Origin of the sequence: Dokdonella sp. (assembly GCF_019634845.1) — a bacterium.
Lineage (GTDB): Bacteria > Pseudomonadota > Gammaproteobacteria > Xanthomonadales > Rhodanobacteraceae > Dokdonella_A.
In genome coordinates this window covers 1-56,190 of the sequence record NZ_JAHCAQ010000009.1, presented here as the reverse complement: position 1 = coordinate 56,190, position 56,190 = coordinate 1, and the positions used below count along the sequence as shown (strand labels likewise).

General features: G+C 69.7%; 51 protein-coding genes (1 of these 51 only partly in view). 15 read left to right on the top strand and 36 right to left on the bottom strand.

Annotated elements, in window-relative coordinates; translation table 11 throughout:
• The 13 genes from KF903_RS08155 to clpB form a co-directional block, all read right to left on the bottom strand.
• Positions 1-743, bottom strand: partial view of a cell envelope integrity protein TolA gene (locus KF903_RS08155; protein WP_291213492.1) — the 5' portion only. 196 nt of this gene lie to the left of the window's left edge; the window shows 743 of its 939 coding nt (coding positions 1-743); it begins with the start codon at positions 741-743; its stop codon lies off the left edge, out of view.
• Between the two features lie 4 nt (positions 744-747).
• Positions 748-1,191: a protein TolR gene (gene tolR / locus KF903_RS08150; RefSeq protein WP_291213490.1), complete on the bottom strand. Its 444-nt coding sequence runs from the start codon at positions 1,189-1,191 to the stop codon at positions 748-750.
• 136 nt (positions 1,192-1,327) lie between these two features.
• Entirely contained in the window at positions 1,328-2,017 is a 690-nt protein-coding gene (tolQ, locus tag KF903_RS08145; RefSeq protein ID WP_291213489.1) for a protein TolQ, read from the bottom strand.
• A complete protein-coding gene (gene ybgC / locus KF903_RS08140; protein ID WP_291213487.1) occupies positions 2,014-2,451 on the bottom strand; it encodes a tol-pal system-associated acyl-CoA thioesterase in 438 nt (145 codons plus the stop codon). Before ybgC ends, tolQ begins: the two co-directional genes overlap by 4 nt.
• Positions 2,452-2,465: 14 nt before the next feature.
• Positions 2,466-3,518 (bottom strand): Holliday junction branch migration DNA helicase RuvB, encoded by a 1,053-nt coding sequence (ruvB, locus tag KF903_RS08135; protein ID WP_291213485.1) that lies wholly within the window; start codon positions 3,516-3,518, stop codon positions 2,466-2,468.
• Positions 3,519-3,676: 158 nt separating this feature from the next.
• Complete coding sequence (locus KF903_RS08130) at positions 3,677-5,566, bottom strand: potassium transporter Kup (RefSeq protein ID WP_291213483.1); 1,890 nt, start codon at positions 5,564-5,566, stop codon at positions 3,677-3,679.
• A 17-nt stretch (positions 5,567-5,583) separates the two neighbouring features.
• Positions 5,584-6,180, bottom strand: coding sequence for a Holliday junction branch migration protein RuvA (gene ruvA / locus KF903_RS08125; protein WP_291213481.1), 597 nt, complete (start codon positions 6,178-6,180; stop codon positions 5,584-5,586).
• Positions 6,177-6,749 carry a crossover junction endodeoxyribonuclease RuvC gene (gene ruvC, locus KF903_RS08120; RefSeq protein WP_291213479.1) on the bottom strand — a complete coding sequence of 191 codons (573 nt, stop codon included), beginning with the start codon at positions 6,747-6,749 and terminating at the stop codon, positions 6,177-6,179. Before ruvC ends, ruvA begins: the two co-directional genes overlap by 4 nt.
• Before the next feature lie 84 nt (positions 6,750-6,833).
• On the bottom strand, positions 6,834-7,517 hold the full coding sequence (locus tag KF903_RS08115; protein ID WP_291213477.1) for an alpha/beta fold hydrolase: 684 nt from the start codon (positions 7,515-7,517) through the stop codon (positions 6,834-6,836).
• A complete protein-coding gene (aspS, locus tag KF903_RS08110; protein ID WP_291213475.1) occupies positions 7,510-9,276 on the bottom strand; it encodes an aspartate--tRNA ligase in 1,767 nt (588 codons plus the stop codon). Before aspS ends, KF903_RS08115 begins: the two co-directional genes overlap by 8 nt.
• A 187-nt stretch (positions 9,277-9,463) precedes the next feature.
• Entirely contained in the window at positions 9,464-10,084 is a 621-nt protein-coding gene (locus KF903_RS08105; protein ID WP_291213473.1) for a DUF3011 domain-containing protein, read from the bottom strand.
• A gap of 81 nt (positions 10,085-10,165) precedes the next feature.
• A complete protein-coding gene (locus KF903_RS08100; protein WP_291213471.1) occupies positions 10,166-10,498 on the bottom strand; it encodes a zinc ribbon domain-containing protein in 333 nt (110 codons plus the stop codon).
• A 100-nt stretch (positions 10,499-10,598) separates the two neighbouring features.
• Positions 10,599-13,181, bottom strand: a complete 2,583-nt coding sequence (gene clpB, locus KF903_RS08095; RefSeq protein ID WP_291213469.1) for an ATP-dependent chaperone ClpB — start codon at positions 13,179-13,181, stop codon at positions 10,599-10,601.
• A gap of 229 nt (positions 13,182-13,410) precedes the next feature.
• Here clpB and folK point away from each other — a divergent pair, with 229 nt between their 5' ends.
• A complete protein-coding gene (gene folK, locus KF903_RS08090) occupies positions 13,411-13,920 on the top strand; it encodes a 2-amino-4-hydroxy-6-hydroxymethyldihydropteridine diphosphokinase (protein ID WP_291213467.1) in 510 nt (169 codons plus the stop codon).
• Between the two features lie 95 nt (positions 13,921-14,015).
• A complete protein-coding gene (locus KF903_RS08085) occupies positions 14,016-15,392 on the top strand; it encodes a serine hydrolase (RefSeq protein WP_291213465.1) in 1,377 nt (458 codons plus the stop codon).
• A 171-nt stretch (positions 15,393-15,563) separates the two neighbouring features.
• Here the strand turns inward: KF903_RS08085 and pgeF are convergent, their stop codons facing one another.
• Both pgeF and rluD read right to left on the bottom strand, forming a co-directional pair.
• Complete coding sequence (gene pgeF, locus KF903_RS08080) at positions 15,564-16,319, bottom strand: peptidoglycan editing factor PgeF (protein ID WP_291213463.1); 756 nt, start codon at positions 16,317-16,319, stop codon at positions 15,564-15,566.
• A 4-nt stretch (positions 16,320-16,323) separates the two neighbouring features.
• On the bottom strand, positions 16,324-17,289 hold the full coding sequence (gene rluD / locus KF903_RS08075; protein ID WP_291213461.1) for a 23S rRNA pseudouridine(1911/1915/1917) synthase RluD: 966 nt from the start codon (positions 17,287-17,289) through the stop codon (positions 16,324-16,326).
• Between the two features lie 163 nt (positions 17,290-17,452).
• Here rluD and KF903_RS08070 point away from each other — a divergent pair, with 163 nt between their 5' ends.
• Positions 17,453-18,295: an outer membrane protein assembly factor BamD gene (locus KF903_RS08070; protein ID WP_291213459.1), complete on the top strand. Its 843-nt coding sequence runs from the start codon at positions 17,453-17,455 to the stop codon at positions 18,293-18,295.
• Positions 18,296-18,373: 78 nt separating this feature from the next.
• Here KF903_RS08070 and KF903_RS08065 read toward each other — a convergent pair whose 3' ends face one another.
• Positions 18,374-20,038, bottom strand: coding sequence for an NAD+ synthase (locus KF903_RS08065; protein ID WP_291213456.1), 1,665 nt, complete (start codon positions 20,036-20,038; stop codon positions 18,374-18,376).
• A 180-nt stretch (positions 20,039-20,218) separates the two neighbouring features.
• Between KF903_RS08065 and KF903_RS08060 the strand changes: the two genes are divergently transcribed.
• Entirely contained in the window at positions 20,219-21,025 is an 807-nt protein-coding gene (locus tag KF903_RS08060; protein ID WP_291213454.1) for a hypothetical protein, read from the top strand.
• 402 nt (positions 21,026-21,427) lie between these two features.
• Here the strand turns inward: KF903_RS08060 and KF903_RS08055 are convergent, their stop codons facing one another.
• The 7 genes from KF903_RS08055 to KF903_RS08025 all read right to left on the bottom strand — a co-directional run bounded on the left by KF903_RS08055 (position 21,428) and on the right by KF903_RS08025 (position 32,061).
• On the bottom strand, positions 21,428-24,082 hold the full coding sequence (locus KF903_RS08055; RefSeq protein ID WP_291213452.1) for an Ig-like domain-containing protein: 2,655 nt from the start codon (positions 24,080-24,082) through the stop codon (positions 21,428-21,430).
• A 195-nt stretch (positions 24,083-24,277) separates the two neighbouring features.
• Positions 24,278-24,709 (bottom strand): PIN domain-containing protein, encoded by a 432-nt coding sequence (locus tag KF903_RS08050; RefSeq protein WP_291213450.1) that lies wholly within the window; start codon positions 24,707-24,709, stop codon positions 24,278-24,280.
• Positions 24,697-24,939 carry a hypothetical protein gene (locus KF903_RS08045; protein ID WP_291213448.1) on the bottom strand — a complete coding sequence of 81 codons (243 nt, stop codon included), beginning with the start codon at positions 24,937-24,939 and terminating at the stop codon, positions 24,697-24,699. Before KF903_RS08045 ends, KF903_RS08050 begins: the two co-directional genes overlap by 13 nt.
• 105 nt (positions 24,940-25,044) lie before the next feature.
• Positions 25,045-25,836, bottom strand: coding sequence for an NRDE family protein (locus tag KF903_RS08040; protein WP_291213446.1), 792 nt, complete (start codon positions 25,834-25,836; stop codon positions 25,045-25,047).
• Positions 25,837-25,845: 9 nt separating this feature from the next.
• Positions 25,846-28,401, bottom strand: coding sequence for a serine/threonine-protein kinase (locus KF903_RS08035; protein WP_291213444.1), 2,556 nt, complete (start codon positions 28,399-28,401; stop codon positions 25,846-25,848).
• A 90-nt stretch (positions 28,402-28,491) separates the two neighbouring features.
• On the bottom strand, positions 28,492-30,657 hold the full coding sequence (locus KF903_RS08030) for a bifunctional (p)ppGpp synthetase/guanosine-3',5'-bis(diphosphate) 3'-pyrophosphohydrolase (protein ID WP_291213442.1): 2,166 nt from the start codon (positions 30,655-30,657) through the stop codon (positions 28,492-28,494).
• A 183-nt stretch (positions 30,658-30,840) separates the two neighbouring features.
• A complete protein-coding gene (locus KF903_RS08025) occupies positions 30,841-32,061 on the bottom strand; it encodes a hypothetical protein (protein WP_291213440.1) in 1,221 nt (406 codons plus the stop codon).
• 292 nt (positions 32,062-32,353) lie between these two features.
• On the opposite strand from KF903_RS08025, the gene KF903_RS08020 reads away from it, so the two are divergent.
• The gene (locus KF903_RS08020; protein WP_291213438.1) at positions 32,354-32,821 is read left to right on the top strand and encodes a hypothetical protein; all 468 of its coding nucleotides are present in this window, start codon (positions 32,354-32,356) and stop codon (positions 32,819-32,821) included.
• A 9-nt stretch (positions 32,822-32,830) separates the two neighbouring features.
• On the opposite strand, the gene hrpA is transcribed toward KF903_RS08020, so the two are convergent.
• Positions 32,831-36,766, bottom strand: a complete 3,936-nt coding sequence (hrpA, locus tag KF903_RS08015) for an ATP-dependent RNA helicase HrpA (protein ID WP_291213436.1) — start codon at positions 36,764-36,766, stop codon at positions 32,831-32,833.
• A gap of 153 nt (positions 36,767-36,919) precedes the next feature.
• Here hrpA and KF903_RS08010 point away from each other — a divergent pair, with 153 nt between their 5' ends.
• Positions 36,920-37,387: a Dps family protein gene (locus KF903_RS08010; protein ID WP_291213434.1), complete on the top strand. Its 468-nt coding sequence runs from the start codon at positions 36,920-36,922 to the stop codon at positions 37,385-37,387.
• On the opposite strand, the gene KF903_RS08005 is transcribed toward KF903_RS08010, so the two are convergent.
• Positions 37,376-39,103 (bottom strand): SulP family inorganic anion transporter, encoded by a 1,728-nt coding sequence (locus tag KF903_RS08005; protein ID WP_291213433.1) that lies wholly within the window; start codon positions 39,101-39,103, stop codon positions 37,376-37,378. The two genes, KF903_RS08010 and KF903_RS08005, sit on opposite strands and share 12 nt — an antisense overlap.
• Before the next feature lie 60 nt (positions 39,104-39,163).
• Positions 39,164-40,411: a threonine/serine exporter family protein gene (locus tag KF903_RS08000; RefSeq protein ID WP_291213431.1), complete on the bottom strand. Its 1,248-nt coding sequence runs from the start codon at positions 40,409-40,411 to the stop codon at positions 39,164-39,166.
• 112 nt (positions 40,412-40,523) lie between these two features.
• On the opposite strand from KF903_RS08000, the gene KF903_RS07995 reads away from it, so the two are divergent.
• The 5 genes from KF903_RS07995 to mgtE all read left to right on the top strand — a co-directional run bounded on the left by KF903_RS07995 (position 40,524) and on the right by mgtE (position 46,846).
• The gene (locus tag KF903_RS07995; RefSeq protein ID WP_291213429.1) at positions 40,524-41,627 is read left to right on the top strand and encodes an ABC transporter permease; all 1,104 of its coding nucleotides are present in this window, start codon (positions 40,524-40,526) and stop codon (positions 41,625-41,627) included.
• A gap of 1,303 nt (positions 41,628-42,930) precedes the next feature.
• Positions 42,931-43,743 (top strand): ATP-binding cassette domain-containing protein, encoded by an 813-nt coding sequence (locus KF903_RS07990; protein WP_291213427.1) that lies wholly within the window; start codon positions 42,931-42,933, stop codon positions 43,741-43,743.
• Positions 43,744-43,745: 2 nt separating this feature from the next.
• The gene (locus KF903_RS07985) at positions 43,746-44,690 is read left to right on the top strand and encodes an MlaD family protein (RefSeq protein ID WP_291213425.1); all 945 of its coding nucleotides are present in this window, start codon (positions 43,746-43,748) and stop codon (positions 44,688-44,690) included.
• The gene (locus KF903_RS07980; protein ID WP_291213423.1) at positions 44,687-45,310 is read left to right on the top strand and encodes an ABC-type transport auxiliary lipoprotein family protein; all 624 of its coding nucleotides are present in this window, start codon (positions 44,687-44,689) and stop codon (positions 45,308-45,310) included. Before KF903_RS07985 ends, KF903_RS07980 begins: the two co-directional genes overlap by 4 nt.
• A 114-nt stretch (positions 45,311-45,424) precedes the next feature.
• On the top strand, positions 45,425-46,846 hold the full coding sequence (gene mgtE, locus KF903_RS07975) for a magnesium transporter (RefSeq protein ID WP_291213421.1): 1,422 nt from the start codon (positions 45,425-45,427) through the stop codon (positions 46,844-46,846).
• A gap of 177 nt (positions 46,847-47,023) precedes the next feature.
• On the opposite strand, the gene KF903_RS07970 is transcribed toward mgtE, so the two are convergent.
• The 3 genes from KF903_RS07970 to KF903_RS07960 all read right to left on the bottom strand — a co-directional run bounded on the left by KF903_RS07970 (position 47,024) and on the right by KF903_RS07960 (position 49,079).
• Positions 47,024-47,422 carry a hypothetical protein gene (locus KF903_RS07970; RefSeq protein WP_291213419.1) on the bottom strand — a complete coding sequence of 133 codons (399 nt, stop codon included), beginning with the start codon at positions 47,420-47,422 and terminating at the stop codon, positions 47,024-47,026.
• Positions 47,423-47,503: 81 nt separating this feature from the next.
• Entirely contained in the window at positions 47,504-48,010 is a 507-nt protein-coding gene (locus tag KF903_RS07965) for an O-acetyl-ADP-ribose deacetylase (RefSeq protein ID WP_291213417.1), read from the bottom strand.
• A 31-nt stretch (positions 48,011-48,041) separates the two neighbouring features.
• Positions 48,042-49,079: a type IV pilus twitching motility protein PilT gene (locus tag KF903_RS07960; RefSeq protein WP_291213415.1), complete on the bottom strand. Its 1,038-nt coding sequence runs from the start codon at positions 49,077-49,079 to the stop codon at positions 48,042-48,044.
• A 57-nt stretch (positions 49,080-49,136) separates the two neighbouring features.
• Here KF903_RS07960 and KF903_RS07955 point away from each other — a divergent pair, with 57 nt between their 5' ends.
• From KF903_RS07955 to KF903_RS07945, 3 genes are all read left to right on the top strand, one after another.
• Positions 49,137-49,841, top strand: coding sequence for a YggS family pyridoxal phosphate-dependent enzyme (locus KF903_RS07955; protein WP_291213413.1), 705 nt, complete (start codon positions 49,137-49,139; stop codon positions 49,839-49,841).
• A gap of 87 nt (positions 49,842-49,928) precedes the next feature.
• Complete coding sequence (gene proC, locus KF903_RS07950; protein WP_291213411.1) at positions 49,929-50,777, top strand: pyrroline-5-carboxylate reductase; 849 nt, start codon at positions 49,929-49,931, stop codon at positions 50,775-50,777.
• A gap of 72 nt (positions 50,778-50,849) precedes the next feature.
• Positions 50,850-51,428: a YggT family protein gene (locus tag KF903_RS07945; protein WP_291213409.1), complete on the top strand. Its 579-nt coding sequence runs from the start codon at positions 50,850-50,852 to the stop codon at positions 51,426-51,428.
• Positions 51,429-51,437: 9 nt separating this feature from the next.
• On the opposite strand, the gene KF903_RS07940 is transcribed toward KF903_RS07945, so the two are convergent.
• From KF903_RS07940 to pdxH, 3 genes are read right to left on the bottom strand one after another with little or no spacing between them, the layout of a single operon-like run.
• The gene (locus tag KF903_RS07940) at positions 51,438-52,244 is read right to left on the bottom strand and encodes an ABC transporter substrate-binding protein (RefSeq protein WP_291213407.1); all 807 of its coding nucleotides are present in this window, start codon (positions 52,242-52,244) and stop codon (positions 51,438-51,440) included.
• Between the two features lie 4 nt (positions 52,245-52,248).
• Positions 52,249-52,590 carry a hypothetical protein gene (locus tag KF903_RS07935; RefSeq protein WP_291213405.1) on the bottom strand — a complete coding sequence of 114 codons (342 nt, stop codon included), beginning with the start codon at positions 52,588-52,590 and terminating at the stop codon, positions 52,249-52,251.
• A 1-nt stretch (position 52,591) separates the two neighbouring features.
• Positions 52,592-53,212 (bottom strand): pyridoxamine 5'-phosphate oxidase, encoded by a 621-nt coding sequence (gene pdxH, locus KF903_RS07930; protein WP_291213403.1) that lies wholly within the window; start codon positions 53,210-53,212, stop codon positions 52,592-52,594.
• Here pdxH and KF903_RS07925 point away from each other — a divergent pair.
• On the top strand, positions 53,211-54,071 hold the full coding sequence (locus KF903_RS07925; protein ID WP_291213401.1) for an AAA family ATPase: 861 nt from the start codon (positions 53,211-53,213) through the stop codon (positions 54,069-54,071). The two genes, pdxH and KF903_RS07925, sit on opposite strands and share 2 nt — an antisense overlap.
• Before the next feature lie 43 nt (positions 54,072-54,114).
• Here KF903_RS07925 and KF903_RS07920 read toward each other — a convergent pair whose 3' ends face one another.
• From KF903_RS07920 to KF903_RS07905, 4 genes are all read right to left on the bottom strand, one after another.
• Complete coding sequence (locus KF903_RS07920) at positions 54,115-54,495, bottom strand: GFA family protein (protein WP_291213399.1); 381 nt, start codon at positions 54,493-54,495, stop codon at positions 54,115-54,117.
• A 336-nt stretch (positions 54,496-54,831) separates the two neighbouring features.
• A complete protein-coding gene (locus KF903_RS07915) occupies positions 54,832-55,431 on the bottom strand; it encodes a 1-acyl-sn-glycerol-3-phosphate acyltransferase (RefSeq protein ID WP_291213397.1) in 600 nt (199 codons plus the stop codon).
• Positions 55,428-55,853, bottom strand: coding sequence for an alternative ribosome rescue aminoacyl-tRNA hydrolase ArfB (gene arfB / locus KF903_RS07910; protein WP_291213395.1), 426 nt, complete (start codon positions 55,851-55,853; stop codon positions 55,428-55,430). Before arfB ends, KF903_RS07915 begins: the two co-directional genes overlap by 4 nt.
• 57 nt (positions 55,854-55,910) lie before the next feature.
• On the bottom strand, positions 55,911-56,190 hold a 280-nt coding region (locus tag KF903_RS07905), incomplete at its 5' end, for a hypothetical protein (protein ID WP_291213393.1).

The following is a 56,190-nucleotide window of genomic DNA, read 5'->3' as shown; positions in this document are numbered from 1 at the left end:
CCCGGCTGGGCGCCTTCCGGGCGATTCCAGTTGCTGGTGACGGCAGCCTGGATCGCCGCCTGGTAGCGTGCCGCCAGACCGTCGTCGGCACCGCCGGCGCCGGTCTGCGCCTGGGGCGCCTCGTGCTCGGTCGCCGGCTGCGCCTGCGCCGCCTCGCGCGCGCTGCGGTCCTCGATCTGCGCCAGGCGTTGCTTCTCGAGCTTGAGCTTCTTTTCGGCGGCCTCGCGCTGCTGCCTGATCTCGGCCAGCTGCTTGCGCTGCTCCTCGCGCAACTGGCGCTGCTTTTCCTCCTGCAGCTCCACCTGCTGCTGGCGCACCTTCGCCTCCTGTTCCTTGCGCTCCTGCTCGGCCTTCTCCTGCGCCAGCGCGGCGACGCGCTGCTGCTCGATGAGATCCTGCCGCGGCAGCTCGGCCGGCTTGGGCGGCTGCGGCGGCTCGGGCTGCGGCTGTGGCTGCGGCTTCTCGACCTTCGGCTGCGGCGGCTCGGGCGCGGGCCGGGCCGGCGCCGGTTGCGGCCTCGGCGCCGCGGGTGGTGCGGCGCTCGGACGCCGCGGTGCCGCCGTCGGTCCGATCAGGGTGGCTTCGATGACCGGACCGGGCATCACCACCGGCGGGCTGCTGCTGCTCCACCACAAGCCGATCACCGCCACCAGCACGCACAAGGCGTGCACGCCGAGCGACAGCGCCAATGCCCGCAGGTTGTCGCCCAGGCCATCGTGGACGTTGCGCCGTGCCTGCGCCATGCGCTCAGCGCGCCTTCGCCGCCTCGGGCGGCTTGCTCATGAGGCCGACCTTGGGCACGCCGGCCTGCTGCAGCAGCACCATCGCGCCATAGATCGTGCCGTAGTCGGCGGCGGTATCACCGGCGACATACACCGGAATCTGCGGATTCTGGCGCACGAACGCCGCGATCTTGGTCTTGAGCGCATCGGCATCGATCGCCTCGCGCGGCGAGTTGGCCAGCGAGAGGTAGAGCTGGCCGCCGCGATCCACGCTCACCACCGCCGGCTCCTTGTCGTTGTGGATCGACTTGGCGGCCGACTGCGGCAGCTCGATGTCGACGCCCAGGTTCATCAACGGCGCCGTCACCATGAAAATGATGAGCAGCACGAGCATGACGTCGATGTAGGGCACGACATTGATCTCGGCGTTGAGCTTGCGCTTGCGGCGGCGGGAAGCGATCGGGTTCATGGCTCGGTGCGGGAGTGGACGGGCAGCGGAACGGACGGTGCGGCGGCGTGCGCTGGCGTGGCCCTGGCCGCCGCTGCCTGCAACGCACGCAGGCGACGCCGGGGGTTGCCGGGCGGTACGCGGGGCGCAGGACTCCTCAAGCCTTGCCGTCCTCGACGTGCGCCTGGCGCGCGAGGATCGAGGAGAACTCCTCGACGAAGGTGTCGTAGCGCGAGCCGATGCGCTCGAGCTTGGTGGCGAAACGGTTGTAGGCCCACACCGCGGGAATCGCCGCGAACAGACCCATGGCGGTGGCGATGAGTGCCTCGGAAATGCCCGGCGCCACCATCGCGATGGTGGCCTCCTTGACGTTGGCCAGGCCCTGGAACGCGATCATGATGCCCCACACGGTGCCGAACAGGCCCACGTACGGGCTGATCGAACCGACATTGGCGAGGAACTCGAGGTTGCGTTCGAGGCGGTCGATTTCGCGCGTGGAGGCCACGCGCATCGCGCGCTGGGCGCCTTCGAGCAGGCCGCGCGAGTCCATGCCGCGGCGCTGGCGCAGGCGGGCGAACTCGCGGAAGCCGGCCTCGAAGATCGCGGCCGAACTGCTGAGCTTTTCGCTGTTGGCGCCGAGGTCGCGGAACAGGCCGGCCAGGTCGGTGCCCGACCAGAACCGCTCGTCGAACTGGTCGGCACTGGCATTGGCGCGGTCGAGCATCGCCTTCTTGCGGAAGATGATGAACCACGAGGCGATCGAGAAGCCGATCAGCAGGCCCAGCACCAGCTTCACCGGCAGACTGGCACCGAGCACCAGCGCAAACACGTTGAGGTCGTTGTTCATGGATCGATGATTCCTTCACTCAAATAGGCTGGCAGCGGCCGCGGGCGGAAGCGGGCCGCATCCACGCAGGCGATGCGCACGCTGGCGGCGAGCAGATCCGCGGTGTCGCCTGCGCGCCGCAGCGTCTGCTGCAGCGTGAAACTCGCGCTGCGCAGCTGGGCCACCCGCACGCTCACCAGCAACACGTCATCGAGCCGCGCGGGCGCATTGAACGCGATCTCCATGCGATGGACGACGAACAGCACGCCATCGCGTTGGCGCAGTTCCTGCTGGCCATGGCCCAGCGCACGCAACCACTCGGTGCGCGCGCGCTCGAGGAAATGCAGGTAGCGCGCATGGTAGACGACGCCGCCGGCGTCGGTGTCTTCCCAGTAGATCCGCACCGGAATGGCAAATGCCGAATCGGCCGGCGCCGCGGCGCGGGGCGCGCCCATGGTCGACGGCTCGCTCACGACTCCGCGCTCCCGGCCTGCGCCGCCGCCTCGAACAGATCCTCCGCCGCCGCCCGCCGCGGTACCGGCAAGCCGAAGTGGCGCCAGGCCTTGGCCGTCACCATGCGGCCGCGCGCGGTGCGCACGAGAAAGCCCTGCTGGATCAGGAACGGTTCGAGCACGTCCTCGATCGTGCCACGTTCCTCGCTGATCGCCGCCGCCAGCGACTCCACGCCGACCGGGCCGCCGTCGAAGTGCTCGATGATGACGCTGAGCAGGCGCCGGTCGAGCGCGTCGAAGCCCTCGCCATCGACCTTGAGCATGCCCAGCGCGGCATCGGCCACTTCTCGCGTGATCGCGCCGTCGGCACGAACCTGTGCGTAGTCGCGCACCCGCCGCAACAGGCGGTTGGCGATGCGCGGCGTACCGCGCGCCCGGCGCGCGATCTCGGCCGCGCCATCGGCATCGCAGGCGATGTCGAGGATGCGCGCGGCGCGGCGCACGATCGCGGCGAGTTCGCCGGCACTGTAGAACTCCAGCCGCTGCACGATGCCGAAGCGGTCGCGCAACGGCGCGGTCAGCAAGCCTGCGCGCGTGGTCGCGCCGACCAGCGTGAACGGCGGCAGGTCGAGCTTGATCGAGCGCGCCGCCGGTCCTTCGCCGATCATGATGTCGATCTGGAAATCCTCGAGCGCCGGATACAGCACTTCCTCGACGATCGGTGACAGGCGGTGGATCTCGTCGACGAACAGCACGTCGCGCGGCTGCAGGTTGGTGAGCAGCGCGGCAAGGTCGCCGGGCCGTTCCAGCACCGGCCCCGAAGTGGCGCGCAGGTTGACGCCGAGCTCGTTGGCGATCACGTGCGAGAGCGTCGTCTTGCCGAGGCCCGGCGGGCCGAAGATCAGCACATGGTCGAGCGCGTCGCCACGTCCGCGCGCCGCCTCGATTGCGATGCCGAGCTGCTCGCGCACCGTGACCTGGCCCAGATACTCGGCCAGCCGCTGCGGACGGATCGTCGCCTCGACGAGATCGTCTTCGCGCGTCGCGCTGGCGGAAGTGAGACGGTCCATGGACGAGGGATCGGGGAAAAGACGATGGCGTGATTATCGCCGCGTTGCGCCCGGCAAGGTAGGCGAGGCGACGGCTGCCGGCAGGCCCCATTCAGCATGCGGTGCCGCGCACGAAACGCGCTGGCCGATGCCCGCATGGGCGGTCCACGGCGACGCGCTCAGATCTCCACCTGGGTGCCGAGTTCGATCAGGCGGTTGCCGGGAATGCGGAAGAATGCGGTCGCTGGCAACGCATTGCGCTGCAGGAACGCATACAGCTTGTCGCGCCACAGCGCCATGCCGGAGCGGTCGAGTGCGACGATGCTTTCGCGGCTGAGAAAGAAGGTCGTGTCCATCATGTCGAGCGCGGCGCCGCAGCCCTTGATCACCGCCAGCGCCTGCGGCACGTCCATGTCCTCGGCAAAGCCGAAGCGCAGCGTGACGCTGAAGAACTCGTCGCCGAGCGGCCGCACCACCACGCACTCGTCGGGTTCCACCGTCGGCGTGTCGACCGTCTCGACGGTGAGGATGAGGTTGCGTTCGTGCAGCACCTTGTTGTGCTTGAGGTTGTGCAGCAGTGCGTTGGGCACGCCCTCGGCGTTGGAGGTGAGGAACACCGCGGTGCCCGGCACGCGCAGCGGTGGATGGGCCACGATCGAGGCGATGAACGGTTCCAGCGCAAGGCCTGCCTGGCGGATCTTGACCATCACCAGCTCGCGGCCGCGGCGCCAGGTCGTCATGACGGTGAACATGAGCGCGCCGAGCACGAGCGGGAACCAGCCGCCATGCTCGACCTTGTCGGCGTTGGCGGTGAGGAAGGCCAGGTCCACCGTGAGGAACACGAGCCCGACCATCGCCACCCGCACCGGGCCCCACTGCCACAGGCGGCGGAACACGATCATCACCAGCACCGCGTCGATCGTCATCGTGCCGACCACGGCGATGCCATAGGCAGCGGCGAGATTGCTCGAGGAGCGAAAACCGAGCACCACCGCCAGCGTCAGCACGAGCAGCAGGCGGTTGACCCACGGCAGGTAGATCTGGCCGATGCGTTCGGTCGAGGTGTGCCGCACCTGCATGCGCGGCAGGAAACCGAGCTGGATCGCCTCGCGCGCGACCGAATAGGCGCCCGAGATCACCGACTGCGAGGCGATCACGGTGGCCAGCGTGGCCAGTGCGATGAATGGCAGCAGCAGCGACGCCGGCGCCAGCAGGAAGAACGGGTTCTCCACCGCGTTGCCGTCGCTGAGCAGCAGCGCGCCCTGGCCAAAGTAGTTGAGCACCAGCGCGGGCATCACGAATCCGAACCAGGTCATGCGGATCGGCTTCTTGCCGAAGTGCCCCATGTCGGCATACAGCGCCTCGGCGCCGGTGATGCACAGCACGACCGCGCTCAGCGCGAAGAACGCCGGCCAACCCACCTCGAGGAAAAAGCGCAGCGCAAAGTGCGGCGACAGCGCCTTGAGCACATGCGGGTGCTCGATGATCGGCAGCACGCCCAGCAGCGCGATCGACACGAACCACAGCGCCATGATCGGCCCGAACACCGCGCCGACGCGGCCGCTGCCGCGCTTCTGGATCCAGAACAGGCCGAGCAGGATCAGCACCGTGATCGGCACGATGAAATGATCGAGCTGCGGCGCCGCCACCCGCACGCCTTCCACCGCCGACAGCACCGAGATCGCCGGCGTGATCACGCCGTCGCCGAAGAACAGCGCGGCGCCGAACAGGCCGAGCATCGTCACCACCCAGTGCACCCATGGCCGCCCGCGCACGCCGCGCTGGGCCAGTGCGGTCAGCGCCATGATGCCGCCTTCGCCCTTGTTGTCGGCGCGCATGATGTATCCGGCGTACTTGATCGACACCACGAGCATCAGCGTCCAGAACACGAGCGAGAGCACGCCCAGCACGTGCAATTCGTCGACCGGCAAGCCGTGCGAGCCGAACGCTTCCTTCATCGTGTACAGCGGACTGGTACCGAGGTCGCCATAGACGACGCCGAGCGCCCCCAGCGCCAGCGCCGACCAGCCATGCGGAGAATCACCGGTGTCGCCTGCCATCGCCGCCATGCGGTTCTCCATCGGCTTCAGCGCAGCGCCGCCTTGAGCGCCTTGCGGATGATGTCTTCGGCGCGGTCGCCCGCTGCCGCAGCGTCGCGCACCAGGCGCGTGACCTCGGCCGGCTTGTACCCCAGGGCCTGCAGCGCGACGCTGGCCTCGCTGACCGGATCGGCAGCGACCGCCACCGCGCCGCCACCGAGCGCGGGCACACCGCCGCCCATGCCATCGACGCGATCGCGCAATTCGACCACGAGGCGTTCGGCGATCTTCTTGCCGATGCCGGGGATGCGCGTGAGCGCCGCGATGTCCGCGCCCTGCACGAGTCGCGCAAACTCATCCACGCTCACCCCCGACAGCACCGCCAGCGCGATCCTGGCGCCGACGCCGCTGACCTTCTGCAGCGAGCGGAACAGCGCGCGTTCGCTCTCGCGCGCGAATGCATACAGCGCCACCGTGTCCTCCTTGACCGCGTAGTGGGTGCACAGCGTCACTTCGCGGCCCAGTTCCGGCAGGTCGTAGAAGGTCGACATCGGCGCTTCCAGCTCGTAGCCGACGCCACCGACGTCGACCACGATCCACGGCGGCTGCCTGGCCACCAGCACACCCTTGATGCGGCCGATCATCGGCGCCGCCTCCACGCCGCGCGCGGCAGGCCCAGCCGCGCCACGCTCGCGCGCACATGCGCGTGCGCCAGCGCGATCGCCAGCGCGTCGGCCGCGTCGGCCTGCAGCTTGCCCGGCACATCGAGCAGCAGGCCAACCATGTGCTGCACCTGCTGCTTGGCTCCGGCACCGGTGCCGACCACGGCCTGCTTGACCTCGCGGGCGGCGTATTCGCTGATCGCCAGGCCATGCTGGGCCAGCGCGCAGATCGCCGCGCCGCGCGCCTGGCCGAGCTTGAGCGCGGCATCGGGATTGCGGGCAAGGAACACGCGTTCGATCGCGGCTTCCTGCGGCGCATGCTCGACGAGGATCGCGCCGAGCACGTCGAACAGACACTTGAGGCGGCCGGCGAAGTCGTCGGCACCCAACAGGTTGATCGCGGTGTGGAACACATGCCGGCTGCGGCCGGCGGCATCGACATCGATGATGCCCACGCCGGTGCGCTGGCTGCCCGGATCGATGCCGACGATGCGCACGCAGCTCGCCGCCGCGCTGGCGGCCGTCGCCGGCACCGCCGCCCGGTATGTCATTGCGGCCCCAGCCTGCAGGCTGGATCGACGGGTGGTACCGGCACGGACGGAGCTCGCATCATGGCAGCGCCATTGTCGCGCGCTTCAGCCTTGCGCGGAGGAAAAATGTGCATCGCGCAGGAAACCGGTGGTGAGGTCGGCGACCTCGCCCGACAGCAGCAGGCCCGTGTGCGAGGCATCGACCACCACATGGTCGGCGATGCCAGGCAACTGGGTTTCGCTGACCGACACCGTGCCATCGTGGGGTGAACTGAGCGGGCCGATCGTCACGCCCAGGCCGAACGGCAGACGGCCGGCGATGACGCCGACCGGTCGGTTGCTGCGCCAGGCATCGAGCCCGCTGAGCAGCGGCGCCGCACTCTGGCCCAGCAGCAGCTTGCCGCCCGGCACGCTGGCCAGTCCGCGCGCCACCGCGCTGCCGCGCAGCGGCGCGCCGATGCAGACGATGCGGCCCTTGGGCAGGCCGCGCACGCCGCGCGCGGCTTCCAGCGCCACCAGCGAGCCCAGGCTGTGGCCCACCAGATGCACGGCCTCGGCATCGGCGCGGCGCATGCGCTCGCGCAGAGTCTCCACCGCCGGCCCGATGCCGCGGAACACGCTCGCGTAGTCGATCGTTTCCACCGTGTAGCCAACCGCGCGCAGGCGCCGCGCCAGCGGCAGCAGCGTGATCCCGCGCATCCAGATCCCATGCAGCAGGATCACGTGTTCGTGCTGCACCGATGCGGCCTGCGGCGGGGTGTCGCGACGGCGGCCGTTGGTGTCAGCCATCGCTGGCTTCCCGCACGCGAATGTGCACCTCGCGCAGTTGCGCGTCGGGCACGCCCGACGGCGCGCCGGTCATCATGCACTGGGCGCCGGTGGTCTTGGGGAAGGCGATCACGTCGCGGATCGACTCGGTACCGGCCATCAGCGCGGCAATGCGGTCGATGCCGAAGGCGATGCCGCCATGTGGCGGTGCGCCGTACCGGAGTGCCTCGAGCAGGAAACCGAACTTGGCCTGCGCCTCGTCGGCGCCGATGCCGAGCAGGTCGAACACCGCGCTCTGCATCGATGCGCGATGGATGCGGATCGAGCCACCGCCGATCTCGTTGCCATTGAGCACCATGTCGTAGCCGCGCGACACCGCGCTGGCCGCATGGGCACGCAGGTCGGCCTCGTCATCGACCGCCGGTGCCGTGAACGGATGATGCAGCGCGACGTAGCGCTGCGCCTCGGCATCCCACTCGAACATCGGGAAGTCGGTCACCCACAGCGGGCGCCAGCCCGCCTCGACAAGGTTGAAGTCGTGGCCGGCCTTGAGCCGCAGCGCACCCATGAAGTCACTGACGGTTTTCCACGTGCCGGCGCCGAAGAACGCGATGTCGCCGCTGGTCATGCCCACGCCATCGAGCAGCGCCTGGAACGCCTCGGCGCCGAAGAACTTGGCGATCGGCGAATTGACCGCACCGGCGTCGTCGAGCTTGACGTAGGCCAGGCCCTTGGCGCCGAACTTGGCCGCGTGCGCGGCGTAGTCGTCGATCTGCTTGCGCGAGAGCCGGGCACCGCCCGGGATGCGCAGCGCGGCGACACGGCCGTCGCTGCTGGCGGCCGCCTCGGCGAACACCTTGAAGTCGCAGTCCCTGACCAGCGGCGCCACATCGACCAGTTCGAGCGCGATGCGCAGGTCGGGCTTGTCGGAGCCAAAGCGGCGCATCGCATCGTGCCAGCTCAGGCGCGGGAACGGCTCGGCCAGTTCGACCCCGATGACCTCGCGGAATACCTCGCGCAGCATCGACTCGACGGTGTCCTGCACGATGCGCTCGTCGACCCAGGCAAACTCCATGTCGAGCTGGGTGAATTCGAGCTGGCGATCGGCACGCAGCGCCTCGTCGCGGAAGCAACGCGCGATCTGGTAGTAGCGGTCGAAGCCCGCCACCATGAGGATCTGCTTGAACAGCTGCGGGCTCTGCGGCAGCGCGTAGAACTCGCCCGGGTGCATGCGCGCCGGCACGAGAAAATCGCGCGCGCCTTCGGGCGTGGCCTTGGTCAGGATCGGGGTTTCGATGTCCTGGAAGCCGCGCGCGTCGAGCCAGCGCCGCAACGCCTGCACGAGACGGATGCGAGTACGCATCATCTGCTGCATCTGCGGCCGGCGCAGGTCGAGGTATCGGTACCTGAGGCGGATGTCCTCGCCCGGGTTTTCGTGCGCGTGGAACGGCAGCGGCGCGGCCTTGTTGAGCACCTCGATGCGCTGCGCGACGACCTCGACCTGGCCGCTGCGGATCTTCGGGTTGACGCTTTCGCGCCGGCGCACGATGCCGGTCACGCGCAGGCAATCCTCGTAGCCGACTGCAGCCGCGGCCGCCAGCACCTGCGCATTGCCCTCGGTGGCGGCCGGCTCGGCCACCACCTGCACGATGCCTTCATGGTCACGCAGGTCGATGAAGCACAGGCCGCCGAGGTCACGGGCCACATCGGCCCAACCGCACAGGGTGACGCTGTGGCCGATCAATGCCTCGTCGACGAGGCCGCAGAAATGGGTGCGCATGCAGTCAGGTTGGCGCCGGGCGCGGCGAATACAAGACGCGGAAGGTTACGGAGGTTCGTGCTGCGCTGCAAACAGGACCGTCGGCTGCCGCAGCGCGGCGCGCCGGCCCCTGCCCCGCACCACTGCCGGCGCGATGGCCGGCAGTGGCACGCCGATCGGGCACGCTGGCCCGCTCGGACGCGGGGTCTCAGCGCCAGCGGCGATCGACGATGAACTCAGCGCCACAGCCCTGATCGACCCAGATGCCAGCGCGGTTCCAGCCCCAGTTGCGTCCTTCGACGCACGGCGTCCCCGACAGCTGCTTGGCGATGCGCACCATGCTGCCGCGCCCGGTGTCGACCTGGCACATGTTGTAGTTGTAGCCCTCGCTGCGGCAGCGCACGCGGATCGACTGATCCCAACCTGGCCCAGGCTGCCAGCCGCCCTGCCCATAACCCGGACCGGGCCCATAACCGGGACCACCCGACCAGCGCCGGCTCACGCGGAATACGCCGCTGCACCCTTGGTCGACCCACACGCCGGCGCGGTTCCAGCCCCAGGTGCGGCCCTCGATGCAATCGGAATTGGAGGTCTGGCGCACGAGGTAGACGTTGCCGCCGCGACCGGTGTCGACCTGACACATGCGGTAGTTGTAACCGCTGCTCGAGCAGGTGAACTCGATGTCGCGGTCCCAGTCCGCGCCCGGCTGCCACTGCGCCGCCAGCACGCCGGCGATGGGCGCCGCCAGCCGCGGTGCCACCTGTGCATGGGTCGGCGCCGCCGTGCCCAGCAGCACCAGTCCCGCAACCAACCCCAGAGTCTTGACCATGCGATCTCCCATCGATGTATGCGTGGCGGCCCACGCCAGCCACAGTGTAGAGGCAATCGGCATGCCAATCGCAAACAATGGTCAGCCGTCGCTGCTGCTCGCCGTCGACTTGTCGCTTGCCGATTTGTCGGCTGCCGGCGTGTCACTTGCCGGTTTGTCTGCGCCCGCCTTGTCGGCGGCGGCCGGCCTGGGGGCCTCGTCACCGGTGGCGAGGTTGTGTCTGGCCTCGCCCTTGCCCTTGAAGTCGGTCTCGTACCAGCCGCTGCCCGCAAGCCGGAACGCCGGCGCGGTCACGCGGCGGTGCACCCCGCTGCGGCCACACTCGGGGCACGTGGTCGGGTCGGGGTCGGACAACTTCTGCAGGCGATCGAATACATGCTTGCAGGTGGGGCACTGGAATTCGTAGATGGGCATGGCGCTGGATCGGTCTCGGGAACGGGAATCGGCAACCGGCGCACAGCTTACATGGCCGCCAGCGACCGGGGGCCGCTGGCGGTTGCGCCGGCGCGGCACATCAACCGTGTGCGAACACGAGGTGTCCGCCCTGCGCATCCACGCGCACGGTCTGCCCCGGCTGGAAGCGGCCCTCGAGGATCTCGCGCGCGAGCGGGTTCTCGAGCTGCTGCTGGATCGCGCGCTTGAGCGGGCGCGCGCCGTAGACCGGATCGAAGCCGACGTTGCCGAGCAGATCGAGCGCCTGCTCGCTGATCGCGAGCTTGAGCTGGCGCTCGGCCAGACGCCGTTCCAGGTAGGCGATCTGGATGCGCGCGATCGCACGGATCTGCGCCTTGTCGAGCGCGCGAAACACCACGATCTCATCGAGCCGGTTGATGAACTCGGGGCGGAAATGCGCCTGCACCGCGCCCATCACCGAGGCCTTCATCTGCGTGTAGGCAGCCTCGTCATCGCCGCTGTATTCATGGATGAACTGTGAGCCGAGGTTCGAGGTCATGACGATCACGGTGTTGCGGAAGTCGACCGTGCGGCCCTGGCCGTCGGTGAGGCGACCGTCGTCGAGCACCTGCAACAGCACGTTGAACACGTCGTGGTGCGCCTTCTCGACTTCGTCGAGCAGGATCACGCTGTAGGGCCGCCGCCGCACCGCCTCGGTCAGGTAACCCCCTTCCTCGTAGCCGACATAGCCGGGCGGCGCGCCGATCAGGCGACTGACCGAGTGCTTCTCCATGAACTCGCTCATGTCGATGCGCACCATTGCCTCGTCGCTGTCGAACAGGAAGCCGGCGAGCGCCTTGCACAGCTCGGTCTTGCCCACGCCGGTCGGGCCAAGGAACAGGAACGAGCCGGTCGGCCGGTTGGGATCGGACAGGCCCGCACGCGCGCGGCGGATCGCGTCGCTCACTGCGTGCACGGCCTCGTCCTGGCCGACCACGCGCCGATGCAGTTCCTCCTCCATGCGCAGCAGCTTGTCGCGCTCGCCTTCGAGCATCTTGCTGACCGGGATGCCGGTCCAGCGACTGACCACCTGCGCGATCTCCTCGGCGGTGACCTTGTCCTGCAACAGCGTGAAGCCCTTGCGCTCGGCTTCCTGCGCGGCCGTGAGCTGCTTCTCGAGCGCAGGAATGCGCCCGTACTGGATCTCGCTCATCGCGGCGTAGTCCTGCCGGCGCTGCGCAGCTTCGAGATTGAGCCGCTCCTGCTCGATCTGCTCCTTGACCTTGGTCGCTCCCTGCAGCGCGGCCTTTTCGCTCTTCCAGACCTCGTCGAGGTCGGAGAACTCGCGCTCGAGCGTGCCGATCTCGGCTTCGAGGTCGGCCAGGCGCTGGCGCGACTCGGCGTCCTTTTCCTTCTTGAGCGCCTCGCGCTGGATCTTGAGCTGGATCAGGCGCCGTTCCTTGCGGTCGAGCTCCTCGGGCTTGGAATCGATTTCCATGCGGATGCGGCTGGCGGCCTCATCCATGAGATCGATCGCCTTGTCGGGCAACTGGCGGTCGGCGATGTAGCGGTTGCTCAGCGTGGCCGCGGCGACGATCGCGGGATCGGTGATCTCCACGCCGTGGTGGACCGCGTATTTTTCCTTGAGGCCGCGCAGGATCGCGATCGTGTCCTCGACGCTCGGCTCGCCGACGAACACCTTCTGGAAGCGCCGCTCGAGCGCGGCGTCCTTCTCGATGTACTTGCGGTATTCGTCGAGCGTGGTGGCACCGATGCAGTGCAGCTCGCCGCGGGCGAGCGCCGGCTTGAGCATGTTGCCGGCGTCCATCGCGCCCTCGGCCTTGCCCGCGCCGACCATCGTGTGCAGCTCGTCGATGAACAGGATCACGCGCCCTTCCTGCTTGGCCAGGTCGTTGAGCACGGCCTTGAGGCGCTCCTCGAACTCGCCGCGGAACTTGGCGCCGGCGATCAGCGCGCCCATGTCGAGCGACAGCACGCGCTTGTCGCGCAGGCCCTCGGGCACCTCGCCGTTGACGATGCGCTGGGCAAGGCCCTCCACGATCGCGGTCTTGCCCACGCCGGGCTCGCCGATCAGCACCGGATTGTTCTTGGTGCGCCGCTGCAGCACCTGCACCACGCGGCGGATTTCCTCGTCGCGACCGATGACCGGATCGAGCTTGCCGCCCTCGGAGCGCGCGGTGAGGTCGATCGTGTACTTCTCCAGCGCCTGGCGCTGGTCCTCGGCACCCTCCGACTGCACCTTCTCACCACCGCGCAGCTTGTCGATCGCGGGCTCGAGCGCAGCCTTGCTCGCACCAGCCGCCTTGAGCGCATTGCCGAGCTCACCCTTGTCATCGAGCGCCGCGAGCACGAACAGCTCGGAGGCGATGAAGGCATCCCCGCGCTGCTGGGCAAGTTTGTCGGTCAGGTTGAGCAGGCGGCCGAGGTCGTTGGAGACATTGATGTTGCCCTCCTGCCCCGCCACGCGCGGCAGCCGTTCGAGGGCCTGCCCGAGCCGCGTGCGCAGATTGGGCACGTTGATGCCGGCCTGCGCCAGCAGCGGCACGGTCGAGCCACCCTGCTGGTCGAGCAGGGCCACCATCAGGTGCACCGGTTCGAGCATGTTGTGGTCGCGCCCCACCGCGAGCGACTGGGCATCGGCCAGGGCCTGCTGGAACCGCGAAGTCAGTTTGTCCATGCGCATCTGCGCTCTCCTCGTGCTGCAGCCGCGCGGGGCGCGGCGCGGTGGAATGGATGGATCGGTCGATCCCGCTGGGCGCTAGATGGTGCGCCCCAGCGGCGTCTTCAAGCAGTGCCGGCGACCGGATCACACCGGCGCGCCGGCGGTCCTTGCGGCCGGTGATGGCCGCCGCGACACTACGGCGGGCGCCGGCCAAGGCCGCGCCGTGTCCAACCCCGATCCGGAGCCGACGATGAGCCGACCGACCACCGCCTGCATTGGTCTGGGCGCCAACATCGGCCATCCGCGCCGCGCGGTACGCGATGCGCTCGATGCGCTCGCCACGTTGCCGCAAACGCGGCTCGTCGCTGCCTCGCGCCTGTACCGCAGTGGCGCCTGGGGCCACGTCAACCAGCCCGATTTCGTCAACGCGGCCGCAGTCGTCGAAACCGAGCTCGAACCGGCCACGCTGCTCGCGCAACTGCTCGCGATCGAGCGCGCGGCCGGACGCGACCGCCAGGGTGAAACCGCCTCGTTACGCTGGGGCCCGCGCGTGCTCGATCTCGACCTGTTGCTCTTTGCCGAGCACGTCATCAACGAGCCGGGCCTGCGCGTGCCGCACCCGCACCTGCACGAACGCGCGTTCGCGCTCGTGCCGCTGGCCGAGATCGCGCCCGACCAGAGCTTTCCGGGCCACGGCACAGTCGCCGAGGCGCTGCGCCTCATCGACGCGAGCGGCGTGGAGCCGATCAGCGACGGGTGAACACGCCCGATGCGGTGCCGGCACGCGCCGGCACCGCGTGTTGCGGCGACCGGACCCAGGAGATGCACATGATCGCAAGCAGGAGTTTGGCCACGATGCTGCTCGCGTGCGCCGCCGGGGCGGCGGCGGCAGCCACGACGGTGCGCAGCCCAGCCGAGCTCGGCGTCGCGGTATCGGCGCAACTGGCCTGCGCGGGCGTCTACGTCAGCGGGCGCCCGGCCGCGCGCGTGCTGCGCGATGACGTGCGGGCATTGGCCCCGTTCATGCGCAAGGTCGTGTTCACGGTGGACGATCGCGCCCATGCGGTGACTGCGACGGCGCCCGACGGTGGCTCGCGCACGTCGCTGTTCCGCGCCGGCGTGGGTTGCACGCTGCTGACCGGTTCGCATGAAGCGGCAGACCTCCTCGCGCAGACGCAAGGACTGGTGCCGCTGCCCGCACGCGATGCGGCGCGGCCGTGGCCGCTGGGCGACGCGCCGCCCGCCGGCGCCGCACCCAAGGTGAACCGCGCGGCGCTCGATCGCGCGGTTGCCGCCGCGTTCACCGCCCAACGCGCGCGGCACGCCGACACGCGCGCGATCATCGTCGTGCAGCACGGCCACATCGTCGCCGAACGCTATGCGCCGGGGTTCGACCGCAACACGCGTCTGCTCGGCTGGTCGATGAGCAAGAGCGTCGTGGCGACGCTTGCCGGCATCCTCGTCGACGACGGCAAGCTCGCGCTCGACGCCGCCGCACCGGTTGCCGCCTGGGCCGGGGACGACCGCCGCGCGATCACGCTCGCGCAATTGCTGTGGATGCGCAGCGGCCTCGCCTTCACCGAACGCTACGCGCCGGGCGGCGATGCGATGGACATGCTTTTCGCCTCCGCCGACATGGCCGCATTCGCCGAACGGTCCCCGCTGGCGGCGCCGCCCGACACGGTCTGGTCCTACTCCTCGGGCACCGCGAACATCGTCTCGCGGATCGTGCGCGACGCCACCGGTGGCTCGCTCGCCACGATGACGAACTTCGCGCGCGAGCGCCTGTTCGGCCCTGCCGGCATGACGAGCTTCGTGATGGCGGCCGATGAATCGGGCACGCCGGTTGGCAGTTCCTACATGTACGCGACCGCGCGCGACTGGGCGCGCCTCGGCCTGCTGTACCTCAACGGCGGTCGCGCCGGCGACCGGCGCATCGTCTCGCAGCGCTGGGTCGATTTCGCGCGCTCAGCGGGCGGCGCGACCACGTCGTCGCCGTACGGCGCGCACTTCTGGCTCAACACGGGCGAGGACGGGCACGGTGCCAAGCGCTTCCTGGCGGACCTGCCCGTCGACACCTATTGCGCGGTCGGCCACAACTTCCAGTACGTTGCGATCATCCCCTCGCGCGACGCGGTGATCGTGCGCCTGGGCTGGACGCCCGAAGGCAAGTCATTCGACGTGAACCGGCACTTTGCGCACATCCTTGCCGCACTCGAACCGGCGCGCTGAGCATGCTGCCGCGGCGCCGGCCTGCCCAGGCGCAGGGCGCGACCAGCCCACCGCCGCCGCGCTCGACCGCAACCTCGCCGCGGTAGCGCTGCGTGGCCGCGGCCGCAGGCAAGGCGCCGCGTGGCGGGAGTTCGTCGAAGCACCGATCCGGCAGGCCCGCGAACAGGCTCGTCATGCCTCGCGCCAGATCAGCGTCGCGAAGCGGCCGGTCGTGTGGTCGCGCCGATACGAATACAAGCGCGCGTCGGCGAACGTGTCGTGGCCACCGCCATGGACCTGGGTGACGCCGGCCGCGGCCAGGCGTTGCCGCGCAAGCGCATAAAGGTTGCAGTGCCAGTGCCCCGACCGCGTCGCGGTGAACGCGGCGACGGCCGCCGGGTCGCGCTCGACGAAGGCCGCGCGCACCTCCTCGCCGACCTCGTAGGACTGCGCGCCGATCGCGGGACCGAGCCACGCCAGCACGCGCTCGCGCGGCTGGCGCAGGGCCGCGACGGCGGCCTCGAGCACGCCCGCGGCAAGGCCGCGCCAGCCCGCATGCGCCACGCCGACCGCGCTGCCGTCGGCGGCGGCCAGCAGCACCGGCAGGCAATCGGCGGTGAGCACCGCGAGCACGACATGGGCGCGCCGCGTGACCGCGGCGTCGCCGTGCGGCTCGTCGGCCAGATCGTCGCGATCGGCATCGACGACGCCGGCGCCATGTACCTGCTGCAGCCACAGCGGCGCCCGCGGCAGCGCCAGCAGGCGCACCAGCGCGCCGCGGTTGTAGGCCACCGCGAGCGCATCATCGCCGCAGCGCGTGCCGAGGTTGAAGCCGTCGAACGGCGGCGGCGAGGCACCGGCGATCTGGCGCGTGGTCACCGCGGCGCGCACGCATGCCGGCAGCGGCCAGTGCGGCGCGAGGAATCCCCGCGGCAGCGCGCGCGCCATCGCGTCAGGCCGTGTGTTCGCGCGCGTCGGCGCGCAGCGCCGCGAGCAGCGCCTGCATGTCGGCCGGCGGCGCGATCTCGAACGCGACTTCCTTGCCGCTGCCTGGATGCACGAAGGCGAGCCGTTCGGCGTGCAGCGCCTGGCGCCGGAACCCGCGCAACGCCTCGACCAGCGCCGCGTCGGCGCCCTTGGGGAGCTTGAGCAGGCCGCCGTACTGCGGATCGCCGACCAGCGGATGGCGCACATGCGCCATGTGCACGCGGATCTGGTGGGTGCGCCCGGTTTCGAGCCGGCACTCGACCAGCGTCATGGTGCGAAACCGCTCGCGCACGCGATAGTGCGTGACCGCCTCGCGGCCGTCCTCGCGCACGGCCTGCTTGAGCCGATCGCGCGGGTGGCGGCCAATGGCCGCCTCGATGCGCCCGCCGGCGATGATCGCGCCGTACACGATCGCCAGGTACTGACGGTGCACGTCGCGCGCCGACAACTGTTCGACGAGACTCGTATGCGCGCGCATCGAGCGCGCCACCACCATGAGCCCCGAGGTGTCCTTGTCGAGCCGGTGCACGATGCCGCCGCGCGGAATCTGCGCCAGGCCCGGATCCAGATGCAGCAGCGCGTTCTGCAGCGTGCCGGCCGGATTGCCGGCGCCCGGATGCACCACGAGGCCCGCCGGCTTGTCGATGACGATGACGTCGGCATCCTCGTGCACGATGTCGAGCGCGATCGCCTCGGGCTGGGCGCCGATCTCGCGCTCGATGATGACGTCGACCTCGACCTGCTCCCCGCCGCGCACGCCCTGGCGCGGCGCCGCCGGCGCGCCGTCGAGCCGCACCGCGCCGGCCTTGATCCAGGCCGTCAGGCGCGAGCGCGAGTAATCGGGAAACAGCTCGGCCAGCACCTGGTCGAAGCGGCGCCCGGCCAGTTCGTGGGGAATCGTCGCGTTCAGCGTGGATTGGGTTTGGGTCATCACTTTGGGTCCGGCCACGACCGGCTTGCCAGCGCCGGCGGGGTTTCGGGTTATGATCCGTGGCTCGCGTGCCACCGCCGGTGCCGCGCGGGCGTGGCGAGCGCTTGCAGGCGCCCCCGCCAATCCGGCCGACCCGTCCATCATCGCAGAGCCCCGTACCCGCATGCGAGTCCCGTTCCGCACCACCTCCATCCTGCGCCTCGCGCTCGTCGTCCTGCTGGCCCTGCTTGCCGGCTGCTCGCTGTTCAACCGCGGCGCCAAGAAGGGCGATGCGATGAACACCATGAGCGTCGAGGAACTCTACGCGCAAGGCGCCACGGCGATCGACAATCGCAACTACGACCTCGCCACGCGCAGTTTCCAGCGCCTCATTTCGCGCTTCCCGTTCGGTGCCTACACCGAGCAGGCCCAGCTCAACCTGGCCTATGCGCAGTACAAGTCCAACAAGCCCGACGACGCCTACTCCACCGTCAACCGCTTCATCAAGACCTATCCCACGCACCGCCACGTCGACTATGCCTACTACCTGCGCGGCCTGGTCAATTTCAACCGTTCCGGCGGCTTCCTCGAGCGCTACGTCGGCCAGGACATGACCAAGCGCGACCAGGCCAACCTGCGCCAGTCGTTCGACGATTTCGGTGCGCTCATAACGCGCTATCCCAACAGCGGCTACGCCGCCGATGCACGCCAGCGCATGATCGCGTTGCGCAACACGATGGCGCAGTCGGAACTCCACATCGCGTTCTACTACTACAAGCGCCAGGCCTACGTGGCGGCGTCCAACCGCGCCAAGGACATCATCGAGACCTATCCGCAAACACCGCAGGTCGCCGATGCGCTGGCGATCATGTACGAGAGCTACGCCAGGCTCGGCCAACAGAAGCTCGCCGATGACGCCAAGCGCGTGCTCGAACTCAACTATCCCGAGCATCCGGCGCTGCGCGGCAAGTGGCCGCACTATCGCTCGACCTGGTGGAAGCTGATCCCGCTGTCCAATCGCGGTTGAGCCGCGGCCCAGCCGCGAGTCCGGCCCTGGCCAGCACGCGCAGCCGCGCGTGCTGGTGACTGCGCCACCGGCGCTGCGTCAGCGCCAACCCGAAGTGATCGGATAGCGCCGCTCGCGACCGAACGCGCGCCGTGACACCTTCGGGCCCGGCGCGGCCTGCTGGCGCTTCCACTCCGAAATACGCACGAGCTGCAGCACGCGCTCGACCGTCGCCGCATCGAAACCGGCGGCGATGATCTCCGCCCGCGACTGCTCCTGGTCGACATGACGCACGAGGATCGCGTCGAGCACATCGTAGGGCGGCAGCGAGTCCTCATCGCGCTGGTTGTCGCGCAGCTCGGCCGAAGGCGCGCGCGCGATCACCGCCGGCGGAATCGGCAGGCTCGCCGACCCGCTCGGCCCGCACCCACCACGGGCGGCGGCCTGCTCGTTGCGCCAGCGCGCCAGCGCGAACACCTCGGTCTTGTACAGATCCTTGAGCGGCGCATAGCCGCCGCACATGTCACCGTAGATCGTCGCGTAGCCGACCGCATACTCGCTCTTGTTGCCGGTGGTGAGCACGAGGCCACCCAGCTTGTTGGCGAGCGCCATCAGCACGCTGCCGCGGCAGCGTGATTGCAGGTTTTCCTCGCTGACGTCGACGGCACGCCCGGCGAAACTCGGCGCCAGCGCGGCGAGGAAACCCTCGAACGGCGCCTCGATCGGCACGCTGAGCAACTCCACCCCGAGCGCCTGTGCCTGTTCGGTGGCCAGGTCGTTGGACAGAGCCGAGGTGTAGCGCGACGGCAGACGCACGCCGGTCACGTTGGCGGCACCCAGTGCATCGACTGCCAGCGCCAGCACGAGCGCCGAATCGATGCCGCCCGACAGGCCGATCCACACGCGCGTGAAACCGTTCTTGCGGCAGTAGTCGCGCGTACCGAGCGTGATCGCGCGCCATGCCAGCGACGTCGCGGACTCGTCGGCCTCGACCGGCCAGAGCTGCTCGTGGAAGCTGCGCGCGGCAGCGTCGTAGTCGGCGACGAGCCAATGTTCCTCGAACGCGCGCGCGGCCGGATGGATGAGTCCATCGCCGTCGGCGAGCACCGAGGCGCCATCGAACACCAGTCCATCCTGACCGCCGACCGTGTTGAGGTAAGCGACACCGATGCGGTTCTCGGCCACGCGCGTGGCGAGCAGCGCATCGCGCTGGGCATGCTTGTCGCGCTCGAACGGCGAGGCATTGGGCACCAGCAGCAGCTGCGCACCGGCACGCGCGGTGCGCTCGACCGGCTCGGCATGCCAGACGTCCTCGCAGATCACGAGGCCGCAGCGCACGCCGTTCACTTCGAACACGCAAGGTTCGGCGTCGCGGTCGACCTCGAAATAACGCCGCTCGTCGAACACCGCGTAGTTGGGCAACTCGCGCTTGCGGCAGGTGGTTTCGATCGCGCCGTCACGCAACACGCTGGCGGCGTTGAACACCACCGCGCCGTCGGCCTGCGGCCAGCCGACCACGGCGACGATGCCATGCACTTGGGCGGCAATGCGCGCGATCGCCGCCGCGCATTCGGCGAGGAAGCCGGGCCGCAGCAGCAGGTCTTCGGGTGGATAACCCGACAGTGCCAGCTCCGGAAACAGCACCACGTCGGCGCGATGCAGATCGCGCGCCTGCGCGATGAGCTCGCCGATGCGCGCCTCGTTGCGCGCCACCGCGCCAACCGGGAAATCGAACTGGGCAAGGGCAAGGCGCAGCGTGGGCATGGCGTGGGCGTGGCGGTGACCGACCCGGAATCATAACGGAGATGCGGTAGCGGCCTGCCGCCGGGTCGATGTTGGGGTTTCGCGGCCGCAAGCGCGTATGGGGGGTCGAACTGCCGCAGCCCTCCAGCCTGGGTCGGAGCCACCACCACGTCCCGCCTTGCCAAGTGCCTCGTCCTCGCCATGACCTGTCATGGCGCCATCGCCTGGGCCAGCCTCGAGTACTTCTTCGTCGGCGCGCCGACCGATCAGCGCTGCCAGTTCACCTCGATCCAGGATGCGCTCACCGCCGCGGCCGCCAACGGTCCCGATCTCGACTACGTGATGGTGGCCAATACCGCCGGCCACACCAACCAGGCGCTGTTCATCGGCAACCAGTCGGTATTGATCCAGGGCGGCTATCGCAGCCGCGATCTCGACGACGACGAAGACCAGCCCTACGCCGCCATCAGCGGCAACGGGAGCGATCCGGTGATCCGCGTGGAACCGCTCGCGGCCGCTGCCTACACCAACTACCGGGGCGTCCTCAGTCGCCTGCGCCTGAGTGGCGGCGGGCGTGACGACGCCAATGGCGGCGGCCTGCGCGTAGTGACGGCTGCCAACGTCGGCGTGCGCGTCCGCATCGAAGGCAACGAGATCACGGGCAACCGCGCGTATAACGGCGCTGGCGTGTACCTGTTCAAGAGCACGGCCGCGCAGGCGGGCTTGCCCGAGCTCACGATCTACCCCGGCGCGCGGATCCACGCCAACACGGCCGCGCAGCTCGGTGGCGGCCTGCATGTCAGTGGCGGCCTGGTCTTCATGGCGCCCGATGCGGTCTCGATCGACCACAATACGGCCGCGGGCGCAGGTGGCGGCATCATGCTCCAACCCGGCACCTTGTTCGTCGACAATGCGGTATCGCACTTGGCGGCGGGACCAGCGCCCCGCCGCCCGGCGGTGGGGCTGAATTGGCCCACGCAGGTGCAGGTCGGACCGAGCATGGTGTAGACGATCACACTGCCCTTGATTGCCGCCGTGGCGACCGTCGGCGTGGTCACGGTAACGATCGCGAGCGGGTCGACAGCGCGGCCGGAAGCATCGGTCAGCACGTTGATCGGCACCGCACCGCCGATCGGCACCGTGGCGCGATCGTCGAGCGCGAGCGACCGGTTGGCCGTCGCCACGCCGGGATGCCCGGCGGCGGTCGTCGTCGCGCGCCTGCACGATGAGATCGGCGATGCCGGCGTCGTGGTGCGCCGCCGTGCCAGCCGGAACATCGAACGCGGCAATGGCCCAGCGCAGACTGGGCATGGCGCGGCCGCAGACGACGCGGGCACGCCATCACCACCGCGCCTATGCCGGGGCCAGCGCGCCACGGGCGCCGCCACCGCGGCGCTGCGCCGCGAATCACTAGCCGCTCACATACACCGCCACCATCGCCGTTGCGGTCCCGCCGCGGCCATCGCTGATCGTGTAGCTGAAGATGGCGAAGCCGCCGAAGAACGTCGGATTGGGCGTGAACAGGATGCCGTTGGCAGTGATCGTCGTCGTACCGTTGGCGGGCTGGGTGACGGCGATGATCGCCAACGGATCGCCATCGGGATCGGAGTCGTTGGCGAGTACGTCGATGACGATCGGCGTATTGCGCGGCGTGGCGGCCGCATCGTCCTGCGCCACGGGCGGGGTGTTGACGAGCGTGCTCACGGCGACGCGAACGGTCGCCGTCGCGGTGCCGCCATGGCCGTCGCTGATCGTGTAGGTGAAGCTGTCGACGACAGTGAACGTCGCGAACGATGTGTACACGATGGCGTTGCCGACGATCGTCGCCGTACCGTAAGTGGGTGTGCCGACCGCGGTGATCGTGAGTGGATCGCCGTCGGGATCGTAATCGTTGGCGAGCACGTAGATCGTCACGCTCGCGCCATTGGTCGCGTTGGCGGCGTCATCGACCGCGACCGGCGGCGTGTTGACGAATGCCGTCACCGTGACCGTCACGAATGCGGTCGCACTGCCGCCGTGCCCATCACTGATCGTGTAGCTGAAGCGGTCGGTCCCGATGAACGTCAGGTTGGTGCTGGTGTAGACGATCGCGTTGCCGACAATCGCTGCCGTGCCGGCGAGCGGTGTGCCGACCGCGGTGATCGTGAGCGGATCGCCGTCGGGATCGGAATCGTTGGCAAGCACGTTGACCGTCACCGTGGTCCCGGCCGGCGTGGTGGCGGCGTCATCGACCGCGACCGGCGGCTGGTTCGCAAGGTGCACGATGTTGACCACTACCCGCGCACTGGCGACGCCGCCGCGGCCGTCGGTGATCCGATAGCCGAAGCTGTCGCTGCCGACGGCAGTCGCCGCGGCAGTGTAGACGATCGCATTGCCGACCACGGTGGCGCTGCCGTGCGACGGGATGCCGACCCACGTGATCGTCAGCGCATCGCCGTCGGGATCATGATCGTTGGCCAGCACGGCAATCGTCGTCGCCGTGCCCGCGGTAACGGTGACGCTGTCGCTCACCGCAATGGGGGGCTGGTTCGCTGGCGCTCCGACGGTGACGACGACCATCGCACTCGCGCTGCCACCGTGGCCGTCCTCGATCGTGTAGCTGAAACTGTCGCTGCCGATGTAACCGGCCGCCGGTGTGTACACGATGTCGCCGCCGGAGATGACGGCGCTGCCATGAGCCGGCGTACCCACCGCCACGATGCTCAGGCTGTCGCCGTCGGGATCGGTATCGTTGGCGAGCACCGCAATCGTCACCGGCTGGGCGGAGGGCGTGGTCGCGCTGTCGTTGCGCGCCAGCGGAGCGCGATTGGCCTGTGCACCCACGTTGGCGCCGACCAGCGCGGTGGCAGTGCCACCGCGCCCATCGCTGACCGTGTAGCTGAAGCTGTCGGCGCCGCTGTAGCCCGCAACCGGTGTATACACGATCGTGTTGCCGACGATCATCGCGCTGCCATGGCTGGGCGCAGTGACCGCCACCAGCGTGAGGCTGTCGCCATCGGGGTCGGAATCGTTGGCCAGCACGTCGATCGTGGACGGCATGCCCGCGATCGCGTTGACGCTGTCGGCCTGGGCAAGCGGGAACCGGTTGCTGTATTGGCGCGGGCCGCGCGTCACGCTGACGTTGCGCGTACGGACGCGGCGGTAGGTCTCGACGGTACGTGGATGGGCGCTGGAAGGTCGCGCGAGCGAGCGCGCGATCCAAGCCGGACTGTCAAGCTGTGCAGTCGGCACAAACGAGCCGTGGCGACCGAATTCGTAGCGCAGGAACACCGCGAGGCGATTGTCGTCACCACTGTCCAGACCGCTGCGCTGTACATGATCGGCGCGCGCCGCCAGACCCCAGCCGCGCTGTCCCAGTGGCGTGTCCACTCCGAGCGACAGCGTGGTGACCCGGGTGCCATCGCCATCCTGCGTACTGCCCGCGCCGTACACGCGCGTGGCCCACGGTCCGAACACACGGCTGAACTGCAGGCCGACCTCGGTACCGAATGGCTTGCTCTCGAATATCGTCTCGTACGTGGTCGTTTCGACCGTGGTGTAGTCGCCAACTTCGTCGCGCCCACTCACGCGCACGACGTCGTCCTGCAGGCTGCGCCCGGCGCCGCGCGCGCCGCCCACGCCGTGCGCGAGCCAGCCCTCGGCCGCGAACGCGCGCCGCTCGATGCCAAATCCCAGCGTGGCCTTGCGCGCGTGCTGCGCGCTCTGATCGAGCGCGAAGCTCAGCCGGCTCACGGTTGCCTGGTCGGGATTCTCGCGCGCCAACCGCGCATCGCCGCCCCACAGCCAGTTGAAATCGAACTGCGCACCGCCGGCACCGGCGCGGTCCCACCACAGCTGGCCGACCACTGCGCGCGCATCGTTGCGTGCGAACACGCCCATCAATTGGCCTTCGGTCTCGCCTTCGGCATTGATGCCGAGCGAGATGCTGCCGTTGTTGCCGACGTAGCTCAGCGGCACCGAAGGGTCGGTGACCGAAGGAACGCGATCGGGATCCTGCGTCGGATACTGTGCCGAGGCGACGCTGATTCCACAGGCAACCAACAGCACGGCAATGCAACGGCGCATGTCCCTTCCCCCAGTGCGACGAATTGCCGCAATGGTAGCGTCGATCGGCGCCTGCGCACGATTTGCCGCACGGCAGCAAATCGGCACGGCGATCTGGCCACGACGATGCAAGGCGCGCACGCGGATCGCCTGCAGCCACTGATCAGTAGCGCGGCACAGCAGTGCGGCCGGCCGCATGGTGCGGCGCAGAAGGCGTCAACGCAGCGCCGCGAGTCCCATGGCGCTGGCGACGAACTCGTCGGGGTCGAGCATGCGCGCGCCCAGCTCCGATTCCAGCAGGCGGCGGTCGCCGGTGACGAGGCGCAGGTCATCGCGCGAGGCCAGCCAGCGCCATGGGTGTGCCGCCGCGGTCGCAGCCGCCGCGCCCGCTCGCGGCGGCGACAGCACGCTGGCACGCTCGACGAGGACGGCCAGCAGCGCGTCGATTTCGTCGGCGCTGAGCCCATGCAGCTTGCGCAAATCGGCCCGCATGAGCACCTCGCGGTACTCCGCCAGCAGGTCCATCGGCATTTCGTAGGCGAACGCGGCGCCGAGCATGCCATCGAGCACGCGCGCGACCGCGGCGTCCTCGTGGTGCGTGAGCAGGCCCGCCACCACGACATTGGTATCGACCACTACGGTTGCCATTGGCGCTGCGCCCGCGTGGCCCACACGGCAAGCTGGGTGGCCTGGCTGTCATCGAGCCGGCTGTGCATGCGCGCGCGCCGGATCAGGTGCGCGGGCTCATCGGCCGCCTTGATGCCGCACAGCTCGAGACTCTCGTCGATGATCTGGACGATCGGCTTGCCATGCCGCGCCGAGGCTTCCTTGAGAGCCCGGTAGCGTGATTCGCTCAACGTGATGGTCAACCGGCCCATGCTGCCGCCGTATCGGATTCCCCAGCCACGAATCTAGCACAGGCACCACGCCTGCCCATGGCCACGCGGGTCGTCCGGCGCCGCCAGCGGCTGGCCCGTGCGGGCTCAAGCCACGACGCCCACCCGCGCGAATGGCGCGTTGCGCGCCGCGCGCCACGCATCCTCGCCCAGGTGCAGGCCGTTCGCACCAAAACGGCGCTCACGCAACAGCACCGAGCCATCGGCCGCGCAGGCAAGCAGGGTGCCGGCACGCGTGCCGTAATGCGCGCCGCGCACGAAGATCGGCGCCAGCGTGCGTTCGAGCTCGTGCCCGACGCCGGTGTCGGGCAATTCGGCAGCGGCTGGCTGGCTGGTATCGAGCAACAGGTCGAGCGCGCCGGTCGGTGTGCGCGCCGGATCGGCCCGCCAGTTGGCGAAGGCCTGCTGCAGGCGTTGCGTCTTGGGCCAGTGCACGCCGGGCGCGCCGTTGCTGATCACATGCACGCCAGGCGCGAGCGCGGCGACGCCACCGCCCGTACTGCTGAGCAGGCGCGCCTGGCCGGCGACGCCGACGATGAGATTGAACGGGCCATAGTCGTCGAGATCATGGCCCAGCATCGCCAGGAAGGCCGCCGGTTCGGCATCACCCAGCACGAAATCGCGCACCAGTGCGCCGCGTGAACGCGGCGCGGTCGCCGGCAGGCCGCTGCGCACGTTGGTGACGACGGCGAAACGGCCATCGCTGCGCGCCGCCAGCCAACTGCCGCCGGCAACGAGGTCACGGCCACCGGCCACGCGCGCGTCTTCGTCCCATGGCGCTGCCGGTGCGCTGACGCGGCCATGGAATTCGTCGCGATTGCCGAGCAGCAGCAGCGGCTGCCCCGGCAGCGCATCGATGGCGACGAGGATCAGGCACATCGGTCGCGCTCAACCGTGTGCATCGAGCAGCGCATCCAGACGCTGCTGCAGCGGTGCCAGGCGCGGATTGGCAGCGTCGAGGCCACGCGCTGCATCGAGCAGGCGTGTCGCGTCCTCGCGACGACCTTCGCCGATGCGCTGATCGGCCTGGTCGAGGAAGGCGTTGGCCAGGCGCGTCGACAGCGCCGGCAGCGCGGGATCCTCGGGAGCAAGTTCGCGCAGCACGTCGAGCAGACCACGCGCGCGCTGTGGAGCGCCCTCGCTGATGGCGCGTGCGAACAGGTCGCGGGCAATGGCCGGCAGCCGCGCGAGTCCGTCACGCGCCGCTGTCGAATCGGCATCGATCGCGAGCGCGGCGCGGTAACGGTCATAGGCGCTGATGCCGGGCGGCTCCATCAGCTGTCCCGCCTGTGCCGCGCGCTCGCCGGCGGCGACGAGTCGCTGCACCTGGGCACCCTGTGCCGGCGTCAGCGGCTGTTGGTGGGCGGCGATGTCGAGCCGCTCGCGCAGTTCGCGCAACTCACCGCGTGCCACGCGCAGGCCGGGCAGGTCCGGCGCGATCGCGGCGGCCTCGTCGATGAAACGCGCGGCCGCCAGCGCATTGTCATCGTCGATCGCCGCCGTGGCGCGCACGAGCAGCGCCTGTGCCACCCGGCGCAACCCCTGCTGCACCCGTGCATTGGCGGGATCGAGCTGCGCGGCCTGCCGATACAGCTCCAGCGCAGCGTCGGCGTTGCCACTGAGCTGGCCCTGCTGCGCACTCGCATCGGCGCGGTCGAGCAGCCCCTGCAACTGCGCCTCGCGCGCCGCGCGTGCCGTCTCGCGCGCGCGCGAGATGTCGGCCAACAACTCGGTTTGCCCAGGGTAGCCGGGCAGAATGCGCGCGATGTCGTCGCTGCGCGCGACCGCGCCCTCGATGTCGCCGCCGGCGAGCGCGGTGCGCGCCTGGGTTGCCAGTTCGTCCGCGCACTTGCGCAGGCCGGCCTGCGCGATCGCATTGCCGGCATCGCCATCGAGCACGCGCTGGTACAACGCCGCGGCGCCGTCATCACCGACGAGGCGGCCGGCAGCCAACGCCGCGGCGGCTGCGTCGAGGCTCCGCGCCGTGGCGTCCTGCGTGTCACGCTGGCTGTCGCGCTGGCGAATCGCCTGGGCGAGCTGGTCGACCGCGACACCGCCGCCGAGCAACTCGCGCGCCGCATCGAGATCGCTGCGCGCGGCCGCCAGATCGTCCTCTGCGAGCGCCTGCTGTCCGCGCTCGAGCAGACGCCGCGCCACCGCCTCGAGGCCATTGCGCGCAATGTCGTTGTCGGGATCCTGTGCGCGGGCGGCGAGGAACAGCTCGCGTGCGCTGTCGCCCTGGTTGCCGGTCAGGTGGCCGGCATCGAGTGCCTGCTGCGCGCGCGACAGGGTGTCGTTGAAGCTCGTGCGTGGCAGCAGGTGGCGCAGCGTGTCCTGGTTCCACCATGCCAGTGTCGCCATCAGCAACAACGCGCCCAATGCCAGCCAGCGGCCACTGCGGGCGCGCTGCGGCGTGGGCGCGGCAATGCGTTCGCGCTGTGCGCGCAATGCCGGCGCATCGACGTCCGCGCCGAGTTCGTCGATGCGGCCCAGGCTTGGCTCGCTGCGCCCGTCGGGCGTGCGCTCGGGCACGGCGTCAGTGCTGCGATCGACGGCGAACATCGGCGCGAGGTCATCGAGCGGCGTCGCACTGCGCGCGCGCAGTGGCCCCGGCAATGGCGGCACCTCGGCCGTCTCCGCCCACGGCGGCTGCGCCTGTTCGAGCGCATCGATCGCGGCCGCGACTTCGTTGCCATGCTGGTAACGCTGCGCCGGTTCCTTGGCCAGCAGACGGTCGAGCAGGCCCTGCAGCGCGGCCAGGCGCGTCGGCAGCCTCGGCAGCGGCTCGCTGATGTGCATGATGCCGACGGCGAGCGAGTCACCGGCGCGGTACGGCACCTGTCCCAGCAGCATCTCGTAGAGTACGACCCCGAGGCTGTAGAGGTCGGAGCGGCCATCGACGCCGCGCCCACGCGCCTGTTCCGGGCTCATGTAGTGCGGCGTGCCGACGATGGCACCCGTGCGCGTCATGCGCAGCGCCGCTTCCTGGGCGTGGGCGATACCGAAGTCGGTGAGCACGGCACTGCCATCCTCGCGCAGCAGGATGTTGTCGGGCTTGACGTCGCGATGGACGATGCCCCTGTCGTGCGCATAGGCGAGCGCGCCGGCGATCTCGCGCGCAATGCGCAGCGCCTGCGCCGGTGGCAACGGCTTGCCGTCGCCGCAGGGCAGCGGTCCGCCGGGCACGTATTCCATCGCGATGTAGTGCAGGTCGCCGGCATGGCCGACGTCGTGGATGCCGACAACGTGGCGATGATGCAGTCTGGCGGCGATGCGCGCCTCGCGCAGGAAGCGCGTGCCGAAGTCGGGATCGACCAGCAGCGCCGGCGACATGACCTTGAGCGCGACCTCGCGATCGACCGACTGCTGGATCGCCAGGTACACGGTGGACATGCCGCCGCGACCGAGCTGGCGGACGATGTGGTAACCGGGGATTTCGATCACGTTCGAACCTCTGCGCAGGCGCTGTCGGCAGCCCGCGCGACGTCCATGACACGAGCGGCGCAGCATAGCATGCGGCCATGCGCGCACCGTTCAGGCCAGGCGGCGCGCCTCGGTCACGTTGGGCACGGCCATGAGCTGTGCCAGCAGGCCGCTGAGCTGACCGAAATCGGCGACCTTGAGCGTGTAGTTCATCTCGGCCACGCCGCGCTGTGCGTCGACGCGTGCATTGAGCGCGACCACCTGCACGTTGGCGGCAGCGATGGCGTTGCTGACATCCTTGTGCAGCCACTTGCGGTCGAAGCCGCGCACCACGACATCGACCTCGTAGCTGGTGGCCGGGCGTTTGCCCCAGGTCACCTCGACCACGCGGTCGGCGTCGCGCTCGCGCAGGCTCGCGACCTGCGCGCAATCGGCGCGATGCACCGAAATGCCGCGACCGCGCGTGATGTAGCCGACGATCGCATCGCCCGGCAGCGGCTGGCAGCAGCGCGCCAACTGGCTCAGCAGGTTGCCGACGCCCTCGATGACGATGGCGCCACCGCCGTCGGCCGAACGCGCGCTCGCCGGCACCGCCGGCGGCGGAACCGGCGTGGGCGCTGCCGGTGGCGCTCCCAGTTCGTGCAGGGCGCGCGCCAGCTGCCCGGGCGACACGTCGCCGAGCGCGAGCGCGTGCAGCAGCTCGTCCTGGGTCTTGAGCCGGAACTGTTCGGGCAGGCGCTCGAGATGGTCGGGCGGCAGGGCCAGGCGCTTGAGCTCGCGCTCCAGCACGGCGCGGCCGGCGGCGAGGTTCTGCGCCGTATCGATGCGGTTGAACCAGGCCCGCACCTTGTTGCGGGCGCGATGCGTGCGCAGGAAGCCGAGTTGCGGCGACAGCCAGTCGCGGCGCGGCTCGGCGATCTTGCCGGTGAGGATCTCGATGCGGTCGCCGCTGGCCGGCTGAAAGCCCAGCGGCACGATGCGGCCATTGACCTTGGCGCCACGACAGCGGTGGCCCACGTCGGTGTGGATCGTGTAGGCAAAGTCGAGCACGGTCGCGCCCTGCGGCAGGTCGACGACGTTGCCCTTGGGCGTGAGCAGGTAGACGCGGTCTTCCACCACTTCGGTGCGGAAGCCGGCCAACAGGGCCGCATCGTCGTCGGCCTCGCGGCTTTCGAGCAATTGCCGCATCCAGGCGATCTTGCGTTCGAAGCTCGCGTCGCCGCCACCGCCTTCCTTGTAGCGCCAATGCGCAGCCACGCCCAGTTCGGCATGCTCGTGCATGTCGTGGCTGCGGATCTGCACCTCGAGCGTGCGCCCTTCAGGGCCGATGACGGCCGTGTGCAGCGACTGGTAATGATTGCCCTTGGGATTGGCGATGTAGTCGTCGAATTCGCCCGGAATGAACGGCCACAGCGAATGCACGACGCCGAGCGCGGCGTAGCACGCGGCGACGTCGTCGACGATCAGGCGCAGCGCCCGCACGTCATACAGCTCGGAAAACTCCAGACCCTTGCGCTGCATCTTGCGCCAGATCGAATAGATGTGTTTCGGCCGGCCACCGATCTCTGCACGCAGACCGGCCTTGGCCAGCGCAGCGCCGAGTTGCTGCTTGGCAGTGGCGATCCAGGCCTCGCGATCGCCACGACGCTCATCGAGCAGGTGCGCAATGCGCCGATAGACGTCGGGTTGCAGGTAGCGGAAGGCCAGGTCCTCGAGCTCCCACTTGAGCTGCCAGATGCCGAGCCGATTGGCCAGCGGCGCGTGCATGTCGGCCGTGAGCCGTGCCGCGGCGACACGCTCGGCCTCGGGCGCATCGGCCAGCGCACGCATGCGCACGAGCTGGCGCGCGAGCAGGATGAACACGACGCGCAGGTCGCGGATGATCGCCAGCAACAGTCGGCGCAGACCCTCGCTGCCGGTGGCGGCACCATGCGCGGCATGCAGCGCCCACACGCGCTCGGCCGCCTCCTGGCCCTCGACGAGGGCGCGCACCGGCGCCGGCAACGCCGCCAGCAAGGCCGCATCGGGCTGTGGGTCGCAGCTGCGCAGCACATGCACGATGCAGGCTGCCTGCGCTTCTTCGTCGACGCCGAGCGCGCGCAGCAAGTCGAGACTGGCCAGCAGTTGCGGCTGCGCCGCGTGCCACGCCGCGCCGAGCACGCCGCCGCGCTGCTCGCCGATGTGCACGGCTTCGCGCAGCAAGGGCGACCCGGCGCCGGCCGGCAACTGCGCCAACCAGGCGCTCAGATCAATCGCAGGGGATGCGTGCTCGGTCACGGTGACGATGGTAATTGGCGGCGATGTGCGGCGCGCGTGCCGGGCTGCCGCCCAAGGGTTCGGGCAACCGGTCGCGGCCACCGGCCTGCCGGGCGCGCGAGAGGGCCAACATGTCCGGCAACAGCGTAAACGAGAACGGCGCCCGCCGGCGCCGTCCAAGTGCCGGTTGAATGGCGCGCCCGTTTAAGGGGTGCATCCCATCCAGACAAAGCTGTCGCTGTTGCGGAAGCCATAGACCACATCGTCGCCGATGAAGCTATCACCGCCGTCATTGGCGCTGACATCAGGCGACGGCAGTACCGCGATCGCAGCCGCCGGCTGGCAACTGCCGATCGTGCCGCCCACCTTCTTCTGGCGCATGACCACCACGAACAGCGACTGGGCCCGCGCCGCCGGGATCAGCGACACGCGTTCGCTGAGGATGCCGTCATTGGCCGCGGACAAGGTTCCGGTGAAAAACACGTTCGGATCGCCCGGGTCACAGATGGTGTCCGGAATCTGCGCGCCGGTCCCCGCGGGCAGCTGGTTGCGCAGGCAATAGGTGCCATTGGCCGTGAGGTAGTTGGCGTCGTACGCATCGCGAATGGCAACGTCCACGACACTGGCCTGGATGGCGTTGGGCGTCAACGGCGTCACGCCAAGGAAGTGCGAATTGGGCAGGTCACCATTGGGTTGTGCCCCAAGGCGCGTGTCGACGCGCGCAACGTAGGTGAATGCATTGGAGGCCGTCGACGAGGTCCACATCGTCAGCGCGCGATCGCCGAAGCGCGTATCGTTTTGCGAGCCCGCGCCGGGCCTGCGCACGCCAGTGGCGGCAGCGCACAACGAGTTCTCGGCCGCCTGCGGCACATCCGTCAGCCCGGTATTGGGGTTGTCGCCCCAAGTGCAGGAATCGTTGGGGGCATTCTTCCAATCAGCGGAATTGGCATCAGGCCAGGAAAAACCGATGCTGCTGTCGGGCAGCCAGTTCACGAGGTAGGTGCGCTGCAACCGCTCGAGAGTCTCATCGAATCCGTCCTGGAAGATGAAATTGCTGAACGGGCTGTACGGCGACGTGATCTGCCCGTTGGCGTCCCTCGCCTGACAGGTCAACGTGGTCGGCACCACCCAGCTCGGTGCGCCCGGATTGATGCGCATCACCCCTGCGGCGAAAGTCAGTGCGCGCACATCGAACGCGCTGGGCAATGCCCAATGGCTGCGCATTGGTGCGAACTTGACCGCGCCTGGAGTGATTCCGGCGCCCACGTCGAGATTGGCGCAGAACACGAAGTCGGCGGTGCTGACCGACAGTACGCTGGTGGGCCCGAATGCCACGTACTGGCTCGGCGACTGCAGCGGCACCGACATGGCATCGTTGATCACGAGTGTCGGTACATCGGCAAGCGCGGTACCTGTGCCAGCCATCAGCGCCACAGCCAAAATCCGCAAGCGGATACGATTCTCGAGCACAACCATTCGCAGTCCTTGGAGTCCAACAACGGATTATTCAAAGTGGCAGCCAACATGGCGCGCACCGTTCGTGCGTCAGCGCCCACCGAGGCAGCGCTTGCAGACCAGACAGGCCGGCAACGCATGCTACACTCGATGCGCCATAGTGTAGCGGCAGGATTGTGCAATTGCACACGTTAAGTTGCCGTAAACGAAGGGAATTTCCGTGACGCAGGCTGCATTACTTCCATCCTTTGCGAAAACCTCCATGCGCCCAAACACGAGCCTTGCACTCGCGCTGCTGCTGACCATCGCCGCCAGCGCCAACGCCCAATCCAACGCACCGACCCTCGAAGAACGCATGTCGCAGGCCGATTTCCACGCGGCAGGGCTCGACAAGCTGTCCGCGGATGAACTCGCCAATCTCAATGCCTGGCTTGGCGCGCATGGTGGCAGCGTGCGCTATGTGACGGCGGCCGGCGCGCCGGCATTCGATACCGACCAGGGCGAGCGCACCACGATCGAGAGTGCGATCGACGGCACCTTCCTGGGCTGGAACGGACAGACCACCTTCAAGCTCAAGAATGGCCAGGAGTGGGCCCAGTCCGAGTCGGGTCATTACGATGCGGGCAAGTACAACAGTCCCAACGTGCGCATCAAGCCGATGATGCTCGGCAGTTGGCTCATGGTGGTGGAAGGTTGCGGCTGCAGCGTGCGCGTGCGGCGCATCCGCTGAGACGCCGGTTCAGCGCGACGCCGTCTCGCGCTCGCGCAGCGTATCGAGCAACCGGGCCAGCCGCTTGGGCGAGACCGGTTCGGCGGTCCCCAGTTCCTGCGCGAATGTCGACACGCGCAGCTCCTCGACCAACCAACGCAGCTCGCGCACGCGCGCATCGCTGTCCAGTTGCGCGAGGCGCTTGCGCACTTCGCGCCAGTGGACCTGTACGCCGAGCATGCGCGCCTGGTCACGCGCGGGGTCCTGCCGCAGGCGCTGCGCGCGCAGCGTCATCGCCCTGAGATAGCGCGGCAACTGCGCCAGGCGTGAGCGGTCGAGCGCACGCACGAAACCCGGCGCCAGCAGCACCTCGAGCTGATCGGCGAGATCATCGTAACTGGCCTTGGCGAAGCCGATCAGCGGCGGCTCGAGCATCGGGCGCAACTGGGCATGTGCGGCCACGATCGCCTCGACCGGCTTGAGCCGCTCGATCGCGGCCGGAAACAGTTCGCGCGCGATGCGTTCGCGCAGTCGATCGAACGACTCGCGATCGCGCACGTCGAGCGCATGCGCATCGAGGCACTCACGCAGGGCGCCTTCGACGAGGTCGGCGCGCAGCGCGGCCGTGTTGCCGAACGCGACCCAATGCAGCGCCAGCGTGCGGTCGAGCGGCAATTGCTTCTGCGCCTGCTTGAGCTTGTCGGCCAGCGCGCGGCGCAGCAGGCGCTCGACGCCGCGGCGATGCTCGCCCAACGCCTCGCCGCGCTGCTCGAACACCCGCAGCGCCACGCTTTCACCAAGGTCGACGAGCGCCGGAAACGCGGTCAGGCCGCTGGCCGACACGACCTGGTCGGGAATCTCCGCGAAGTCGAACCCGACCACATCCTCGCGCGTCAGCTCGACATCGGCGCGCCGCGAGAAGGCGACACGCGCCGCGCCGGTCCACTGCGCCTGGATGGCGGCGAGGTCGCGGCTCTCGACCAGCACGGCGTGGTGCTCGTCGACCACGCGAAAGCACATCTGCAGATGCGGCGGCAACTCGATCGCGGCGAAATCGCCGACTGTGACCGCGACGCCGGTCACGCGCTGCAGATAGCGCGCCAGCACCTCGAACAAGGGTTCGTCACGGGGTGCTTCGGCCTGGGCGAAGGCACGGGCGAAGTCGGGCGCCGGCACGAAGTTGCGGCGCAGCGCGCGCGGCAGGCCACGGATCGCGGTCGCCACCTTTTCCTCGAGCATGCCCGGCACCAGCCACTGGCAGCGCGCCGCTTCCACCGCGTTGACGAAGGCCAGCGGTACCTGCAGCGTCACGCCATCGCCGGCATCGCCCGGCACGAAGCGGTACGAAAGGCGCAGCGCGTGGCCCGCCACCTCGAGCTGGGCCGGGAATGCCTGGGCCCCGGCGGCATCGCCCGCATCGAGCACGTCCGCCAGCGACCAGCGCAGCGCGGCCTGCTCGCCGGGCGCGGCCCGACGATACCAGGCGTCGAGCGCGGCGCTGGTGCTGATGTCGCCGGGCAGCTTGCCGGCGAAGAACGCCGCCAGCTGCTCATCGTTGCGCACCAGGCCGCTGCGGCGGAGCTTGGCCTCGGTCTCGTGCGCCTGGGCGAGCACGCGCGCATTGGCGCGCACGAAATCGGCCTTGGCGTCGATCTCGCAACGCGCCAGTGCCTCGCGCAGGAAGATCGCATGGGCCTGCAGCGGATCCTGCTTGCCGAACTGCACCATCCGCTGCTCGACGAGGGCAAGCCCGAACAGGTTGACCTGCTCGTGTGCGACCACGGCGCCGCGCCGGCGCGACCAGTGCGCATCGCGCCAGCTGCGGCGCACGAGATGCGCGGCCTGCTGCTCGATCCAGTGCGGTTCGACGCGCGCACACAGCATCGCGTAGACCTTGGCCAGGTCGAGGATCTGCCCCGCGAGCAGCCATTGTGGCGGCGACTTGGCCAGCGCCGAGCCGGGAAAGATGCCGAAGCGCCGCTCGCGCGTGCCGCGGTACTGGCCACGCTCGTCCTTGCGGGCGACCTGGGTCGGCCAACCCGACAGCAGGCAGCGATGGATCGCTTCGTAACGATCGGCGCCCGCCGTTGCCGGGTCGGAGTCGGCCGCGGCGAGCATGGCGCGCCCTGTCGACTCGGCATCGGCCGTGCCGGTCGGCGCCGCATCCTGCGCGAGCAGCAACTGGCGATGCAACTCGCGCCACTCGCGCATGCGCAGGAATGACAGGAAGCGATCACCGCACCAGTCGCGCAGCCGCGACTGCGTGAGCTCGGCATGCGCCTGGGCGTGCGCCTGCCACAGCTTGAGCACGCCGATGAAATCCGAGCGCGCATCGACGAACGGTGCCTGCGCGGCATCGGCCTGGGCACGGGCATCGGCGGGACGCTCGCGCGGATCCTGCACGCTGAGGAAGGCCACCAGCACCAGCAGTTCGGGCAGCACGTCACGCGCACGCGCCTCGACCAGCATGCGGCCGAGCGCGACGTCGATCGGCAGTTGCGCCAGCTGCCGTCCGAGCGGCGTGATGCGCGCCGCGTCGCCACCGGTCGGCGCGGCCTCGATGGCCTGCAGTTCGGCCAGGCGCCGGTAGCCATCGCCGATTGCGCGCTCGCCCGGCGCATCGACGAACGGAAACGCCGCCGGATCGCCGAGCCCGAGCGCGAGCATGCGCAGGATCACGCCGGCCAGCGAACTGCGCAGGATCTCCGGATCGGTGTAGCGCGGCCGCTGCGCGTAGTCGTCCTCGCCGTAGAGGCGGTGGCACACGCCCGGACCGACGCGCCCGCAACGGCCCGCGCGCTGGTCGGCCGCGGCCTGCGAGATCGGTTCGATGTGCAGGCGCTCGAGCTGGTTGCGCGGGTTGTAGCGCTTGACGCGCGCGCTGCCGGTATCGATCACGTGGCGGATGCGCGGCACCGTCAGCGAGGTTTCGGCCACATTGGTCGCCAGCACGATGCGCCGCTGCGGGCCCGGATGGAACACGCGATCCTGTTCCTGCGCCGACAGGCGCGCGTACAGCGCCAGCACCTCGGTCTGGCGGTACTTGCGCCGCGACAGTGCCAGATGCACATCGCGTATCTCGCGCTCTCCGGGCAGGAACACGAGGATGTCGCCCAATGGATCGCCGCGCGTGATCTCGTCGGCCACCGCGACGATCTGCTCGGCCGTGCTCGCATCCTTGCGCGCCTCGGGCGGGTGCCAGCGCAGCTCGACCGGATAGGTGCGCCCCTCCACCTCGACCACCGGGGCGTTGCCGAAGTGGGCGGCGAAGCGCGCGGTGTCGATCGTCGCCGAGGTGACGATGAGCTTGAGATCGCGGCGCCTGGCGAGCAGGCGCTTGAGATAGCCGAGCAGGAAATCGATGTTGAGGCTGCGTTCGTGCGCCTCGTCGAGAATGATGGTGTCGTAGGCCGCCAGCCACGGATCGCCCTGGGTCTGCGCCAGCAGGATGCCGTCGGTCATGAACTTGATGAGGCCATCCTCACCGCTGTGGTCGGCAAAGCGCACCTGAAAGCCGACGATGCCGCCGACCTCGCCCGCCAGTTCGCTGGCCACGCGCCGCGCCACCGTGCGCGCGGCGATGCGGCGCGGCTGCGTGCAGCCGATGAGCCCGCTGCGACCACGGCCGGCGGCGAGGCACAGCTTGGGCAGTTGCGTGGTCTTGCCCGAGCCGGTCTCGCCGGCCAGCACGATGACCTGGTGGCGCTGGATCAGCTCGATGATCTCCGCGCTGCGCGCGGCGATCGGCAAGGCCTCGTCGATCTCGATCGGCGGCACGCGCGCGGCGCGCGCAGCGACCGCCGCGCGCGAGACTTCGATGTCGGCCGCCAGTGCCGCAACCTGCTCGGGCGGCGGCGCGGACCGGGCCGCGCGCAGCCGTCGCAGGCGCGCGAGCAGGCGGCCACGGTCGCGACTGAGCACGCCATCGAGCGCATGGGACAAATTGTCGAGGCTGGCAGTCGGCACGCGGCAGGAAATCGGTGGACGGGACAGGACCGGGACGCGGCAGCGCCGGAGGGCGATATTTGCGGGCTATCGCGCCGATACGCAAGTTCGATTTCCCATCGGCGGGGACGATTGCTAGAGTCCCTGCCACGACAACGACACGGAGCAGCGCGCATGGCCATCGACATCGGCATCAACAAGAAGGACCGCGAGACGATCGCGAAGAACCTGTCCAAGCTGCTGGCCGACACCTATTCGCTGTATCTCAAGACGCACAGCTTCCACTGGAATGTCACCGGCTCGATGTTCAACACCCTGCACCTCATGTTCGAGACGCAGTACAACGAGCTGTGGACCGCCGCCGACGTCATCGCCGAGCGCATCCGCGCGCTCGATGTGTACGCGCCGGGCTCCTACACCCAGTTCGGCAAGCTGACCTCCATTGCCGAGGAAACCGGCGTGCCCGACTGGAAGGGCATGGTCGAGCAGCTCGTCGACGGCCACGAGGCGGTCGCCCGCACCGCGCGCGAGACCTTCCGCGCGGCGGACAAGGCCGACGACCAGCCGACCGCCGACCTCGCCACGCAGCGCATGCAGCAACACGAAAAGACCGCGTGGATGCTGCGTTCGCTACTGCGCTGAGGATGGCTCGGCCGGCGTGGTGGCAGGCGTCGCCACGCCGAGCAGCGCGAGCGCGGCCGGAAAGTCGGCGACGAAGCGCAGCGAGCTGCCGTCGGCCACGACGCCCATCGCGGCGAGGATGCGCGCCGGCTGCGGCTGCAGACCGGTGATGACGAGCGCGGTGCCATCGCGACGGCATCGCGCCACGAGGTTGCCGATCGCGGTGGCGCCCGAGGCATCGATGAACGGCACCAGCCGCAGGCGCAGGATGAACACGCGCGGCGGGCGGCCGAATGCGCGCAGCACGTCATCGATGCGGTTGGCCACCGCGAAGAACAGCGGCCCCGACACGCGATAGGCCTCGACGCCTTCGGGCAACACGTCGTAGTCCACTTCGCGGCGCGCCCGTGTGAAGTCCTCCTCGTCGCTGTCGAGCAGACCGACGTGGGACTCCAGCGCCACCACCTCGCTCATGCGGTACATGAACAGGAACGCGGCCAGCACCACGCCGACCTCGACCGCGACGGTGAGATCGATCACCACGGTCAGCACGAAGGTGACGACGAGCACGATGCGGTCGCCCCACGGCGAGCGCAGCAGCTGGCGGATGCGCTCGATCTCGCTCATGTTCCAGGCGATGACCAGCAACATGGCCGCCATCGCCGGCAGCGGCACCCGGTTGGCCAGCGGTGCCGCCACCAGCACGAAGGCGAGGATGAACAGCGCATGGGCCATGCCGGCCACGGGCGAGCGCGCACCGGCCCGCACGTTGGTGGCCGTGCGCACGATCGCGCCGGTGGCCGGCAGGCCGCCGACCAGCGCCGACGCGGCATTGGCCACGCCCTGCGCGACGAGCTCGCAGTTGGAGCGGTGGCGGCCCCCGATCATGCCGTCGGACACCACCGCCGACAGCAGCGACTCGACGCCGCCGAGGAAGGCGATCGTGAACGCGCTCGGCAGCAGCTCGTGCAGACGCGCAAGGTCGAACGCGGGCAGGTGCGGCGCCGCCAGTTCGCGCGGCACCGGCCCGAAGCGCGAGACCACCGTTTCCACCGGCAGCTGCAGCAGCACGGTGGCGAGCGTGGCCAGCACCACCGCGATGAGGAATCCGGGCCACTGCGGGCGCCAGCGGCGCAGCGCGATGAGCAATGCGAGGGTGCCCAGCGCCAACCCGGTCGCCCATGGATCGATACTGCCGATGTGGGCCGCATAGGCCTGCCAGCGCGGCACGAACTCGGCCGGCAACTGGGCGATGTCGAGCCCGAGCAGATCCTTGATCTGGCTGCTGAAGATGCTGACCGCGATGCCGGCGGTGAAGCCGGTGATGACGGGCTGCGGCATGTACTTGACGAGCGTGCCCAGCCGCAGCAGGCCGGCCACCACGAGCATCGCGCCGGCCATCAGCGTCGCCACCACGAGGCCGTCGTAGCCGTAGTGCGCGATCACGCTGTAGACGACCGGGATGAAGGCCGCCGTCGGACCGCCGATCTGCACGCGCGAGCCCCCGAGCGCCGAGATGAGGAAGCCGGCGACGATCGCGGTCTGCAGGCCGACGGCCGGGCTTGCTCCCGACGCGATCGCCAGCGCCATCGACAACGGCAGTGCAACGACCGCGACCGTCAGGCCCGCCATCAGGTCGCTGCGCAGGTCGCGCATGCCATAACCCTGGCGCAACGTGGTGACGAGCTTGGGGACGTACAGGTGCCACAACGGCGGCGCGGACGCGGGGACCGACATGGGCGCAGGTCTCCTGGGCTGGCGACGTGGCGGCGCGCGATTGTACTGCGCGCGCCGACGTTACAGCTTGCGCCGTGGCGGCACCAGGAAATCGCCGAAGAACAGCCCCGCCACGATCGCGATCAGCAGTGCCGTCATCGTCACCGCGGTGTCGATGCCCAGTTGCACGTTGCGGTCGAGCACGTAGCTCAGACTGCGGAAGCCGACGCTGCCGGGCACCAGCAGGATGATGCCCGGTTCGCGGATCAGCGCCCCGGGCCGATGCGCGATGCGCGCAAACAGATTGCTCAGTGCGCCCACCACGATCGCGCCGAGGAAGGTGCCGAACACCGGCGAGACATGGGCGCCACCGACCTGGGTGCACAGGTAGCCCACCAGTGGCGCTGCGATCACGACCGGCGCGAACCGGCGCGGCGTCTTGAACAGCACCGCGAACGACACCGCACCGGAAAACACCGCCAGCCACTCGGCCCAGGCCGGAATCGGCACGCTCTGCGCCAGCGGCGGCACGATGCCGAAATAGGCGCAGCCCTGCAGCGCGAGCGCACTGCCGAACAGCAGCTTGAGCAAGGTTGCCAGCGCGCCCATCATGCGCGCGCTGCCCGACACCAGGTGCTGGCTCGACAGCTCACGCACGGCCGTGGTCAGCGTCATGCCCGGAATCAGCACGATGACGCTGGCGATCACCACCGGACGCAACTGGATCGGCGTCACCCAGCAGGCGACGACCACGCACACGAGGCTCGACACGAACGCGGCCACCGCTTCGAGCGCGTTGCCGAAGCTCGGCCAGCGCAACGGCAGCAGGGTCATGGCGCCGATCAGCAGGCCGTTGACAAAGGCCACGCCGACCTCGACCCACCCCGTATGCAGGATCGCCGCCACCGTCGCCGAGGCGACACCGAACGCGAACACGGTGGCGGTGTGGGTGTAGCGGCTCAGGCGGCGCGCGCCGATCTCGCGCAGCTGCCGCCAGCCCTCGGCCAGGTCGAGGTCGCCCGCGATCACGCGATCGGCGACCTCGTCGACGCGGCATAACCGCGCCAGATTGACCTCGCCCGGCGACACCCGCACCACCTGGGTGAATTCGGCCAGGTCATCGCCGCGCGCCGATTCGCCGAACGACATCACGATCGAGGTTGGCGTCGACAGCACATTGCAGTTGAGACCCAGCCGCGCACTGGCAAGGTTGACCACGTCCTCGAGCCGCGGCGCGGCCGTGCCGTACTCGTGCAGACGCCGCGCCAGCTCGACGATGAAGCCGGTGCGGGTCTTGAACGAATAGCGCTGGTCGGTGGGCGCGGCCATGCACAATGATGCCTTGCAGCATGCGCGCCCGGCGAGGGGGCGCCGGCTGCGGATTGAGCCGCGCTTCAGGTGTCAACGTTGCCGTTGGCCGACAGCCTGCTAGCCTTGCCCGATGCAGACCGCGACCACCCCATTCCTGCGCCAGCACGGCGAGCACCTTGCGGTTGGCGGCGACTGGACCCTGGCGATGGCCACCGCCCTGGCCGCCGACGTGTCGCGCTGGCGCGGGCGCCTGGCCCCGCAGGCACGCATCGACGCCACCGCCATCGCGCGCCTGGACACCGCCGGCGCCCGCCTGCTGCTCGACCTCGCCGAGGCGGCGCGCATCGACGGGCTCGACCCGCGCCAGCACGCCCTGCTCGATGCGGTCGCGCGTGCCGCGCTGCCGGATACGGCCACGACGCGCCGCGACAATGGCCTGCTCGGCCTGCTCGCGCGCACCGGCGCCGCCGTGGAGGGCATCGCCCGCGACGCGGTCGCGCTGCTCGGCTTCATCGGCCTGGTGCTCGCCACGCTCGTGCGCAGCCTGCCCGATCCGCGCCGCTGGCGCCCGACGGCGTTGGCGTTCCACCTCGAACAGACCGGCCTCGACGCGGTGCCGATCGTCGTGCTGCTCAATTTTCTCGTCGGCGCCGTGGTGGCCTTTCTCGGCGCCACCATCCTGCGTGACTTTGGTGCGGCCATCTACACGGTCGAACTGATCGGCTATTCGTTCCTGCGCGAATTCGGCGTGCTGCTCACGGCAATCCTCATCGCCGGCCGCAGCGGCAGCGCCTTCACCGCGCAGATCGGCTCGATGAAAGCGCGCGAGGAAGTCGACGCGATCCGCACCCTTGGCCTCGACCCGATCGAGGTGCTCGTCCTGCCGCGCCTGCTCGCCCTGCTGGTCGCCATGCCGCTGCTGACTGCGCTGGCCATGCTGGCCGGCATCGTCGGCGGCGGCATGGTCGGCGCCCTGAGCATGGACATCTCGCCCACGCTGTTCATCACCCGCCTGCACGAACTCGGCGCCGCGCGCCACTTCTGGGTCGGCATGAGCAAGGCGCCGATCTTCGCCTTCCTCATCGCCGCGATCGGGTGCCTGGAAGGCTTCAAGGTATCGGGCAGCGCCGAATCGGTCGGCACCCACACCACCTCGAGCGTGGTGCAGGCGATCTTCATGGCAATCCTCGTCGATGCGCTGGCGGCGGTGTTCTTCATGGAGATCGACGTGTGAACGCCGCCGCACGCCAGCGAGCGGGGGTCGCGACCGTCGTCGCGACGACCGACGCACGTCGCGGGTGGGTTCGTTCCGCGGTCGTCGGGCGGCTTGCGCCAGTAGGTTTTTGGGCTGGCGCCATCGTCGACTGTTGTGCGACAACCGACCCACGTCCTTGGTGGGTTCGTCCCGCCGTCGTCGGGCGGCTTGCGCCAGCAGGTTTTTGCGCTGGCGCCATCGTCGACTGTTGTGCGACGACCGACCCACGTCCTTGGTGGGTTCGTTCCGCCGTCGTCGGGCGGCTTGCGCCGGTGGGTTTTTGCGCTGGCGCCATCGTCGACTGTTGTGCGACAACCGACCCACGTCCTTGGTGGGTTCGTCCCGCCGTCGTCGGGCGGCTTGCGCCGGTGGGTTTTTGCGCTGGCGCCATCGTCGACTGTTGTGCGACAACCGACTCACGTCCCTGGTGGGTTCGTCCCGCAGTTTTCGGGTGGCTTGCGCCGGTGGGTTTGGGCGTCGAGTCGATCGTTGGCGTCTTGTCCAAGAGAAAGTCACCAAAGAGAACGACAGCCCTGCAGCGGCGCCTCGCGCGCTTCCTGCGCGCGAGGTCCGCTGCGGTGGGGTGCGCCGACAGCACCTCCCTGTGCTGACGGCGCAATGGCGCGATCCATCGCGCTCCCCTGCGGGCCGCTTCGGCCCGCCGCCGCCGCCGCTGATGGGCCTGCCGGGACGCAGCGCGCTCCGCGCGCGCAAGGCACGCCACCATGGCGCAGCGGTCCCGGCGCGGCCACGATGGCCGCGTCACTGCAGGTCGGGTCCTCCACGCGGCGGGGCGCGCAGGGCCAGCCACAGGGTCGGCGCGAGATCGCGCCGAGTTTGCCCGTCAGTGGAGGGATGCACTGTCCGGCAAACCGCGTAGCGCACCCGCGGCAGTCACGCGCGCCGGATGCGCGCGTGACCGCGGCCCGGAGGGTGCCATTTCTTTTGGTTCCTTTTCTTTGGGCAAGCAAAGAAAAGGAACCGGCCCGCAGGGATGCGGGACGAACCCACCAGGGACGTGGGTCGGTTGTCGCACAACAGTCGACGATGGCGCCAGCGCAAAAAACCACCGGCGCAAGCCACCCGAAAACTGCGGGACGAACCCACCAGGGACGTGGGTCGGTTGTCGCACAACAGTCGACGATGGCGCCAGCGCAAAAAACCACCGGCGCAAGCCACCCGAAAACTGCGGGACGAACCCACCAGGGACGTGAGTCGGTTGTCGCCACGAAGCCAACGATCGAATCAGCGCACAAACCCCAACCGCAACGGATCGACGGCCATGACCGCCACTGAGGCCATCATCGAAGTACGCGGCCTGCGCAACCAGTTCGGCAGCCAGGTCGTGCACGAGCAGCTCGACCTCGACGTGCGGCGCGGCGAGATCATCGGCGTGGTCGGCGGTTCGGGCAGTGGCAAGTCGGTGCTGATGCGCTCGATCATCGGCCTCAACCGCCCGGCCGCGGGCAGCGTGCGCCTGCTCGCGACCGAGATGATGCGGGCCAGCGAGACCGAACGCATGCAGGTCGAGCGGCGCTGCGGCGTGCTGTTCCAGAACGGCGCGCTGTTTTCCTCGCTGTCGGTCGCCGACAACGTGATGGCGCCGATGCGTGAACATTTTCGCCTGCCGTTGCCGCTCATGCAGCGCTTCGCTGCGCTCAAGATCGCGCTGGCGGGGCTGCCACCCAATGCCGGTGCGAAGTTTCCGAGCCAGCTGTCGGGCGGCATGGTCAAGCGCGCGGCGCTGGCGCGTGCGATCGCGCTCGACCCCGACCTGCTGTTCCTGGACGAGCCCACTGCCGGCCTCGACCCGATCGGCGCGGCGGCGTTCGACGAGCTCATCCTGACCCTGCGCGACAGCCTCGGTCTGACCGTGTTCCTCATTACCCACGATCTGGATACCCTGTACACGATCTGCGACCGCGTGGCCGTGCTGGCGCACAGGCGCGTGCTCGCATGCGGTCCGCTGGCCGAAGTCGAACGCTGCGACGATCCCTGGGTGCGCGATTATTTCCAGGGTCCGCGCGGCCGTTCGGCGCTGCTGGCGGCGCAGCACGCGCGGGCGCGCCACGCCCACCCTGCCGGAGGTACCTGAACATGGAAACCCGCGCCCATCATGTCCTGATCGGTGCCTTCACGATCGGTGCGTTCCTGCTCGCGCTCGGTTTCGTGCTGTGGCTGTCCAAGACCGGCACCGACCGCAGGTTCAACGACTACGAGATCGTGTTCACCGAAGCCGTGACGGGCCTGTCGGTCGGTGGTCTCGTCCAGTACAACGGCATCAAGGTCGGCGAGGTCGCGGCGCTGAGTCTGGCGCCTGACGACGCCCGCAAGGTCATCGCACGGGTGCGGCTCGACGCCACTGCGCCGGTACGCGAGGACACCCGCGCCAAGCTCGGCCTGCAGGGCGTCACCGGGCTCGCCTTCATCCAGCTCACGGGCGGCGCGCCAGGCAGCCCACCGCTGTTGCCGACCCGCGAACACCCCTTGCCGCGCATCCCGTCGGAGGAATCGGCGCTGTCCAAGCTGCTCGCTTCGGGCAGCGACGTGGTGACCAGCGTCAACGAGATCCTGGTGCGGCTCGGTGACGTGCTGTCGGAGGACAATGTGCGTCATGTCGACCGCACCCTGGCCAACATCGACGCGCTCACCGGCACGCTGGCCGAGCAGCGCCAGGACGTGGGCCAGATCCTGCGCCAACTCGCCGATGCAACCAGCCAGATCAAGCGCACGCTCGGCGCGATCGACCAGATGGCGGCGACCACCAACGTGCTGGTGCGCGACGATGTGCGCAAGCTGCTGCAGACGATGCAGGGCACGCTGGCCCACATCGATCGCCTGGCCGTCGGCACCGACGCACTGCTCGACGACAACCGTGGCGCGATCGACCGCTTCGCCAACCAGGGCCTGCGCCAGATCGGGCCGACGCTGGCCGAGCTGCACGAGACGCTGCGCTCGCTCAGGCAGCTCAGCGACAAGCTCGGCGCCTCCGACAGCCTGTTGCTCGGCCGCGATCAACCCAAGGAGTACCAGCCGCGATGAGATCCAGCCGCTTCCTGCTTCTGGCCGTCCTGGTCCTGCTGGCTGCCTGTGGTGACCTGCTCGGGGTCAAGCGCCAGCCGTTCACGATCTATGCGCCGACCTACCATGCGCCGACGACCGCGGCGGCCGCTCCCGCCGTCGGCTGGCAACTGGTGGTGGAGACGCCGCAGGCCAGCGAAGCGCTCAACACGCCGCGCATCGTCGTCATGCCGAGCCCCGGCGTCATCGAGGTGTATCCGGGAGCGCGTTGGAGCGATCCGGCGCCCGCCCTGCTGCGCAACCTCATGTTGCAGGGCTTCGCGCAGTCGGGGCGCATCCTTGGCGTCGGCAGCAGCACGGGCGCGCTCAACGCCGACTACGCCCTGGCGATCGACCTGCAGTCGTTCCAGGCCGAAATCCGCAGCGACGGCTGGCATGCCGTCATCGCCCTGCAGGCGCGCCTGCTCGACTACCGCACGAGCCGCGTGGTGGCGGCCAAGGCGTTTGCCGTCGACACGCCGTTCGCAGCGCGCGACACCGCGGCAGCCTTCGCCGCCTTCGAGGCCAGCGTGCAGCAGCTGGTCTCCGAACTGGTCGATTGGACCCTGACGGCAGGAACTGCGGCGCAAAAACCGCGATAATGCGCCGCCGCTGGTTCCGTCCAGCACCACCCTTGTGCCGTCGCCGCCCAGACCTGCGATGCCCGCATCGCAGGCGCGAGGCGTGGCCGCGCCGAGCCGCAGTCGCGAATGTCGATGAGTGAAGTCGAAACCAGCACTCCGCACAGTGTCCTGCAGGCGCGCCTCGCGCGCGTGCACGAGCTGCTGCAGCCAGCCGAGGCGCCGCAGCCCGCGGCCGAGGCCGCCGCGCCGGCGGCCGGCATCGACTCGCGCACGGCGCAGCTGACGCGCGAGATCGAGGGCCTGCATCCGGCCGACATCGCCTTCATCCTCGAAACGCTGCCGCCCGCAGAGCGGCGCGAGGTGTGGAACCTCGTCAAGGCCGACCAGGACGGCGAGATCCTGCTCGAAGTGTCCGATGCGGTGCGCGAGTCGCTGCTGGCCGACATGGACAAGCCCGAGCTGCTGGCCGCCACCGAGCAACTCGATGCGGAGGAAATCGCCGATCTCGCCGAGGACCTGCCCGAGGACGTGCTGCAGGAAGTCCTGCACCGGCTCAACGCCGAGGAACGCCGTCAGGTGCAGACCGCGATGGCCTGGGAGGACGACCAGGTCGGCGCGATCATGGATTTCGACATGGTCACGATCCGCGAGGACGTGACGCTGGAGACCGTGCTGCGCTACCTGCGCCGGCTCAAGGAACTGCCCGAGCAGACCGACAAGCTGTTCGTCGTCAACCACGACATGCTGCTGACCGGCGTGCTGCCGATCCGCTGGCTGCTCGTCAACGATCCGGCCAAGCTGGTCAGCGAGGTGATGGCACCCGATGCCAACACCTTCCATCCCGAGGACGATGTCGCCGGTACCGCGCAGGCGTTCGAGCGCTATGACCTCGTCACCGCGCCGGTGGTCGATGCCGACGGCCGGCTGATTGGCCGCGTCACCATCAACGCGATGGTCGACGTCATCCGCGAGGAAAGCGATGCCGAGGTGCGCGAGCGCTTCGGCCTGCTCGAGGATGAGGACATGTTCGCCTCGGTATGGCGCTCGCTGCGCAACCGCTGGGCCTGGTTGGCGATCAACCTCGTCACCGCCTTCATCGCCTCGCGCGTGATCGGCGTGTTCGAGGGCTCGATCCAGAAGCTGGTCGCACTGGCCGCACTGATGCCGATCGTGGCCGGCATCGGCGGCAACTCGGGCAACCAGACCATCACGATGATCGTGCGTGCGCTCGCGCTGGGCCAGGTCAGCCCGGCCAGCGCGCGGCGCCTGTTGCGCAAGGAGCTGGGCGTGGCGCTGGTCAACGGCCTGATCTGGGGCGGCGTGATCGGGGTGGTGGCCGTGCTGCTCTACGACAGCGTGCCGCTGGGCCTGGTGATGACCGCGGCGATGACGCTCAACCTGCTGCTGGCCGCGTGCATGGGTGTGCTGATCCCGATGACGCTGCTGCGCTTCGGCCGCGACCCGGCGATGGGATCGAGCGTGATGATCACCGCGCTGACCGACAGCGGCGGTTTCTTCATCTTCCTCGGCCTGGCCACCCTGTTCCTGATCTGAGGCGCTGCGCACTCAGTAGCAGGTGCGGAGCGTGAAATCGAAGCCGTTGTGGCCATCCATGCGGCGAACGAATGCAATCGCCGCGATGGCGTCGTTGAGATGCCACACCGATCCGAGCGCAAGCTCCTGCGTGCGCCAGTGCCACCGCTCGGTGCGTGTCGCGGTGGCGACGGCCTCTCACGAGCGCGCGAAACGGCAGCGATACTCGACGATCGCGCGCCAGCCCACGTGTGCCATGCGGCCCTGATCGCGCCAACGATCGCTGGTGCGCAGCGCGGCCGCCTCGAGCGCGAGCATCGAGTGCTCGCCGATGAGCCAATGATCGCCCATGCCGAGCCGCGCGTTGCGACTGCCATCAAGGGGCGGACCGACGCAGGAGCCGCCATTGCCAATCGAACCGAACAGGTGGATGTGCTTGCCGGCCTCGACATGGGCACCGCCGGTGTCGTTGCGGAAGCGGCGCCCGTTGGTGTGCCACTCGCCACTCTTGAGGTCACCGTAACGGTAGTTGAGCGGCTCGGCGTGCCGTGTCAGCGCCGGCCACCGACACGCTGCTCCCCACATCGAACGCTTCATGCCGCCGCCGTCCGCGCCCAGGCACGAACCGTGCGCCGCGAGCGCCGACCACATCATCCTCGCGGATCGAGACCGCGCGACTCAGGCGGGGCCGGCGGCGAGCACGGCCTCATACAGGGCCAGGTCGGTCGCGCCGTAGCAGCAGAACAGGACCTGCTGCAGGCCGACCGCCGCATGCGCGCGCACGCTCGCAACCGCGACCCGCGCCGCTGCGGGCTTGGGGTAGCCGTACACGCCGGTGCTGATGGCCGGGAACGCGATCGAATGCACGCCGAGCGACTCGGCCAGCTCCAGCGCACTGCGGTAGCAACTGGCCAGCAGGGCGGGTTCGCCGTGCGCACCGCCCTGCCAGATCGGCCCTACCGTGTGTATCACGTAACGGGCCGGCAGCGCATGGCCGCCTGTCACCTTGGCCTGGCCGGTGGCACAACCGCCCAGCGCGCGGCATTCGCGCAGCAGACCGGGGCCGGCCGCGCGATGGATCGCGCCATCGACACCGCCGCCACCGAGCAGCGAGCGGTTGGCCGCATTGACGATCGCATCGACCGCCAGCGTGGTGATGTCGGCCTGCAGCGCGCGCAGGTGCATGTGGTACACGCTCGCGCGGCGGCGCCCGCCGTTACTTGAAGATGTCCTTGTTCTTGGCGTAGCCGATCGCCTGCTGGCGCGTGACGAGGCCGCGCTTGACGAGGTCCTGCAGACACTGGTCGAGCGTCTGCATGCCATGCTGGTTGCCGGTCTGGATCGCCGAATACATCTGCGCGACCTTGTCCTCGCGGATCAGGTTGCGGATGGCCGGGATGCCGACCATGATCTCGTGGGCGGCGATACGACCGCCACCGACCTTCTTCAGCAGGCTCTGCGAGATCACCGCGCGCAGGCTCTCCGACAGCATCGAGCGCACCATCGGCTTCTCGCCGGCCGGGAACACGTCGATGACGCGGTCGATCGTCTTGGCCGCCGAGCTCGTGTGCAGCGTGGCGAACACGAGGTGGCCGGTTTCGGCGGCGGTGAGCGCGAGGCGGATCGTCTCCAGGTCGCGCAACTCGCCGACGAGGATGTAGTCGGGATCCTCACGCAGTGCCGAGCGCAGCGCCTCGTTGAAGCCGTGGGTGTCGCGGTGCACCTCGCGCTGGTTGATCAGGCACTTCTGCGAGGTGTGCACGAACTCGATCGGGTCCTCGACGCTGAGGATGTGGCCGTACTCGTTCTTGTTGACGTGGTCGACCATCGCCGCCAACGTGGTCGACTTGCCCGAACCGGTCGGCCCGGTGACGAGGATGAGGCCCTGCGGCTGCTCGATGAGCTCCTTGAAGATGCGCGGGCAACCAAGATCCTCCAGCGACAGGACTTCGGAGGGAATGGTACGGAACACGGCCGCGGCGCCGCGATTCTGGTTGAAGGCATTGACGCGGAAGCGCGCCAGCGAGGGGATCTCGAACGAAAAGTCGACTTCGAGGAACTCCTCGTAGTCGCGCCGCTGCTTGTCCGACATGATGTCGTACACGAGCGAATGCACCTGCTTGTGCTCGAATGCCGGGATGTTGATGCGCCGCACGTCGCCATCGACGCGGATCATCGGCGGCAACCCGGCCGACAGGTGCAGGTCGGAAGCCTTGTTCTTGACCGAGAACGCAAGCAGTTCGGCGATATCCATGGCGATGTCCCCAACGTGGTGCAACGCGCCGATGCGCGGTTGCGGCAGTATAGCCACATGAACACGCCATCTGATCACCCCCGCGCGATCGACGCCGCCGCAGCCGACTACCGCGCGATCCTGGCCCGCATCGAGGCCGCCGGACGCGCGGCCGGTCGCCACGACACGCGCCTGCTGGCCGTATCCAAGACCAAGCCGGCGGCGGCGGTGCGCGCACTGGCGTCCCAGGGCCAGCGCGCGTTCGGCGAAAACTACGTGCAGGAGGCGCTGGCCAAGCAGGCCGAACTGGCCGGGCTCGATCTCGAGTGGCACCTGATCGGCCCACTGCAGTCCAACAAGTGCCGCGAGGTCGCGCAGCATTTCGACTGGCTGCAGAGCCTGGACCGCGCCAAGCTCGTCACGATGCTGGCACGCGAGCGCCCGCCCGAGCGCGGCCCGCTCAACGTGCTGATCCAGGTCAACATCGACGACGAGGCGAGCAAGGCGGGCTGCGCGCCGGCTGCGGTCGCCGCGCTCGCCGACCTCGTCGTGGCCGAACCGGCGCTGCGGCTGCGCGGCCTCATGGCCATTCCCCAGCCACTGGCCGAACTGGAGCAGCGGCGCGTCGCATTCGAACGCATGCGGCGCCTGTTCGAAGCCGTGCGCGCGCGCCACCCCGGCGTCGACACGCTGTCGATGGGTATGTCGGACGACTTCGAGCTCGCCATCGCCAGCGGCGCGACGATGGTCCGCATCGGCACCGCGCTGTTCGGCGCCCGCTGAGACCACCGCGGTCGCGCGCAGCAGGCCCAAGGCATCGCCGCTGCGCTTGCTATGCTTGCGTGCTCCGCCGCCCACCGATCGATCGCCATGTCCAGCCCCGATGCCTCCCTCCTGTCCGCCGCCGGCACGCTTGCGTTCATCGGCGGCGGCAACATGGCGCGCAGCCTGATCGGCGCCTTGCTGCACGGCGGTGTCGCGGCGGCGGCGATCACGGTCGCCGAGCCCAACCCGGCCACGCGCGAGGCGCTGGCGCGCGACTTCGGCGTCAGCGTGCATGCCGATGCGGCGAGCGCAGCCAGCGGCGCCGCCACGCTCGTGCTCGCCGTCAAGCCGCAGGTCATGCATGCGGTATGCGGCGAGATCGCCGCCGCGGTCGCGGCCAGTCGGGCGCTTGTGATCTCGATCGCCGCCGGCATCCGCCTCGACCAGTTCGAACGCTGGCTCGGCGCCGACACCGCGCTCGTGCGCGTCATGCCGAACACGCCGGCCCTGATCGGTGCCGGCGCCGCCGGCCTCATCGCCAATCGCCGCGTCGATGCCGCGCAGCGCGAACGCGCCAGCGCGATTCTTGGCGCCGCCGGCAGCGTGGCGTGGATCGAGCGCGAGGAGCTCATGGACAGCGTGACCGCGTTGTCGGGTTCGGGGCCGGCCTATTTCTTCCTGCTCGTCGAAGCGCTCGTCGATGCCGCCGTCGCGCAGGGCCTGCCGCGCGAGGTCGCCGCCGCGCTGGCGGCACAGACCTGCCTCGGTGCCGGCCGCATGTTGGTGGAAAGCGGCGAGGCGGCGGCCACCCTGCGCGAACGCGTGACCTCGCCGGGCGGCACCACGGCGGCGGCGCTCGAAGTATTCCGCGGCGGCGATCTGGCCGGCCTCGTCGCCGCCGCGGTCGCCGCCGCGACGCACCGCGGCGGCGAGCTGTCGGCGCAGTTCGACTGAACGCGCCGGCCTCGCCGCGCGCGCACTGCCCTACAATCGCGCGGCCCTCACCTGCGCCACCAATCGCCTGCCATGGGATATTTCGCCCACGCCGCCCAGATCCTCATCGACTTCGCCGTCGGCGTGGTGGTGTTCCTCATCGTGCTGCGCGTGTTGCTGCAGATCGTGCGCGCCAACTTCTACAACCCGGTGTGCCAGTTCCTGTACAAGGTCACCAATCCGTTGCTGATGCCGCTGCGCAGGCTCATCCCGAGCTGGCGCAACATCGAGTTCGGCGGGCTGCTGCTGGCCTGGCTGTTCAGCGCGATCAAGCTCGCGCTCATCTACACCATGTTCGGCCAGCGTCTGGGCCTGGTCGGACTCGCCATCATGGCCCTGGCCGACCTCGCCGACTTCGTGCTCGTGCTCTACATCGGCATCGTGTTCGTGCGCGTGCTGCTGTCGTTCATCAGCGTCGAGCGCAGCAACCCGGTGGTGCCGCTGGTGTACCAGCTCAGCGAGCCGCTGTTGCGCCCGCTGCGCACGCGACTGCCCGCGCCGGGCGGGCTCGACTTCTCGCCGATGCTGGTGATCCTCGCGATCCTGCTGGCGCGGGCCCTGCTGGTGGCGCCGCTGATCGACGCCGGCATGCGGCTCGCGCAGGCGGCCTGAGCTGCGCGTTCAGGCGTGGCGGGTCAGCCACGCCGCAAGCACGCCGTGGATTGCATCGAGCCCGTCGCCGAGCGCGGCGGGTCCCGGCTGCAGGATGATCGAGGACTTGATCTCGTGCAGCTCGCCCGTGCGCACCGCCGGCACGGCCGCCCAGCCTGGGCGCGCGGCCACGCGCGCAGGTCGGAACTTCTTGCCGCACCACGAACCGAGGATCACCTCGGGCGCCCGCGCGATGACTTCGCCGCCATCGGCGAGGATGCGGTCGCGGGCCAATGGCATCGCCGCGCGCTCGGGAAACACATCGATGCCGCCGGCCAGCGCGACGAGTTCGCCGACCCAGCCGATGCCGGTGATGAGCGGCTCGTCCCATTCCTCGAAATACACGCGCGGGCGCCGCGGCCAATGCGCGCTGCGCGCCGCCACCGCATCCACATGCGCGCGCAGCGTTGCGGCATACGCCTGTGCCGCGGCCGCGGCACCGACCAGCGCGCCCAGCCGCAGGATGTAGTCGAAGATGCCCTCGACGCTGCGGTGGTTGGCGATCCACACCTCGATCCCGGCCTTGACGAGCGCGCGGGCGATGTCGGCCTGGATGTCGCTGAAACCGACCACGAAATCGGGCTTGAGGGCCAGGATCGCCTCGATCCGCGCGCTGGTGAAGGCCGACACCTTCGGTTTGTCGCGGCGCGCCTGCGGCGGGCGCACGGTGAAGCCCGAAATGCCGACGATGCGCCAGTCCTCGCCGAGCGCATACAGCACTTCGGTCGGTTCCTCGGTCAGGCAGACGATGCGCCGCGGGCCATGCACGATCGACATGCGCTCAGCCCCGCGGCGCCAGCGATTCGTCGACGCAGATCGCCGGTACCTGCCATGGATGATGGGCGGCGATCGCAGCGAGCAGTCGTTGCAGCGCGACCGCATCGCGCTCGATGCAGAACTCCACGCGCCGACTCGCCACGCATTCGAGCACCCCGCGCGCACCACGCACCGGGGTCGCGCCCGCGCCCGGCCGGAACTGCTCCTCACCCACCGCCGACAGCCAGGCCCAGTCGGCATAGTCGCCCAGCACCAGGCCGGCATCGCCACGCACGCCGTCGAGCAGTGCCTGCACATGCGTGCACGGCACCACCACGCCCACGCGATACACCGGGCGCAGATTCATCTCAGGGGTAGAGCATCCCGCAGCTCCAGATGCCGGCGGCGTCACGCGCATACACCTGCCGCTCATGCAGACGGAACTGCGCGCCGTACCAGAACTCGATCCGGTCGGGCACCACGAGGTAGCCGCCCCAGTGCGGCGGTCGCGCCACTTCGCCCGCGGCGAAACGCTGCTCGAACTGCGCGTAGCGCGCCTCGAACTGGGCCGGATCCGGCAGCGGCTGCGACTGCAGCGAGGCCCAGGCACCGAGCTGGCTGCCGCGCGGGCGCGTGGCGAAATACGCATCTGATTCGGCCGCGGCGAGCTTCTCCACGCGCCCTTCCACGCGCACCTGCACGCCTTGGCGCAATGTCTTCCAGTGGAAACACAGCGCCGCCCATGCGCTCGCGTCGAGTTCGCCGGCCTTGGCGCTGGCGTAGTTGGTGTAGAACCGGAATCCGCGCGCATCGACGCCCTTGAGCAACACGATGCGCGCATGCGGCCGGCCTTCACCGAGCGTGGCCAGCGTCATCGCGGTCGGCTCGGGATCGCCGGCCGCCTGTGCCTGCGCGAGCAGATCGCTGAAGGTATCGAGGGCCGTTTGGTACAGTGCCGCCGCTGCGGCGGCCGGAGGTGACGGGTTCATGCGAGGCGATGCTAGCACGCGGCCCGGCCATGCCCCGGCCGTGGTCGCGCAGGTGCTCGACGCCCTGGCGCTGCCACTGGCCCGGCAACGCCGGCGACCGCTGCGGGTCGGCCTGTCGGGTCTGCAGGGCAGCGGCAAGAGCACGCTGGCGCAGCAGCTCGCCGCGGCCTGCGGCGGGCGCGGCATCGACGCCGTCGTGCTGTCGCTCGATGACTTCTACCTTGGCCGGCGCGCGCGCCTGCTGTTGGCCCGCCAGGTGCATCCACTGCTGGCCACGCGCGGCGTGCCCGGCACCCACGACGTGGCGTTGTTGATGCGCACGCTGGCCGCGCTCGCCCACGCGAGCGAGCGCGCGCCGGTGCGCGTACCGCGCTTCGACAAGGGCCGCGACACGCGCCTGCCGCCCTCGCGCTGGCGCGTGGTCAGCGCGCCGCCACGGCTCGTCCTGCTCGAAGGCTGGTGCGTGGGCGTGCCGGCGCAGTCGCAGGCCGCGCTGCGCGGCCCGCTCAATGCACTCGAACGCGACGCCGACCCGCATGCGATCTGGCGGAACTGGGTGAACCGCCATCTTGCCGGCGCCTATGCGCGACTGTGGCGGCAACTCGATCGGCTCGTGCTGCTGCAGGCGCCGGATTTCGCCAGTGCGCGGCGCTGGCGTGCGCAGGCCGAGCGTCCGCGCTGCGAACGCGGCGCCAGGCACGCGATGACCGCGTCCGAACTCGCACGCTTCATGCAGCACTACGAACGGCTGAGCCGCCACGCACTGGCAACCCTGCCCGCGCGCGCCGACCTGTGCCTCGAACTCGATGCGCGCCACCGCGTGCGCGCCGTGCACGTCCCTGCCGCCCACTGCCGCTGACGGCGGGATCGGCAGGGCCGCCGCGCGTTCGAGGCGGCGCGCGTCAGCGCGTGGCCGCAGGCGGCGACGGCAGCGCCGCGAATGCCGGCGCGGCAGCCAGGTCATGCTCCCACCCGGCCCGGCTGGCCATGAAAATGTTGCCATCGGGCACCATCGCCAGCGGCGTGTCGAGACTGCCCGCGGGAACGACGAGCATGCCGGTGACCGCGCACGGCAACGCCGACCCGCACACCGAGCAGAAGCTGCGCGCGTGCCGCGTCTTTGGCAGGCGGAAACCGCGCACGCAGTCCTGGCCCGACAGCCAGGTCAGCGTCGCGCTCGACGAGAACAGGTTGGCAGCATGGGCCGAGCCGCTGTCCTTGCGGCAATGCGAGCAGTGGCACAGGTAGAAGCGCTCGAACGCGCCGCTGATCTTGAAGGTCACGGCGCCGCACAGACAGGATCCACGATGTTCACTGGCCATGGGAATCCACCGCAATGAGGGCGACACGCGCCGGCTGCCCGCGCCACCGTGCCGTTGGCGCCGAACCAGACTCTCGCGACGACGAGCCTCGGCGCGGTAGCGGCAAGCGCGGACCTGGACTGCACGGGCGAGTGTGGGCCGCAGCAGCATCGCCCGCAAGCCGCTGCAGGCGTCAGCGCGCGGCCGGGCCGCAGCGGCGCGGCGAACCAATGGCGCGCGGCGGCTGGCGGGCTGGCAGCGGCGGCCGTGGCGGCGACCCGGCCCCAACCAGGCGCCGCGCCTCGCGGCACAGCACGCTCAAGCGTCGACGTCGTGGCGCTTGCCGCGGAACGGCGCGTACCACGCGCGCAAGCGCTGCAAGTCGGCAGCCATGTCGGTGCCGGGCGTGAACAGCGGACCCAGCACGATCGAACGACTCGGATAGTCGAACGCCGCCGGCAGGATCGGTACGCCGGCAGCGCGCGCCACGTGCCAGAACCCGGTGCGCCATCGCGCGACGTGGCGGCGCGTGCCTTCCGGGGCCAGGCCCAGCCACAGTCGCGGCGTGTCGGCGAACCGCGCCGCCATCTGCTCGACCACACCATGCGCGCGGCCGCGCTCCACCGGCACCCCGCCGAGCCGGCGCAACAGCCAGCCGAGCGGGCCGACGAACAGCTCGCGCTTGCCCATGAACGTCACGTCGGCACCGAGCGCCACCTTGAACAGCAGGCCCCACCAGCCGTCCCACCACGAGCTGTGCGGTGCCGCGATCAGGACCAGTTGCGGAACGTCGGGGAATTGGCCGCGCAGCTGCCAGCCGCAGCGGCGCAGCCACCACGCGCACAGGCGGCGGCCGACATGCGGCGGCAACTGCGGCATCGATGGCGGCAGTGCCGGCGCGAGTGGCGCCGGCGTCATTCCCCGCTCCAGCCGCTCCGGCCGCGATTGCGTTTGATGGTGGCGCGCGACTTCTTGGCTTCGAGGCGGCGCTGCTTGGCCGCACGCGTGGGTCTGGTCGCCAGGCGCGCCTTGGGCACGATCAGCGCGGCACGGATGATCGCCGCCAGCCGCTCGCGCGCGTCGAGCCGGTTCTTGCCCTGGTCGCGGAAGCGCTGCGCCTGGATCACGATCACGCCGTCGGCGCTGATGCGCCGATCGCGTCGTGCCAGCAGCCGCGCCCGCAGCGCTTCGTCGAGCGAGGCCGAACGCGCGATGTCGAAACGCAGTTCGACCGCGCTCGACACCTTGTTGACGTTCTGGCCGCCAGCGCCGGTCGCACGCACGAAACGCTCGACGAGTTCCTCGTCGGCGATCTGCACGCGGTCATCGATGGCGAGCATGTCGTGCCCCGCGCGGCGCTGCCGACCTGATTGTGGCCGGGACAGCCATGACCGGCCTCAGTTGCCGGCCCGCTTCAGCATCACCTGCGCCTGCCGATACGAACGGACGAGCTTCTGGACCTCGTTGGCGACATCGGCCTCGCGACCTTCGCGCTGCAACCGCTCGATGCGCTCGCGGTCGCGTTGCAGCATGTTCGCGCATCCTTCGGCAAAACGCGCCAGGCGCGGATTGAACGGACCTTGCGCAACTGCCGCCTGTACGTCACGACAGGTGTTGTCGGCCTCGGCCATCGCCGTGATCGTGTCGGGCATCGGCGCCTCGGGCTCGGGCGCCGGC

Bases quoted from the DNA above. Each gene is read 5' to 3' on its own strand.
- KF903_RS08040 (WP_291213446.1), bottom strand. From the start codon at position 25,836: ATGTGCCTGATCCTCGTCGCCATCGATGCGCTGCCGGGGCAGCCGCTG.
- KF903_RS07940 (WP_291213407.1), bottom strand. From the start codon at position 52,244: ATGTCGATCGTGCATGGCCCGCGGCGCATCGTCTGCCTGACCGAGGAA.
- proC (WP_291213411.1), top strand. From the start codon at position 49,929: ATGTCCAGCCCCGATGCCTCCCTCCTGTCCGCCGCCGGCACGCTTGCG.
- KF903_RS08045 (WP_291213448.1), bottom strand. From the start codon at position 24,939: ATGGGCCGGTTGACCATCACGTTGAGCGAATCACGCTACCGGGCTCTC.
- tolQ (WP_291213489.1), bottom strand. From the start codon at position 2,017: ATGAACAACGACCTCAACGTGTTTGCGCTGGTGCTCGGTGCCAGTCTG.
- KF903_RS08115 (WP_291213477.1), bottom strand. From the start codon at position 7,517: ATGGCTGACACCAACGGCCGCCGTCGCGACACCCCGCCGCAGGCCGCA.
- KF903_RS08060 (WP_291213454.1), top strand. From the start codon at position 20,219: ATGACCTGTCATGGCGCCATCGCCTGGGCCAGCCTCGAGTACTTCTTC.
- KF903_RS08065 (WP_291213456.1), bottom strand. From the start codon at position 20,038: ATGCCCACGCTGCGCCTTGCCCTTGCCCAGTTCGATTTCCCGGTTGGC.
- KF903_RS07945 (WP_291213409.1), top strand. From the start codon at position 50,850: ATGGGATATTTCGCCCACGCCGCCCAGATCCTCATCGACTTCGCCGTC.
- KF903_RS08020 (WP_291213438.1), top strand. From the start codon at position 32,354: ATGCGCCCAAACACGAGCCTTGCACTCGCGCTGCTGCTGACCATCGCC.
- KF903_RS08050 (WP_291213450.1), bottom strand. From the start codon at position 24,709: ATGGCAACCGTAGTGGTCGATACCAATGTCGTGGTGGCGGGCCTGCTC.
- pdxH (WP_291213403.1), bottom strand. From the start codon at position 53,212: ATGAACCCGTCACCTCCGGCCGCCGCAGCGGCGGCACTGTACCAAACG.
- tolR (WP_291213490.1), bottom strand. From the start codon at position 1,191: ATGAACCCGATCGCTTCCCGCCGCCGCAAGCGCAAGCTCAACGCCGAG.
- KF903_RS07915 (WP_291213397.1), bottom strand. From the start codon at position 55,431: ATGACGCCGGCGCCACTCGCGCCGGCACTGCCGCCATCGATGCCGCAG.
- ruvC (WP_291213479.1), bottom strand. From the start codon at position 6,749: ATGACATACCGGGCGGCGGTGCCGGCGACGGCCGCCAGCGCGGCGGCG.
- KF903_RS08000 (WP_291213431.1), bottom strand. From the start codon at position 40,411: ATGGCCGCGCCCACCGACCAGCGCTATTCGTTCAAGACCCGCACCGGC.
- KF903_RS08070 (WP_291213459.1), top strand. From the start codon at position 17,453: ATGCGAGTCCCGTTCCGCACCACCTCCATCCTGCGCCTCGCGCTCGTC.
- KF903_RS08130 (WP_291213483.1), bottom strand. From the start codon at position 5,566: ATGGCGGCGATGGCAGGCGACACCGGTGATTCTCCGCATGGCTGGTCG.
- KF903_RS07965 (WP_291213417.1), bottom strand. From the start codon at position 48,010: ATGCACCTGCGCGCGCTGCAGGCCGACATCACCACGCTGGCGGTCGAT.
- KF903_RS08085 (WP_291213465.1), top strand. From the start codon at position 14,016: ATGCTGCTCGCGTGCGCCGCCGGGGCGGCGGCGGCAGCCACGACGGTG.
- ruvA (WP_291213481.1), bottom strand. From the start codon at position 6,180: ATGATCGGCCGCATCAAGGGTGTGCTGGTGGCCAGGCAGCCGCCGTGG.
- KF903_RS07995 (WP_291213429.1), top strand. From the start codon at position 40,524: ATGCAGACCGCGACCACCCCATTCCTGCGCCAGCACGGCGAGCACCTT.
- KF903_RS07985 (WP_291213425.1), top strand. From the start codon at position 43,746: ATGGAAACCCGCGCCCATCATGTCCTGATCGGTGCCTTCACGATCGGT.
- mgtE (WP_291213421.1), top strand. From the start codon at position 45,425: ATGAGTGAAGTCGAAACCAGCACTCCGCACAGTGTCCTGCAGGCGCGC.
- pgeF (WP_291213463.1), bottom strand. From the start codon at position 16,319: ATGGCGCGCGCGCTGCCGCGGGGATTCCTCGCGCCGCACTGGCCGCTG.
- KF903_RS07970 (WP_291213419.1), bottom strand. From the start codon at position 47,422: ATGAAGCGTTCGATGTGGGGAGCAGCGTGTCGGTGGCCGGCGCTGACA.
- KF903_RS07925 (WP_291213401.1), top strand. From the start codon at position 53,211: ATGCGAGGCGATGCTAGCACGCGGCCCGGCCATGCCCCGGCCGTGGTC.
- KF903_RS08010 (WP_291213434.1), top strand. From the start codon at position 36,920: ATGGCCATCGACATCGGCATCAACAAGAAGGACCGCGAGACGATCGCG.
- KF903_RS08005 (WP_291213433.1), bottom strand. From the start codon at position 39,103: ATGTCGGTCCCCGCGTCCGCGCCGCCGTTGTGGCACCTGTACGTCCCC.
- ybgC (WP_291213487.1), bottom strand. From the start codon at position 2,451: ATGGGCGCGCCCCGCGCCGCGGCGCCGGCCGATTCGGCATTTGCCATT.
- KF903_RS07955 (WP_291213413.1), top strand. From the start codon at position 49,137: ATGAACACGCCATCTGATCACCCCCGCGCGATCGACGCCGCCGCAGCC.
- rluD (WP_291213461.1), bottom strand. From the start codon at position 17,289: ATGACCCAAACCCAATCCACGCTGAACGCGACGATTCCCCACGAACTG.
- KF903_RS07990 (WP_291213427.1), top strand. From the start codon at position 42,931: ATGACCGCCACTGAGGCCATCATCGAAGTACGCGGCCTGCGCAACCAG.
- KF903_RS07980 (WP_291213423.1), top strand. From the start codon at position 44,687: ATGAGATCCAGCCGCTTCCTGCTTCTGGCCGTCCTGGTCCTGCTGGCT.
- folK (WP_291213467.1), top strand. From the start codon at position 13,411: ATGAGCCGACCGACCACCGCCTGCATTGGTCTGGGCGCCAACATCGGC.
- arfB (WP_291213395.1), bottom strand. From the start codon at position 55,853: ATGCTCGCCATCGATGACCGCGTGCAGATCGCCGACGAGGAACTCGTC.
- KF903_RS07960 (WP_291213415.1), bottom strand. From the start codon at position 49,079: ATGGATATCGCCGAACTGCTTGCGTTCTCGGTCAAGAACAAGGCTTCC.
- ruvB (WP_291213485.1), bottom strand. From the start codon at position 3,518: ATGGACCGTCTCACTTCCGCCAGCGCGACGCGCGAAGACGATCTCGTC.
- KF903_RS08105 (WP_291213473.1), bottom strand. From the start codon at position 10,084: ATGGTCAAGACTCTGGGGTTGGTTGCGGGACTGGTGCTGCTGGGCACG.
- aspS (WP_291213475.1), bottom strand. From the start codon at position 9,276: ATGCGCACCCATTTCTGCGGCCTCGTCGACGAGGCATTGATCGGCCAC.
- KF903_RS08100 (WP_291213471.1), bottom strand. From the start codon at position 10,498: ATGCCCATCTACGAATTCCAGTGCCCCACCTGCAAGCATGTATTCGAT.
- KF903_RS08055 (WP_291213452.1), bottom strand. From the start codon at position 24,082: ATGCGCCGTTGCATTGCCGTGCTGTTGGTTGCCTGTGGAATCAGCGTC.
- KF903_RS07935 (WP_291213405.1), bottom strand. From the start codon at position 52,590: ATGAATCTGCGCCCGGTGTATCGCGTGGGCGTGGTGGTGCCGTGCACG.
- clpB (WP_291213469.1), bottom strand. From the start codon at position 13,181: ATGCGCATGGACAAACTGACTTCGCGGTTCCAGCAGGCCCTGGCCGAT.
- KF903_RS08025 (WP_291213440.1), bottom strand. From the start codon at position 32,061: ATGGCTGGCACAGGTACCGCGCTTGCCGATGTACCGACACTCGTGATC.